We start from the raw sequence: 57,671 nt of genomic DNA, 5'->3' as shown, positions 1-57,671 counted from the left end.
GCATATCGCTCCGGCGAGTTAAGTTCGGCCATATGTAAACCTGCATAACTATCATCGTTGTACCCTAATTTTTGCATCAGTTCACCTTCCATCGTTATCAGGTTATGTTCTCTGTCAATAACGAGGATCAGCGAGCGGGGAATATTAACGGCGATAGAACGGAATAACTGCTCCTTCTTTTGTATTTCGTCCCTGTTTTTTTGTAGTTCCTCATTACTTGCCAGCATTTCTTCGTTTGATGCCGCAAGTTCTTCGTTAATCGCGGTAAGCTCCTCATTAAGAGCTTGCGTTTCCTCTTCACTTTCTGCAAGGGATTTAGTGCGTGAAGCTACCAATTCCTCCAGCGATCCGTTCATCCGTGAAAGTGCTTGCTGTGCCTCCAAAAGCTCCCCATTGATTGAGAGGAGTTCTTCGTTTGTTGTACTGATCTCTTCATTAGCCGCGGTAAGCTCCTCGTTAAAAGCCGCGGTCTCCTGTTCTTTTACCTCCAGTTCCTGCTGCAGGCGTTCTTTTACCTTTACATCCCGAATTGCACTAATATATGACAGAGAGGCGATCACAACGGCGAGCATGAGCATTGCGACTATGGCTGCAGGAGCAACAAAGGTATAGCGTTCCAAAACCGCCCTGCGTTCGTCCAATAGTTTGCTTTCGGTATCTTCTGCATGGTCAACGGCAAGGCGCAATGCATCCATGGCAGATCTCCCTTCTTCCAGATCGGCTGTGGAAACAACCTGTTGATGTTGTTTTTTTGAAACAAGTTGTTCCAGGATGGCCATTCGCCGGGTTAGTATCGCTTGAATGCTTGCCAGGTTGGCTTGCTGCAGAGCGTTATCGGCGGTTAAGGCACTTACCTCACTAATCAGGCGCTGTGTTTTGAGATAGGCACCCTTATAAGGGCCTAAGAAGGCGGTTTTGCCGGTAAGCAGAAAGCCACGCTGCCCTGTTTCTGCATCTTTCATCGATGAAATAGCTTGTTCAAGCTTCTGGATCACCAGCGTGCTGTGGCCAACAGCGTTATTGCTATTTAGCAAATTATTAATCGTATTATAGGAAAAGAATCCGACGATCAGCAGGATCAATATCGAAAACCCGTAGCCGAGCTGTAAATTGCGGGTAAAGTTCAGTCGCATAGAGATACCGGGTATCAATGATGTTAAGTGGTATACAATAATTTATGTTTTTACGAAAAAAACCAAAGGGATGGTTTGGCGTTACCGGTAATAAATATCGAAGGTAACATAGATGTTACAATTATTTGGTGCTTGCTATTTATACAACGGTTTAATTTTAATTCAGGGGCTTAATTTTTTTAATTGGTAACTTACTAATTAACAATAACGTTTAACAACTTTATTGATTTTACTGACTATATATGAGAAAAGGGGCGTTCGGAATTGCCTTTGCTTATTTGTTGATTAGCCTGCTGTGGATCCTGTTCAGTGACCGGCTGTTGTTTTATTTCGAAGGAATACTTAGCCCCCACCAATACCTGTGGCTGAGTTTAGGAAAGGGGTGCCTGTTTGTGATGGTTACAGCAATTGCTCTTTACGTTTTGATCAGGTCAGAAGAACGAAGGTTGAAACAGAGCGAAAAGCAATACCGGAGCATGTATGAATCCAATCCAAACCCAATGTGGATTTACGAGCCGGGGACACTCCGTTTCATTTCGGTAAACGATGCCGCAATTGCGGTTTATGGCTACAGTGCGGAGGAGTTCAGGCAACGGACAATATTGGATATCAGGCCTTTGGAAGACCGGGAGAATGTGATTGCTTCGTCCGATCGGGTAGACAGTAAGCTCAATGATAGCGGTACCTGGCGTCACATTAAAAAGGACGGGCAACTGATTTATGTAAATATTACCTCGCATAAAATCTGGTTCAATAAAAAGCCCCATATCATGGTTATGGCTCGTGACATGACCGAACGGGTAGCATTTGAGCAAGCCCTTGGAAAAGTAAACCAGGAGCTTTTAGAAGAAAAACACAAGCTTAGTGAAACCCAGTTGTTGTCGCGGGTGGCCGGATGGGAATTCTACCCCCGTGAAAACAAGCTGATATGGTCAGACGAAGTTTATCGCATCGCAGGTTTGAAGCGGGATGGGCGCGAAGCATTCGATATTTATGTAAATCACATTTTTCCGGAAGACCGGCCGCTGATGATCAACGCTTTGCATGAGCTCATCAGTACCGGTAAACAACTCGATGTAACGCACCGCATCACTGCCCTGGATGGCACAACCCGTTATATCCGGCAGCTTGCCCGCGTTGAAAGCACCGGGGAGCAGGAACTTAAGATAGCAGGTTCGCTACAGGATATTACTGAGCTCAAACAATTGGAAATGGAGCGTAATCGGTATCAGTATAGCTTTGAGCATACGCTGAACAGTATTACCGATTGCTTTTTTGAGCTCGACCGCCAAATGAAGATAACCCGGATAAACGACATCTTTCGGGAGATGGTTAAAACAGACAGAAGCCAGATTATTGGTGCAAGTATTTTTGAGTTTTTTCCTAAAGCCGAAAATAAGTTTTATCATGTTTACCATAAAGCGCTTGAAGAAAGGGTTATTGTAAGGCACGAAGATTACTCGGTTATCCTGCAGCGCTGGCTCAGGATGGCTGCTTATCCTACCGATGAAGGTGTTGCCGTATACTTCGCCGACATTACTGAAGACAGGCTTAAAGACGAACGGTTAAAAGAAGCAGTTGAACGTTACGAACTGGTGGCCCAGGCGACGAGGGATGTTGTTTATGACCTTAATATTGTTGAAAACAAACTGATATACAATACAAGCCTTACACATTTGGTGCAAATATCGCTCGACGAAATCAGTTATGAACTGGAATGGTGGCGGTCGCTGATCCATCCGGATGATATGGAAGAAGTAGTGAGCAGCCAGGAAAGGATCAGCCGTGCCGGTTTAACCAATTGGGAATGCGAATACCGGCTTAATTGCGGTAAAGGTGAATATAAATACGTGATGGACCAGGGGTATTTTATATATAACGAACAGAAGCAACCGATACGACTGATAGGAGCGGTAAGAGATATTGATGCCCTTAAACGCAGCACCCAGGAAAATAAGCGGTTGGCAGGGATCATCAAACAGGTAAATAATATGGTGCTTATTACAGATGACCTGCGCAGGGTGCAATGGGTAAATAATGCCTTCGTAGAGCTGACCGGTTACGCCATGGAAGAGGTGGTAAATAAGATGCCGGGTGATTTTTTGACAGATCCCAATGACCCGGTGATCCAAACGTTATTAAGGAAACAGCAGGCCAGGGAAGCTTTTGGTATTGATACGATCATTTATACCAAAAACAGAACCCCGGTTTGGGTATCAGCCCAGTTAACCCCTGCATATGATGAAGATAACGCTTTTCAGGGCTACATCATCGTTTGTCAGGATATAACTTACCGTAAAGAAAAAGAAGAAGAGGTTAACAGGCAGAACCGTTTACTCCGTGAGATAGCGTGGATAAGCTCGCATGAGATCAGGCGGCCTGTGGCAACTATGCTCGGATTGGTAAACTTGCTGGATATGGCAGAAGATGAGAACGAGCGAAGAGAGATTTTTTCAAAACTCCGCGAATGCGCGCGGGAAATGGACAGCATGGTGCATGAGATCCACCGTCGCATTGAAGCTGAAAAAGTCATGCAAATTGCGCGCGATCTTTAAACAGGTAACTTAATGGTTATAACGGTTTAGTAAAAATTTAACATTACGGCATTTATCGTTTTAGCGCAAACCTGCCAAATAAAATTAACGACAGGTCTTTTTTTAACTTCACCCCACTATACTGTAACCGGAATTTTCCGGTTATTCGCTTTTTAGGCTCTTTACCGGGCTTGTTAACGCTGCTTTTATCGTCTGTAGGCTAATCGTAAGCAGTGTGATGACAAGCGCTGTAAAACCGGTAATAATAAATATCCACGCCGACATACCCGCCCGGTAGTCAAAACGCTGAAGCCAGTTGTGCATCAGGTAAAACGCTATAGGTGTAGCTAACAGTAATGAAAGCATGACCAGGCTAATGAAATCTGCAGATAATAATCGCCAAAGGTTGAAAACTGTTGCCCCCAACACCTTGCGAACGCCGATTTCTTTCACACGTTGTTCGGCCATAAAGGAAGCCATGCCAAATAATCCAAGGCAACTGATAAAGATTGCCAGCCCGGCAAAGAATGCGGCCAGCCTGCCGATGCGCTGCTCGTTACCAAATTTCTGAGCGTAGGCCCCGTCGATAAAAGTATATTGGAAGGGCTGCTCAGGATTAAAACGTTTAAATACCCTCTGGATATTTGCTATAGCAGTACCGGCGCTCACCTTTGGATTAATACGCAGTAATACGGTGCCTCCGGCATCTTTATTAAAAAAGTAAACGCATGGCTTCACCTGTCCGTATGGCGAATCGACAATAATATCTTTGATCACGCCGATGATTTTAAAAGTGACGCCATAAAAAGTAATACTATTTCTTAAAGGGTCCTTCATCCCCATAAACTTCACGGCGGATTCGTTGATGACTACCGCTGTTGAATCAGTCAGAAAATCTTTAGAAAATTCCCGTCCCTCCCTGAATTGCCATCCGGCGGTTTTTCCGTAGCCGGCCGAAACGCCATTCTGCTGAAAATCTATGCTCAGGTTCGGATCTTTATCTTTCCATTCAATGGCACTGGTGCTGCCCGCGGTTTGTGTTGGGTTTACATCTCCCTCTGCTGCGGAAACCACTGTGCCGGTTTTGTAAAGTTCATCTTTTACGGCTTCGAAACTTTTATGGATTTGGTCTGTACCCGGATTAACTGATAATAACCCGTCGCGGGTATAACCCACAGGTCTGTCTTTTGCAAATTGTATTTGCCTGAAAACAACAATGGTGCCTATAATTAGCGTAACAGATACTGTGAATTGCAGCACTACCAATGCTTTGCGAGGGAGGGCAGCCATTTTTCCAACCCTGAAAGCTCCCTTCAGTACCTTTACAGGTTGGAAAGAAGACAAATAAAAAGCGGGGTAACTACCTGCCACTATGCCTGTAAACAAGGTAAAGCCTATTCCCATAAGCCAGAAAAAAGGGTTAGCCCAGGGGATAGTTATTTGTTTGCCGGCTACTTCATTAAAAAAAGGCAAACTCAATTGCACAAAAAGCAGCGCAAGTACAAAGGCAAAGGATACACATAATACCGATTCACTGAAGAACTGGTAGATCAGCTGGCCCCGGGCCGAGCCGATAGCTTTACGGATACCCACCTCACGGGCACGCTTTTCAGACCGGGCAGTGCTCAGGTTCATGAAATTGATACAGGCCAGCAGCAACACAAATACGCCAATAATACCAAACATCCATACATACTGGATACGGCCGCCTGTATTTTTACCATCCTTAAATTCATCATAAAGATGCCATTTGCTCATGGGCTGCAGGAACAGCGCAGGTTTCTTTTTAGCGAGAACAGCGCTCACATTACGCAGCTTGGCATCTTTTATTTTTGATGAGATGACCGATAGGTCGGCGCCTTCGGCAGTTTGAACATATAGCGTACAGAAGTTTGGCCGCCATGGTTCACGCATCGATCTGATGTCATTGGCAGTAAACCCCATATCAAAGGGCGCGATAAAATTGAGGCCAGCAAATGTGGCATTTGAGGGCATGTCTTCAAACACGCCTCCAACTTTTGCATTGTAATGGTTATCAATCTTTAAAGTTTTGTTGATCGGATCACTGTCGCCAAAATAAGCTTTAGCCGTTGAAGCGGAGATCAGGATGGATGAAGGATCGGTAAGCGCATTGCGGCTGCCTTTCAGCATTTGCAATGTAAACATTTCGGGGCCGTTAGGTTCCATGAACATGCCGGTACGGTTGAGTTTTTTGTTGTCAAGCGCCAGCATGTGGTCGCCATAACCGGCGCTGTTCACCACTTGTTTAAAAAGACTTCCGTAGTTTTTGCGCAATTCCGCGGCCAGGGGCAGCGGAACTGATTGCCATGTTTGCACTTCCCCGTTATTGGTTACATTTTGAATAACCCGGGCAATAGTGTCACGGTTTTTATGATTGCTATCAAAGGACAGTTCATCCCATATCCACAGGCCGATCAGCATGGCCACTGCCATACCAACAGATAGCCCGGCGATATTGATAACAGAGTGTACCTTGTTTTTGATAAGGTTACGCCATGCAATTATTAAATAATTTTTGATCATAAAATTGATTGTTTAATTGGCAGCCACCGATGCGCAGACAGGCCTGCTTCAAGAATATGTATTAAATGTGTGCCAAATGATTAATTTGTTGTAAGTCAATTGAATGCGATGTGTGTGTGTCTTGGAATCGTTCGTTTTCGCACAGTGATTGTGCGGTTGCGGATGGTTGATTTCGGATCTGTTTCGGTGGAGTGTAACTTTTTTAATAAATGTTCTTTTATCTGGATACCGAAAATGCCTTTTAACGTTGAGTATCAATCTGAAATATAGGTGCCTTGTAGAAGATCATGCGTTGCCGCCGTTGCGGCGCCATTATTTCACTTTCCCCAGATTAACTATTTTTTACAAGTCTAACCTTAATGGTTACCAACTATTGTTTGGTCAGCAAAGAAGAAGGCCGGCGGCTATCCTTCATAGGGTAGCCGCCGGCATATAATAATCTTGAAAATAAAGGCGATTCCTGTTCGCCGGTCATCGGGCAATAAAGCCGAAATCTTTTCGCTGCTTATTTTCCTGCACGTCAATCGAATGATTAGTTTTTATATTATTTGAGCGTATGTTTAAGTGTTGATCGCGTGCTTATAATACTTTGTTCAAATAACTGATTTTCTGTAAATAACTAAACTAATTGATCTGGCTGGCCGTATAAAGGTTGAATATTATTAAGAATATTATTTAATAACGTTTTACCTGTGAATATGAGAGGGCGTCATGCTTACTTTTTACTATCGGTTGTTTTAATATTGCTGGGGAGTAACATTTTTGCCGCTGTTCCCATCATTACCTATACTTCATCCAATGTTTATACAGTTGGCACAGCCATTACTACCCTGACCCCCTCAGTTACTAACGGCGTTAGCGCGATAGGCTATGGTACGCCGACAGCGCTTACGGGTGCTACCTTAAGCAACCCGCGCGGAATGGCTATCGACGCGGCCGGCAATATTTATGTAACTAATACAAGTAACAACACCATCAGCAGATATAATTCAAGCGGTACTTACCTGGGTACCTTTGGTACGGGTGCTACCATGTCGCTTCCTAAAGACCTGGTTTTTGATTCATCGGGCAACGCTTACGTGTTGAACCTGGGTGCTACCCCGGGCACAGGCAGTGTATATAAATATAATTCAAGTGGCGTATACCAGTCTACCATACTGAGCAGCTTAAATTATGCATTAGGAATTACCATCGACAATTCGGATAATATTTACATTGCCGATCAGGGCGCTGTTACGGTGCAAAAATACAATACCAGTGGTACACTGTTACTATCGCTGCCCACTACTAATTTAAGCACTCCACTTGGAGTAGCTGTGGACGCATCGGGTAACATTTACGTATTAAATAACGGCACCGGGAATGTAACAAAATACAATTCGGCCGGCACATTTCAATCTATTTTTCTTAGCGGGTATACATCAGCGCAAGCCATAACCATTGATGGTGCCGGTAATTTTTATGTAGGCGACAATGCAGTTACCAATACAGTTTATGTTTACAATCAAAGCGGCACCTTACTCACCAGTAAAGCCCTTACGGATCCTGAGGGGATAGCTGTTGACAGCAAGGGCGTCATATTTACCGCGGTCTATTATGCCAACCAAATAAACAAAACTACGCCAACCGGTGGCTTTTTTTTAAACAAGGCGTTACCTGCCGGATTAAGCTTTAACAGTTCAACAGGCAGTATCAGCGGTACCCCGACAGCAGCGATGGCAGCCACCAACTATATTGTTACGGGCTATAATGCCAGTGGTGCAGGTACCAGTAATACATTTTCTATTACGGTTAATCCTACAGCCCCTACAGGCACCGGCGGTTCAACGTGCGCTTCGGGAACAGCAACACTTTCAGCTTCAGGAAGCTCACCGTCGGGCGGGGTATATAACTGGTATGCTGCTCTTACAGGCGGTTCATCTTTAGGAACGGGCTCAACCTTTACTACGCCAACTATATCGACAACTACTACTTATTATGTAAGCTATACTCAAAACGGGGCAACAAGCACGCCGCGCATCGCCGTAACTGCAACAGTAAATGCCAAACCCGTTATATCAACTGCGCCCACTACAGGCAGCTTATATCTTTCCTATCCGTTTACAGGTAACGCTAATGACGCCTCTGGTAATTTTAATAATGGAATACCTCAAAATGCTCCCACACTTACTACTGATCGTTATGGAGCAGCAAGCAGTGCCTATAGTTTTAATGGTTCAAGTCAATACATGGCCACTTCCAGCCTGATACTAATTAGTCCGCAAACTTTTTCTATCAGTGTGTGGTTTAAAACAAGTTCGGCAGGAGGTAAGCTGGTCGGTTTCGGTTCGTCGCAAACCGGGTTAAGCTCAAGTGCTTTTGGTTATGACCGTCATATTTATATGAATAGCAGCGGACAACTATACTTTGGGGTTAAACCTGGTAGTACATATAACACAATAAACACTACTGCATCCTATGCTGATGGCGCATGGCACCATGCAGTTGTAACTATGTCATCTACAAATGGGGCCAACCTGTATGTAGATGGCGCACTGCAGGCCAGTGATCCTACGATGACATCAGCAGGAGCTTACACAGGTTATTGGCGGGTTGCTTATGACAATTTAGCAAGTTGGCCAGGTGCACCATCCAGTTATTATTTTAACGGCTCACTGGATGACATAGCTGTTTATCAAACCGAGTTAACTGCGGCTCAAGTGTATACGTTATACGGTGCAGGCAGTGCCCCGGTTTGCCCCGGCGGTACACTTGCTTTCCAGGCCAATACGGTAAGCGGCGCTACCTACTCATGGTCGGGGCCGGGCAGCTTTACATCTACCTCTCAAAATCCTACAATCAGCAATGTTACATCAGCAAATGCAGGCACCTATGTACTTACTGTAACCGGTTCAAATGGCTGTACCTCGCAGTTAAATGTAACCGCAGTTGTAAATGCACTGCCTTCAACAACATTTACTGCAACGTCTTCGGTAAACATTAACTCAAACGCTACTGTCACTTATACAGGGACAGACCCCTCAACTTCAACTTATAGTTGGGATTTTAATGGAGGCACACCTTCAACCGGTACCGGGCAGGGACCGTTTTCGGTACAATGGGCAACGCCCGGAACAAAAACAATTACTTTGACTGTAACCAATGCTGCGGGCTGCTCGTCGTCATCAACACAAAATGTAACTGTAAACCTGGGTACCTATGGTAATTATGCTTTTGGTGAAACCATCACATTAAATACAACCTCGCTTGGCATTACATCAAACCTTACCAATTTCCCGGCATTACTCAGCATACAGGATAATAACCTGATCATTACAAATACATGTTCAGACAAAGTGCAAAATCCCAACGGCCCCAATTACGATTTTGCATTTGTAAGCGGTGGCAGCGAGTTATATTACCAGGTTGAAAGCTACAACCAAACCACGGGAACCCTGCTGGTCTGGGTACAAATCCCTACTTTAACTTATGCTACCAACAATATCATATCTTTTTATTATGGTTCAAAATCCCCTACGGTAACACACAATACGGCATTTTTTGCGAATACCTGGGCAAGTAATTACCTGGCTGTATTCCATTTTAATGAATCGAGCTATACGGGTTCGGTTGCTGATGGTACCGCGGGAGGGCATACGGGCACTGCCAGCGGGATGACCTCGGCGGACCTTGTTATCGGTAAAATCGGCACGGCTTACAGCTTTAACGGATCGAGCAAAAAAATTACAACCAATGCCGTATCTGTTACAGGCCCCTTCACCCTATCTGCCTGGGTTAAATTAGGGGCTACAGGTCTTGATCAAAAAGTAATGACAAACCAGGATGCAACAGGAGGGTTTAGCGGCGGCTATAAAATGGGGATCTATACTAATGACATCCCTGAATCGGAATCGGGTATTGCCACAACCAGGCTTAGTATCCCTAATCCAACTGCTTTTACCAGCGGCGCATGGCATTATATACAAAGTGTTTATACAGGTACGACCCTCAGTACATATGTTGATGGAACACAATATAAAATATTACTATCGGTCGTCAATCCTGCTGCTAATACCAGCTTTTATATTGGAGTAGGAGAAGGGGGGAACAGCTATTATTTTAACGGGGTAATTGATGAACCGCGTGTTTCAAATGTTGCAAAAACGGCAGATTGGCTTAAGGCAGAATATGTAAATCAAAATAACCCGGTAACGTTCACTACTGTTGGTACAACCTCTGTTAATGTCACTAATGCGGCAAGTATACCGGGCGCACTAACCTATACTTATAAAGGCGTTACAGGAACTTATACCGATGCCAGCAACTGGGATAACACCACCGCTGGTACCACCAATCAGGCACCTGCCTTTGACGGTACGGCTACTTTAATTATTCCAACAGGCAAAAGTATTACAATTAATTCTGATGCTTCGGTATACGGGCTTACTTTAAGCGGTACGGCTTCAATAAGCCTTAAGGCAAATTTAAGTGTTGGGTGCAATATTTATAATCAGGGCACCGGAAAAATAGATTGGAATAATTTAAATACATCAAAGATAACCTGGAATGGGACCAGTGCCGCTCAAAGCTACAATGGTGCAGCCTCTACAGGGTATACACATGTGGGCACTATGGAAGTGAATAATTCGGCGGGTGGAACAATAACGGTTAATAGTGATACGCTTGATATTTACAGCGAACTTAAAATTACCAAGGGGAACCTGGCGGTTGCCTCCGGGGCTATTATGGTACTCAAAAGCAGTTTCTCTCAAACGGCCTCTGTCGATCCTATCCCGTCAGGGTACAGCATTACAGGTACAGTATATGCAGAACGTTATTTCAAGGCCGGGACTATTGCTACCAATACCCGCAATTATCGGCTTCTGTCTTCCCCGGTAAATACCACTACAGGTGCTTATAACCTCAGTTATCTGAACGCCAATTCGGGGAATTTCTCCGGGGTTTTTGTTGCCGGACCAACAGGGACGACAGGTGGATTTACTGTCACCAACGCTGCCTCTACGGTTTATTTATACAAAGAGAACCTGCCTGCAAGCAGCACTACTTTTAATTCCGGAAATTTTAAAGGCTTAACAGATATTTCGGGTAATACAATATCTTATTATACTGGCACAGGCACCACCACTGCAACAACAACGCTTCCGGTAGGTAATGGCTACATGTTATATTATGCCGGAAATAATGTTAACAATGTCACCTCCACAACAGCACTGAATAAACAATACCGATTTGGCGGAAGCTATATTGACCCGGATGCTTCAACAATGGTAGCTGTTGGTACACTTAACCAGGGCAGCATCCCGGTAAAACTATGGTGGAACAGCAGCAGCACCACTTTAAGCAAAGCACAAACCGGTTATAATCTGGTAGGCAATCCATATGCGTCTTCTATTGATTGGGACACTTTTTCGCAAAGCAGTTCAACAAACGGTATTTACGGCCCCGGTGTATCTGCTACCATATATGTTTTTAATTACACCAATAAAAATTATGGTACTTATACCGCTTTGATCCCGGGGGGCATTGGCACCAATAATGCAACCCGTTACATTGCCAGCGGACAAGGCTTTTTTGTGCAGGCTACCACAACCTCGGCTTCATTGACTTTTAATGAAGTTGCCAAAACAACAGTGCAACCCAGCTCCCTGGGGAGTACCCTTTACATGTTGATGAGCAAAAAAGGCCAGGCATTAGCCAGGCCCCAGTTAATGCGGGTGAAACTCTCCTCTGATTCGGTTAATACGGATGAGATTATGGTATTATTTGATCCCGGATCCAAAAACGAATATGAGCCTTTTTATGATTCAGACCGGTTAAACGGCATCGGAAACGTTTCGACACTGGCCAGCTACGGATACAGGAGCCAAAATATGCTCGCCATTAACAGGATGAATGTTATCGATTCCACTACCCGGGTAAAGTTATTTGTGAATGTTAATAATTCGGCGACCACAGATACAATTTCCGGTTCGGGATTTGAATCACTAGATTCGAGATATGACGTATATCTGCTTGATCATTATAAAAAGGATTCTTTGCTTTTCAGCCAGTATAAACGTTACCCGTTCAATATCGACAAAACAGATACAACCAGCTACGGCGCAAACAGGTTTGAGATCGTATTTCATAAAAAAAGTTCATTAAACTACCGGTTGCTGAGTTTTGAGGCAAGCCCGGTTAAAGACGGTATTCAGTTAACCTGGAAAACTGAGCATGAAGGAAACCTGTCGGGCTTTACACTGCAAAGGCAGGACGGCTCTAAGGAATTTGTTCTTTTAACATCAATGTTAAGCAATGGCAGCGGATCTTATACTTATATAGACAGGTTCCCGTCAACAGGAACCAATTACTATCGCTTGCAGCAAAATGATGCTTTTAATACGATCAGCTATAGCAAAATAGTAGCGGCAAGTTTCAATGCACCTGGTATTATTAATGAGCAAATTACACTTTATCCTAATCCAGTTAACAGCGAACTTTATATTAAGATCAATAGAAATGTACCTGACAGGGTGGTACTTAAGGTAACCGGCATAACCGGCCAGGTAATGTTTTACCGGGAAACGGATGGCAATAATATACAACAGAACGTAGGCAATCTGCTGCCCGGAAACTACATTGTTGAGATTTCGGACAAGGCAACCAAAAGGCTGATTGGAATTAAAAAATTTAATAAAAAATGAAATTTTACCTCTGCAAAACAATCTATCGGGTCAGTAGGATATTATTGACTTTTTACCTGGTTATAAGCCCCATTTTGCTGTTTGCTGATGATCCGGGCGCGCCGTGTGATGACAGCGACCCGCTGGATAATAATTGTCCGTTGGATACCTGGATTATTTATATATTCATATTAGTTCTTATTCTCACAGCTATCCGCCTGTACAAAAAGCAGCATGCCTTCGGTCGTTAACACGCGGGAGTGTTGAGCAGGCCTTAAAGTGTCAGGGAATAAAGGCATTATATAAACATTTAGAAAACATATCAATGTTCGGCTTGGCAACGATTCGCAAACTTCGTTTATATACGCTGTGTATTATCATGCATGGTATCCTGGCTTGTATTGGAAATATAATTATCAGTACTTCCGCATGCCGTGCCCAAACCAATAACATAAATACGCAGCTTAAAAATCTTGGTAAAGCAAAACATGATACTGATAAAGTGAAGATTTATTACTCCATTTCAAGGTTGTATTGGAGCAGGAATGCCGACAGCGCGCTGCTGATGGCACAAAAATCCCTTGATCTTGCAAAAAAAATCCATTATGAAAAAGGTATTGCACTGGCATATCTCGCAGAAGGGGTAGCCTTCGGGTACAAAGGAAGATGGCCCGAAGCTCTTAACAGTCATTTACAGTGCCTGCGCATTAGTGAAAAACTGGGCATGGAAGGGTTAAGCGGAAATGAGTATAATAATATCGCCGGCCTGTACACCTCAATGGAAGATTATTCGAAAGCGCTTTATTACAGTCAGAAGGCTTATAAGATAGCTATGAAGCAAAACGACCCCGCGCATGAAGGAACGTTTAGCCCGTTGGTGAATATTGGCGAGATATTTAAGAAAAAAGGATTGTCAGACTCGGCAATTGCTTATAACTTAAAGGCTTTGGTTATAGCAAAAAAGGTAAAGGACCCGGTTTTTACTGCCGCCGCAATGTACAATATTGCCGAAAATTATATTACGAAGAAAGAATACCGGCTTGCCGAGGGTTATTTAAATAAGGCGCTTGATATTGCGCAAAATGCAGGCGACGACGAAGATGTTGCTTACTGCCATACCGGCCTGGCACTTACATCTTATTATACAGGTAAATACAATTCGAGTATGCTGTATGCACAAAAAGGGCTTGACGAAAGCAGGAGATCAGGTATTGTTGAACTCATTCAAACCGCCTATAACGTATTATACTTAACTCATCAGAAAATGGGTAATTACGAACAGGCCCTATATTACCGGAACCTTGAAGTTGCTTTGAACGATAGCTTGAAAACCGAACAAAGACTGAAAACTATCAGGAATATGCAGTCTGCTTACGAGCTGGAAAAAAAGGAACGGCAAATTGATTTGCTAAATAAAAATAAAATTATCGGTCAAAAAGAGCTGGAAAAAGTAAGTCTGAAGCGGGATATTTTAACTGCGGGCACCATACTTTTAGTATTGCTCGCTTTTATCCTGCTCAGAAATTACATGCAAAAAAAGAAGCTCAGTGAGCAACTGGCTCTGCAAAATAAAAACATATCTGAGCAAAATCTTCACCTCGAAGAACTTGTACACGTAAAGGACCGCCTGTTTTCAATTATCGGGCATGATTTAAGGGGGCCGATTCATACCATCAGCCATATGATGGATATTGTAAAGGAAAAAAGCCTGTCGGAAGAAGAAAACGATTACTGGATTGAAAAGATAGACGAGACCCTGATTATAACCTCCAGCTTAGTCGAAAATCTGCTATACTGGGCAAAAAGCCAATTAGACGGAATTCAGCCTAACCCTGCCGGTTTTGATCTGCGAAAGCTGATTGATCAAAATGTTATGCTGCTGAAACAGCGGGCCGCTGAAAAGAAAGTGGTAGTAACAAGTGAGGAGATAGCTGAGCCCGTGATGGTATTTGGAGACGAAACCATGATTGATATTGTGATCAGGAACTTATTGGAGAATGCTGTAAAGTTTTCAAAAGCGGGTGATCATGTTACCGTAACCGCGGAAAAAAGCGAGGCCTTTGCGATATTGAAGATCCGGGACAATGGGAAGGGAATCCCCGAAGAGGCGCAATCAAAAATATTTAACAAATATACCTCATATACCACTTTTGGTACAGCCAGTGAAAAAGGGAGCGGTCTGGGGTTGTTATTATGTAAAGAGCTTGTAGAAAGAAACAATGGCACCATATGGTTTGAAAGTAAGGCTGGTATCGGAAGTACGTTTTATTTTACTGTGCCAATAGAAAACGAAGAGTTGGTTGCTGTTTAAAGGAGGCCTTAAACAGGTCGGAAGATGGGACGTCTCTTTATTTTTCAATAATCTTCAGATATCAGGGCATGATGTTTGTGTTCTAAAAGCTATGTTGAAACGTAGCTTTTAGAACTATAAATGATTGCCTCTTATCAGAAGAAAGTCCTGGTTGTTGATGATGATAAGGACATTCGTGAATTAATGCACCTGATCCTGGAAATGGAGGGATATGCGGTGACCGAACTGGATAACGGTCATGGCGTCCTTGAAGCGATACAGACCTTACGACCGGATGTTGTGTTGCTGGATGTTATGTTGGGCGATATGGATGGCCGCGATATTTGTAAACATTTGAAGAATGACCCGGGTATGCAGGATATACCTATAATTATTGTTTCGGCAAGTCACGGGTTGCATACGATGCACGAGAAACAATGCGGCGCCAATGATTACCTGGCAAAGCCTTTTGATGTGAATGAGCTCGTTAATCATGTGCGCCATTTTGCCGCCTGACGGGAGTCAGGCCGTAAATCTCCGGCAGGGCCATAGCCCTGCAGTTGCTATGGCGGCTCAGATAATTCTTTTTTATATAGCAGCCAGCAGGTTAATTAAGGTTGAAATTTGGGGAAGGCTTTCGAGGTTACGAACGGTGCCGATCAGTTGCTCCTGTATCTCTGCGGAAACAATATTGTTGCTCAGCCGCCGAAATTTTTCAATCGTATCATTCCATGTAAACGGACGGGTAAAAAAGCCATGGTAATCTTCCTGTTCCCTGGTTAGGGTTTGGCCGTTTTTCAGGCCGATCTTCACCTTAGTTTTCATTTTATCGGGATAAGCAACGGTATAAGGATCAAGGATACCGGCAACTATCAGCGGTTGATGAAGCGGGAAACCCGTACTTACTTTCACTTTCTTTAGCAATTGCTGTACATCGTTATTTTTAATTCTTTCCGGCTCATATTGTTCGGGATAAACTTCGCCATCCAGAAGGAGCACTGCGGCAGCATAAAATAAACTGTGATCAGCCTGTTCCTTTGTTTCTACAATTTGCCGGTTGCCGTAAGCACCGGATCCTATGATGTGATAGGCGGTTAAAAATGTGGTAAGTTCGACGCTTTCAATCTCTTCCGGATTAACCTGCTGCTGTTTGCGCAGTTCGTCAAGGGTTTCCAGTGTGGCTTGCGCATGTACTTCTACATTATATTTCTTCAGTACGCAGCGTGGTAGCAGTTCAAAGGTCTCACTATCCCAGTCATAATCCAGCTTCATGCCAAACACATCATCAAAGCCCTTGGGGCCTTCAAAAATGGCCACCGGGCCGGTCATCCCTTCTCGGGCCAGGAAACAGATGTTAACGCAGTTCAGCGCATCCAGGGAAGATGCAAACCCCTTCCACTCATAGGTATATGATGCCCGGCTGCTTACCATCGGGCTTATTGAAGTGCCGGTAATGCCCAGTGCATGAGCTGTTTGTTCTTCAGTCAGGTTTAACAGGCGGGCAATTCCGGCTGTCATCGAGTAGCCTAAAAGCAAGGTATGATCGATACCTTCTTTCATGACCGGGATTTCCAGTACGAGGCGGCATTCTATCTGGTAAGCCACGGCCATGGCAGCAAGGAAATCCTTACCTGATATCGGCCCAAACTGCGCTACTGCCAGCAGCGGGCCTATATTATCACTGGGATGGCAGGTAGCTTCTTTGCCCATAAAATTATCCATAAAATCCGGATAACGGATAAGCGCTGTATACAATTGTGCCGCCCGGTCGTAGGGTAAGTTTTCAATAAGCGGCACTTTGCATTTGCCGCCTTCGCCCATAACCTGCAATTGCCTCAATAATTTTTGGATGGCAGGTTTGTTACCGGCGTGGATCAGCGAGCCCAAAGCGTCAAGCAGATGGCGTTTCAGTTGTTCGACGGAGGCTTCACCGATGTCATCATAGCGGGCATTAAGCGCGAAACGGGCGATCTTGAAATTCTGCAGCTCTTTTTCCATGATCTACCTGTTAATTGCTGCGGCCGCGAAACAATGAGATAACCCAGATGATGACCGCGATAACGACGATTACCGCGAAAATGCCCACGGCAGCACCGGCTTTAAAAATACCGACAACGGCATCACAACTGCTCAATAACAGGAAAAGGCTTAAGAATAGTGGTGTAATTAACTTTTTCATAGACTGATAGTTTTATAATTAAAACTTAAAACATCAAGCGATGTTTTAATTATCATTTAAAAGATATTTTTTCAGCGATTTTTTTAATTGTTAATCGATTTTAACCTATGAACGCATCACCCTGGTTTTGGAATACCAAAGCCGCCCTGCACTTGCCTGACCTTATTCCGGTATATAAAACCACAGCAGGCAGCTATGATTTTAAAATATATGACCTTGGCGACAGCTGCTGGCTGGTGGCCGGATGGCCAAATGACAATCAGATCGCTTTCCGGCTGGCTTATTCACCAAACGACCGGTTACAGATCGTACTAAAAGAAAGGAAAAACGATGTGCGGTTGAAGATTGGCTCGCAGTTGGGCGACTATGAAGTTATTTTGACCTTACCCACAGAAGACCGGCCCGTACTTCATCATACCACCAGGCTAACGCCGGCCTCCACCTTATTGTTCCCTTACTGGCCGCGCGACATTGTGCCGCTTGGTTCCGGGGGAGGTGAAAGCAGGGCCGAAGGAGAAATACATACAAGGCAGGTGGGTACGCGTTCGGGACAGCTCTATTTTAGCATGAACCGGCCAAAAGCTGGTTCAGTATTATACCTGCAAAACTTAACCGCGTTGGCCGGTTACAACCAGCAAACCGAAACCTCCGCGGCGGACAGCGTAGGCGGCGAATGGCCTGAAATTGGCTTTGCCCTGCCGCCAACTATTAAAAATAAACCGCTGGCAGCAGGTACAAGCTATACCTTGAGCGATGCTTTTATTGTTTTTTCGGAAGAAGTACCCGCTGATGAAGCGGCCATGGTTCAGCAATATCTCAATTTATTGGCTGAAGTTTACCTGGCTTTACCCAAACCGGCAACGAATTATACCCATTGGCCCGACATACTTGGCAAAGGATTAAAGGACCTGATAGACAGTCCCGGTTGTTGGGTACAACTTGATGGTCATCATTATTTTAACGCCTATGTATCAGACTATGTCACTCCTCCCGAGATCATGGTGCAACTGGCGGTGCTGCTGCCTTTACTTGATTATGTGGAATGGAGCGGCGTGGAACTGGAAGTAATGAAAAAAGTTAAAGCCGGCTTGCCGTCATTCTATAGTGAAAAATACGGCACCATAATGCGCTGGCACCCAAAAGCAGCCGATACGCTGGAAGGTGAGGAGGAGCAAAAACAACCGCTGGTTATGGATTCCTGGTACCTGCACCACCCGTTGTTAAACCTGTCGCGCCTTGCACTGAAGGGCGACAAGGTTGCCAGGAAACTCTTTTTGGATTCTTTGGAATTTTCGATACGGGTGGCGCATCATTTTAATTACAAATGGCCGGTTTTTTATAAAGTAGATACCCTTGAAATAGTGAAAGCCGAAACGCAGCCAGGCAAAGGAGGTGAAAAGGATGTGCCGGGTTTATTTGCCCATGTCATGCTGCAGGCCTGGGAGCTTACGGGCGAAAAACGGTATTTAACCGAAGCGGAAAAAGCTGCTATGCATTTGCGCGGCCAGGGTTTCGAGTTGTTTTACCAGGCCAACAATACAGCCTTTTCAGCTGGTGCAATGCTGCGCCTGTATAAAATCACCAAAAAAGAAATTTACCGCGCGCTCAGTTACCTATGCCTGGCAGGTGTGTTTAACAACGTGAAGCTTTGGGACTGTGATTATGGCTATGGGAAAAACTTCCCGACATTTTTTGCATTGTTTCCGCTTAATGACGCTCCTTATACGGCAGTATACGAAGAGCAGGAAGTTTTCTGCGCGCTGCATGACTACCTCCGCTACGCCGAGGATATTGAGATTTTACCATCGGTACGCCTCCTGATAACTGAATATGTCCGTTACCTTGTAGACCGTGCCGCTTATTACTACCCGACAATGCTTCCGAAAGAAATGCTCCAGGAAAAGCCCAAAATAGGAGAGGTTGATCCGAACCTGTGGATCGCGCTTGAGGATTTACACGACGGCTGGGAAAAATCAGGGCAGGTAGGCCAGGAAGTATATGGGGCAGGCAATGCGTTCGGGATCCTGCCGCGCCATTATATCCGTATACCTGATCAGCCTTTCATGATCTTCACTGATTACCCTGTTTACCGCTTTGCCGCCAGGAAGCAAGATTATCTTCATGTCCGCATGGCGGGCGATAATCGCATTGACTGCCGCCTGATGGTGGTTAAGAGTGGTCCTGGCAAATTACCAGGGGTAGAAGTGCGTGTTAATCAGAAGCCTATCGACGGAAAAAAAATCAAAGGCGGCCACTTTGAATATTTAATACCCGGCAATGCCGAAATCACTATTAGCTGGAAATAACATGAAAAAGAAAATCAATTACTTTGAGCGGTTCTCTAACTGGGCTACCGCGGCAACCGGCAGTTCGGCCGCTTTTATTATAGCTGCGTCCACCATCGTGCTATGGGCTGTTACCGGGCCGGTATTTCACTACTCGGAAACCTGGCAGCTTATTATCAATACCGGCACAACCATCGTTACTTTTTTAATGGTTTTCCTTATCCAGAAGGCGCAGAACAAGGATTCTAAAGCTGTCCATTTAAAACTGAATGAATTGCTGGCCTCTCATGAAGGTACCAGTAACAGGATGGTTAATATTGAGGACCTGAGTGAAGAGGAGCTGGATCACCTGTACAAATTTTACATCCGTTTGTCCGAACTGGCACAAAAAGAAAGTGACCTTACCAAAACACATTCTATTGATGCCGCGCGGGTAAATCAACAAAATAAATCAAAACGTTATACCAGGAATAATAAGAATTCAGGGTAACCTAATGCCTGGAACCGGCTCATCAATTATTGAGATTATGATAAGCAAAATAAGATTTTTGATCATCATCGGGTTTGTTGCAGCGGGCATTTGGCTGGTGGTAAGGCATCGTTCGGCCCAAAACGTCAAACCCGGAGTTGTCTGCAGCGGGCTTTTAAAAAATTGAGTTATGGAAAAGTTATTGATCACCGTTTTTGGAGAGGGGAAGGACCTGAATGCGCTGCAAATGAGCAGCCGCGGCGTTGTTATCTTTTTTATCGCGCTTATACTGATCCGCATTTCGGGGCGCCGGTCTTTTGGGTTGCGTACCCCGTTGGATAATATCGTCAGTATTTCGCTTGGGGCTGTTATGAGCAGGGCGGTGGTTGGCGCCTCGGCTTTTGTGCCGGTTATTGTTTGCTGCTTTGTGATCGTTCTGCTACACCGGCTGCTGGGCTGGCTTATTGCACGTAACAGTCCTTTAGTTAGTTGGGTAGAAGGAGAGAAGATCCCGCTTTTTCGTGGCGGCCGGTTTGATGAAGAGCGGATGAAACGGGCATTGGTTTGCCGTGAAGATGTGATGCAGGGTGTTCGCAAATCTGCACTTACCGAAGATTTAGAAAAGATAGACAAGGTGTATATGGAAAGGAATGGCGATATCAGCGCCATAAAAAAATGATACCTATGGAATGGCATATAGGATGTTCAGGGTTTTACTATCGTCACTGGAAAAATACTTTTTACCCGGAAGGGTTGGCGCAAAAACGCTGGTTTGAGTTTTACGCCGGGCAATTCCGTACCCTGGAATTAAATGTGACCTTTTACCGTTTTCCGCAATTATCCATGCTGCGTACCTGGTATGAAAAAGCGCCGGCTGAGTTTCGCTTCGCGGTGAAAGCCCCCAAGGCTATTACCCATTTTAAGCAGTTTCACGGAACCGTGGATATGATCACGAGTTTTTATGATACCATTCGCGATGGTTTACAGGAAAAGTTAGGGCCTGTATTGTTCCAGTTCCCGCCGCGTTTTCATTATGATGAAGAACGTTTGGCACGCGTGTTGGCGCAATTGGATCCCAGCTTTAGTAATGTATTGGAATTCAGGCACCCGGGCTGGTGGCAGGAAGATGTTTATTCACGGCTTAGGGAGCGTGGTGTTTCTTTTTGCGGTATGAGCCATCCCGAACTGCCGGATGAGCCTGTTGTAACCGGCCCTGTGGTGTATTATCGTTTTCACGGTGTTCCGGATTTATACCGCTCATCTTATAGTGATGCTCAATTACGGAAATTTGCCGATGAGATTAATTCAAAACCGGAAGTCCGGGAAGCATGGTGTTATTTTAACAATGACGCGGCAGTGGCAGCTATTCCCAACGCAAAGTCCCTGCTGCAATTTTCGGTTAAGCACTAAAATAAAAGGTTAATAAATAGGGCGGCGAAAGCCGCCCTAACAATCGGTTTGTTTTATTCTGTTTCCGCTGCTGCGGCTTCATTTACATAGTTTTCAGCTACCTGGGTTAACAGTGCATCGGCATTTTTCTCCTCGGCCAGGGTTTCCTCAAGCAGGCTTTGCGCTTCGCTATAGCCTAATGTACCGGCCAGCGTGCGCAAGGTGCCGTATGACGCGATTTCATAATGCTCCACTTTCTGTGCCGCTGAAATGATCGCTACGTCGCGTACTTCGGTACCTTTGTCGGTATCTGACAGCAATTCTGTCGCTTCATTCAGCAAACCTTCCATGGCCAGGCATTTTTTAGCCGAAGCTTTCTCACCAATAGATTCGAATACGCTTTCCAGTCGCGTTACATGGTTTTTGGTTTCTTCCAGGTGGGTGGTGATGGTTTGCTTCAGATCTTCTGAGGTAGCTCCCTTGATCAATTTGGGCAGAGCGGTGGCCAAATGCTTCTCGGCCCAATAAAGGTCCTTGATCTCGTCGATGAATAGTTCTTTCAGCGCGCTCTCGGCTTCCGGACTGCGACTGGCCGCTGCTGCGGTCTTTTTGTTGTTTTTTGTTGCCATAGTAGATATATGTTGATGATAATTAAATTGAGTTAGCCCCCTGATCAGCATCTCCGCGGTAGCCTGGATGGTTTGCTGAATAATTTCTTCGCATGATCCCTGAAATACTTTTCGAAAACTGAGGTGCCTGTCATGGATCAGCGCATAAACAAACATAGTTCCAACCGGTTTTTCCGGGGTTTCGCTGCCACCGGGTGTAGTGAGCCCGGTAACGGTTACCTGTATGTCGGATGGGATAAGATGTGCCAGGCGGTATGCCATTTCCCTCGTCACCTCCATCGACTCTGGTGTAAACTGATCAATCAATCCCTTCGGTACTCCTAACAGGGATACTTTGAGATCGGCATTATAGCAGGCGATCCCGCCCTTAAGCACCTGGCCGGATTCGTCGGTAAGTGCAAACTCCGAACAAAGCCAGCCTGCCGTAGCGCTTTCGGCAAAAGCAATTGTCATACCCTGTTGGGCTATCAGTTTACTACATTCTTTAATCTTATTTTCTGCCATGATTCATTGATCCGTGCCTGTCGGCTTACCGGCTCTATAAAAACTTCCTGAAATACGGTTTTGTTTTGTTTTAATTGATTATTTTAATAATAAATTAAAGTTTGAAGAATGGCACTGATAGAGAAATGCGCGCCGCAAACAAACTCATCGGCTGCACCATAATAGATGGTTAAACGGTCGCCATCGGCAATATGGCCATTAGTGAAAACAACGTAACCGAAAAAGCCGCTAAGCTCATAAGCTTCGGTTGGCACCATGATCGGGTCACCACTTCGGGCGATAACCTTTGATGGATTGTTAATGTCCATTAAAAAAGCCCCGAGGCAATAACGATGTTCGGCATTTGCACCATGATATATCTCCAGCCAGCCATGTTCCGTACGGATAGGTGCCGCGCCGGCACCAACGCGGCCGCTGTCCCACATTCCGGGCCGGGTTTTTATCAGGCATTGGTGATTGCCCCATTGCCGGCTGTCTGATGACTCTGCCAGCCAGATATAATTGCCGCCAATCTCTTTGCTGCTTGGCCGGTGCAAGCAGTAATATTTTCCGCCGATCTTCTGCTCAAAAATTGCACAATCCTTATTATGCGGAGGCAGGATCATTCCGCCGCTTTCAAAGTGCTGCCAATTGATGGTTGTTAGCAGGCCTACGCCTACGCCGCTGTCTGATACAGCGGTATAGGTAAGGTAATAAGTGTCATTTATCTGTGTAACCCGGCAATCCTCTATACCAAAACGTTCCAGGTATCCCTTTCCGAATAAGGGCGGATAACCTTCCTGCTCAGTAAAACGGATCCCATCGTCACTGGCCAGTAAACGTAAATGCGAAACTGTGGTGAGATAATCCAGCCCCTTGTAACTAATGACCCGGGCATCGGTAGCGATAAGGTCGGGGTCGTTAAGCGGTACCTTGATGATCTCGGTATTGCCCAGTGCATCAAGGGCAGGGAAAAATAAAACTCCTTCCTCCTGCATAACTCCTTCTGCTACCCTTACAATAAGCCAGGTTTTACCGCCGTACCTAAAAACGCCGGGATTAAGCAGGCTGATAATTTGTAAACCCTGGCGACTGGGAGCAAGATCTTTTGGTAGCAGCAAAGGGTTTTCGGGAAAGCGTTGTGCCAGGTCTTTCATATTTCTTCCCCGCTAACCCAGGCTTTGGCCTCTTCCAATTGATCGGGTGAAAAACCGCGCGATTTGCCTGGTATCATAAACCGGAAGAGGTCCGTAAACCATTCCACACCTTTCTGGTCGGTTACTACCGCAATGCGGTGCCAGTTTGTAAAGTTCGTTAGCCCAAGTTTGAGGTCGTCCCACCAGGCCGCCAGCGTGAAATTCTGCACGCCTGTTCCCAATACCAGCAAATAGTTGATTTCGCCATGGCGGTTTTTCAGCTCCTGTATCTTGGGTATCAGTATGGTCTCCATATCGTTGCGGGTTACTTCGCCGCTGACATAAATCCCTACCACGTGTTGCGGGAGGTTATTAATTATTTGTAGCATAACTTGTTGTTTTTTGTACGATGTGATAACCAATGCCGGCGAAAACCGCGAACACAATATGTGCTGGTACCAGTTGCAGATAATATTTTTTAAAATTGAGGGATGGGGGCAACGGGTGCATTTTAAAGGTCGTTTTCCAAACAGCTACGGCTAACAGGCCGCTTAGGCCACCGAGCCAAAGATTTGTCTTGAGGTCGGGTTTTAATTTACCGCGGTGCCATAGTTCTACATAAACGACCGTAAACAGCAGGCCAACGCCGTAATGCCCCAGCCAGCCTAATGCCTGGCTTTGCTGCTTATCTAACTTAGGGATCAGGCGACCGGTTAGCTGCCCCAGGCGCTCCGGCTCGCTGAAGTTTTCGCCGTCGGCCAGCGATACAAGATAGCTGAACAGCGTCATGAAGGTAGTGCCGGTGACTCCCGAAATAAAAATTTCTTTAGTTTTCATCATCGCTTATCCTGGTAAGGCCCCTGGTTGCGGGCCCGGTTAATACATTGCCATCAATATCGTAGCGCGCGCCATGGCAAGGGCAGTCCCAGCTCTTTTCTTCACTGTTCCAGCTAACAATGCAGGCGGCGTGAGTGCAAACGGGACTTAGGGCATGTATGGTGCCGCCGTCATCGCGGTAAGCGGCGATTTTGTTTCCGTCTACTTCAACCACTTTGCCGGTGCCAGGCTTTAACCTGCTCAGCGAATCGGTGCTTTTAATATTCAGGCGGTCAGCCACAAAGTGGTAGGCTACATCGGCGTTTTCTTTTACAAATTCGCTAAACCCGTCTATCGGTTTTATTCTGCCCGGATTAAACAGTTTTTCATATTTGCTGCCTTTGCCGCTTACCAGGTCGGCAAGGATTTGGGCGGCAATGCTTCCGAGCATCATGCCGTTGCCATTATAACCGGTTGCGCAGTAAATACCATTGGCCGCTAAAGGCATGCGGCCGATATAAGGAAGGCCATCTACGGGTACATAATACTGACTTGACCACTGGTATTTCACCGACGACACGTTATAATACTTACGTGCATATTTTTCAAGATCGTCAAAAGCTTTCTGCGGCTGCTCGTGCCCTGTCTTATGATCCAGCCCGCCAATCAATAATAATTCCTGCCCGTCTATTACATGCGTCCGCACATAATGATAAGGTTCCTGGCAGTCATAAATAAGCCCGTCAGGATATTTTCCGCTATGGAGTTTAACGGCCAACACGTAACTGCGGTAGGGTGCACACTCGAAATTGAATACATTGATATTCGGCGGCATATGGGTGGCATAGATCACATTTTTTGCACGGATCTTGTTTTTACCAGCCTGCGCGATATGTATTTCATCTTCAGTGACTATTTGTTCAACAAGCGTGTTTTCTAATAACGCGCCGCCGGCCTTCCAATAAGCTTTTTGTAATCCTTTTAAATATTTTATGGGATGAAATTGTGCCTGGCCATCGAAAGCCAAAGCTTTTTGAAAAGGAACAGGTGTCGGTACTTCGTCAGTATATTTTACAGGAACGCCAACTTTGGTAGCACCCTGGTATATGTCATCCAGCATTTTCACTTCATCTTCATTTTCGGCATACAGGTAACCGGTTTTCGGTTCATAATCACACTTGATGCCATAGATGTCGATATTGGTCTTAATCAGTTCGAACCCCTCATTGATCGCGTCTGCAAAATCCTGTGCGCCTTCCTCGCCAAAAGCACTTTCAGCTTCGCTGTAAGTAGTATCAGCAAAAGTATTGATATGCGCGCTGGTGCCGCCGGTTGTGCCAAAACCGGTATTATGCGCTTCTGTAATAATCGTAGCCTTGCCAGCTTTTTGTAATAGCAGCGCTGCCGTCATACCGGTAATTCCGGCACCAACAATGAGGCAATCGTATATTTTATCTTCGGGCTTAACTCTGGCTGCCGGACTGCTGAGAGACTGCCAGGGGCTATTCCTGGTACCATCTCGTTTGACGTTCATAAATGTCATTGCATAGATTTTGTACCATTAAATACAGCGCAAATGCGTAATAGTTTCTTTTAAAGAATATTTTTAATTATTTAATTAAATTGAACAGAGGGTGTAGCTGATATAGTCGACTCCCGCGGGGGAAGTGCTGTTAGGGTTAATTCAAAGGGTTGGGGACTAACGGTTTGAATAGGTTTATATAGCATATCACATTTATGCCAACCATTTATGCAAATGTTTGTTAAGCCAATCATGCAACAAGAAACTACTAAAACACGGTACACTGATACCGAATTGAATGAATTCAGAACGTTGATCAAAGAAAAGATCGGCATGGCACGCGAAGAGCTGCAGGAACTGGTGGGTACGCTCAGCGCTTCAAATACCAACGGAGACGATGCTGCAATTGCGGGCAAGACGCTTGAAGATGGATCGGCAACTTTTGAAAAGGAACAGATCAACCAGCTGGCCGCCCGCCAGAAAAAATTTATCGAGCAGCTTGAAGCCGCGCTGATGCGTATTGAAAACAGAACTTATGGCATTTGCCGTTCTACCGGTAAACTGATACCAAGGGAACGCCTGCTTGCGGTGCCGCACACTACCCAAAGCATGGAAGCCAAACTTAAACAGGCATGAGTTCGGCATTTGTAAAAGAAGGGGAGGCCAGGCACCTTAAAGATGTGGCACCGAATATAGGCGCGCTGCTTTTTTTTCTGCGGGTGGAAAACAACGGTACTATTATCCGTGATGAGAAAATCTACTTTAGTCAAAAACATGGTCGTGACGTTTATGAAATGAGTGACGGCCTGGCTTATGCCCTTGACGATGACAATCATTGGTATATCATACTTGATCTATGAAAGGGACTTTTTTTGGAGGTACCAGTGGCTTACAGATCGACAGACCCAGGCGGGATTTTCCCCCTGAATACAGCCATTTGTCGCGGCTGGGTTATTATGCTTTGCAGGAAAACAGTATAGAGATCAACAGCTCTTTTTATAAAATACCGCAGGCAAAAACCATAGCCCGGTGGGCAACGGAAGTAACCGAGGGGTTTCGTTTCACTTTCAAGCTGTGGCAGGGGATCACCCATCAAAAAAATTTGTTTTTCAATAAGGAAGATGTTACCCGTTTTATGCAGGCTATCCATTTGCCGGAAACTGAGCGGGGCTGTCTGCTTGTTCAGTTTCCGCCAAGCCTGCAGGCGGGTGCACTTCCTCAATTAACAGAATTACTGGAGGCCCTTAAACCTTATACCTGGCCCACGGCCGTCGAATTTCGTCACCCGTCCTGGTACAGGGATGAAGTTTTTGAACTTTTAAACTGGTACCAGGCTGCAATGGTACTGCAGGATATGCCCAAATCGGACACGCCCATGGAAATCACTGCCGATGAACTGGTTTACCTGCGCTTTCATGGTCCATCGGGCAATTATAAAGGAAGTTATAGTGAAAGTTTCCTTTCTGAATACGCATCGTATATCAATGAATGGCAGCAGGAGGGCAAAACAGTTTACGTGTACTTCAACAATACCGCCGGAGCAGCGCTGGAAAATCTTCAGTCATTGAAACAGCTTCTCGTTTAAGCAAAGCCCATGGTAGCTAAATCTGCCCTGTACGAACGCTTTATTGGATCGCCGGTCTGCATGTGTTTATTATTGTTATAAATACAATTAATTTTTTTATTTCTGTTTTTCAATATAAATTATTTCTTATCTTGTCGTCGTTATAGCCTAAAATAGTTACACCATGGCAAAATCGCTGCTTAGGATGTGATAAACATAAACAACAATCTGAATTGGTTAATTTTATCTCGCTCAATTAAATGTATTTAGTACGCTTATAATTATGTACGTACGAAATGCCGGTAAGAATGATTTTATCTTAAATGAAAAATTTTTATGATCATACGGATGTTCAATTGACCAGGCTCTTTGAACCTGGAGATATTGATGCGTTTAAAGAAATCTACAACTGGTATTGGCTAAAGCTCGTAGGTTACTAATAAAAATAAATAAAGCGCGGGATGGTGGGTTGACCTGCACTGTTTTTTTGGACTAACATATCATCAGGATGAAAAAAAGATTACTTATTGCATTATTATTTTATTGCGGCGTTGCTTACGCGCAAACTAAGGATTATCCCATTAAGCCGGTATCATTTACCAATGTAAAGCTTAGTGATAAGTTTTGGACCTCGCGTATTGAAACCAATCGTACGGTCACCATCCCGGCGTCATTTGCCCGGTGCGAGAATACCGGCAGGGTTAAAAATTTTGAAATGGCGGCTGCCCGCAGCGGTAAGTTTTGTACTAAGTTTCCTTTTGATGATACGGATATTTATAAAACCATTGAAGGCGCATCTTATTCTATGGCCGTTCATCCGGATGCAAAGCTGGATGCCTATGTCGATTCATTGATCACGATAGTAGGGAAAGCGCAGGAGCCGGACGGATATCTTTATACTGCCCGTACTATTGACCCATTGCATCCGCACGCATGGTCGGGCCCGGAGCGTTGGGTAAAAGAGAACGAGCTGAGCCACGAGCTATATAACTCCGGACACATGTTTGAGGCCGCGGCCGCACATTACCTGGCTACCAACAAGCGCAACTTTTTAGATATCGCGCTTAAAAATGCCGATCTGCTGGTTAAAACTTTTGGGCCGGGTAAAAGGCATGTAGCGCCCGGACATGAGATTGTGGAAATGGGCCTGGTACGCCTGTACCGCATCACCGGAAAAAAAGAATATCTCGATCTTGCTAAATTTTTTATTGACGAAAGGGGGCATCGCACCTATGATAAAACCAGTACCGACGAATGGAAGAACGGGATGTACTGGCAGGATAATGAACCTGTTATAGCCCAGGAAGATGCCGAGGGCCACGCCGTAAGGGCAATGTATCTATATTCGGGCATGGCCGATGTTGCCGCTTTAACCGGTGACAAGGAATACATTACCGCCATTGATAAGATCTGGAACAACATGGTTGGCAAAAAAATCTACGTACAGGGTGGCATCGGAGCAGTACCGGGCGGTGAACGTTTCGGAGCCGATTACGAGCTGCCAAATACTACCGCTTACAATGAAACCTGTGCGGCAATAGGTGATGTGTTCTGGAACCAGAGGATGTTCCTGCTGCACGGCGAGTCGAAATATATTGATGTGATGGAAAAGGTTTTGTACAATGGGTTAATTTCGGGTGTTGGGCTGGATGGTAAGACATTCTTCTACACCAACGCCATGCAGGTAACTAACGGGGTTACTCATCATGAGCTTGAACCCGAGCGTTCCGGCTGGTTTGAGTGCTCATGCTGCCCAACCAATATGGCGCGTTTTCTACCCTCATTGTCAGGCTATATGTATGCCCAAAAGGATAACAATGTATTTGTGAACCTGTTTATTGCAGGTACAGCCAATATGGAGGTAAGTAATAAAAAAGTGAGCATTGTTCAAAGCAATAATTACCCATGGAGTGGTGCCCTGTCGTTTGCCATAACACCGGAGACGCCAACTAATTTTGCTATACATATCCGGATCCCGGGCTGGGCAAGGGCAGAGGCGATCCCGTCTGATCTGTATGCTTTCCAAAATAAATCAGCCGCAAAAATCAGCCTGAAACTAAACGGCAAAGCGGTTGCTTATAAAGTTGAAAATGGCTACGCTGTAATTAACAGGCAGTGGAAAAAAGGTGATAACATCCAATTAAACCTGCCAATGGAAGTTAAAAAGGTTATAGCCAATAAGGCATTGGTTGATGATAAAGGTAAAACAGCCCTGCAACGCGGCCCGATCATATACTGCGCCGAGTGGAAAGATAACGGCGGAACGGTGAGCAATTTAGCAATCCCTGCAAACGCAGCTTTTAAACCTGTAACCGAACCAAACCTGTTAAATGGCGTAACTGTTTTAAAAGGAGAGATCCTAAGTAAAACAAAAGGCGAAGCTGCTAAAAAGATAGAGCTTACGGCCATTCCTTATTATTCATGGGCAAACCGTGGTAAAGGCGAAATGACCGTTTGGTTTCCCGAAGTAAATGCCGCTGCCAAATAAATAGTTAAAGCCTCAGCAACTCTCTAGCAAAAAAATAGGATGGTTTATGGTAATTGCATTCAGCATTCCCGTATTTGTTTTATTATTTGCCAAAGCATTGCTGAGGCTTTTCCATTACAGGCATGATACCAGCCTGTTTAGCAAATACCCTTGATTACCCTGACTATTGGGTGATCAATAAATACGCGAAAATTATTTATATACACTACCAGTTCAACTGAGTTAACCGGCGCAGGAATTGGCAACTCATCACAGCAAATTTCCGAAACCTATACGCCATCATTTAAGCTCCCCGGCGTAATCTGAAAACATTTATATAATTTTTTAAATTGTCAGATATTAGGCTTAAAATTAAATAATTAAAATTTACAAGTCTTAACTACCTATACCTTAAGATTTACCGGCATATCTTTTTTCTGAAAATTTGAAATGTTTAATAAGCAATAATGAAAAATATTAAAGTGATCATCCTTGCAATCATAACTACCTTTTTTATGGCCGGGGCTTCGGCTAATGCGCAAAGCAGCAAATTAATCACCGCCGATGTTTGTGTATATGGCGGAACCTCCGCAGGGGTAATTGCTGCATATACGGCAAAAAAGATGGGAAAAACGGTGATATTGATAGAGCCGGGAAAGCATTTGGGTGGCATGAGTTCGGGAGGGCTTGGCTATACGGATATTGGAAACAAATATGTGGTGACAGGTTTAGCACGGGATTTTTACCGTCGTATAGGTACGCATTATGGGAAATTTGAACAATGGATATTTGAGCCAAAGGTAGCGGAGGGAATTTTTAATGATTATGTAAAAAGGGCTGGCTTTCCTGTTTTATTTGGGAACAGGCTTATAAAAGTAAAAAAGGAAGAAAATCAGCTAAAGGAAATTATAGTAGAGGACAGCTATAAGCCCTCTGCTGCTACCAATAAAACTATTCGAGCTAAGGTATTTATTGATTGTACTTATGAAGGGGACCTGATGGCCCGCTCAGGTGTTTCTTATACTGTAGGAAGGGAAGCTAACAGCCAGTATGATGAAACTATAAACGGAGTGGAGTTGCTGGATAAACACCAGTTTCCGGATAATATTGATCCCTATAAAGTGCCGGGCGACGCGAAAAGTGGTTTATTGTGGGCTATAAGTAATGAGGTATTACAAACAAATGGAGCGGGAGATAAAAAAGTGCAGGCATACAATTTTCGTATCACGTTAACCAATGTGCCCGAAAACCGGATCCCAATTTCAAAACCCGAAAATTATGATCCTAAAAAGTATGAGTTACTGCTGCGTTTAAAAGAGAAGCAACCCTGGAAATCAATTTCCGATGTTTTTATTATAAGTAAAATGCCCAATGGCAAAACGGATATCAATAATAACGGAGGGTTCTCTACGGATATGATCGGGATGAACTGGGAATATCCGGAGGCTGATTATAACACAAGGGCCAAAATATGGAAGGAGCATGAAGATTATACCAAAGGCTTCTTTTATTTTATCGGCAATGACAACCGCATACCCGGAAATATCAGGGACGAAATGAAACAATGGGGCTACCCTAAAGACGAATATACGGATAACGGGAACTGGACACCGCAGCTTTATATCAGGGAAGCCCGCCGAATGATTGGTGAACTGATTATGACCCAGCATCATTGCCAGGGAAAAGAACAGGTACAAGATGGGATAGGAATGGCCGCATATGGTATGGATTCGCATAATTGCGAAAGGTTGGTAGTTAATGGCATGGCGAAAAATGAGGGGGATGTTCAGGTCTATGGTTTTGCGCCATACGCTGTTTCGTACAGGGCTATAGTCCCGAAGCAAAAGGAAGCCGCTAATTTATTTGTCCCGGTATGCTTATCTGCAAGTCATATAGCTTACGGGTCAATCAGGATGGAGCCGGTATTCATGGTATTAGGCCAATCTTCGGCTGTGGCGGCATGCCAGACTATTGATAAAAAAATTGCGGTACAGCAGGTTAATGTAAAAGAAGTACAAAGCTTGCTCAGGACAGACCCCCTTGCAGATGGCAGCATGCCCGAAGTACTGGTTGATAATGAGGACAGTCACATAACAGGCGATTGGAAAATTGAAAAATCAGGCGGCTATGGCCCAACCTATCTTACTGATGATTCAAAAGCAGAAACTGCAAAATCGGTAAGGTTTATTCCGGAAAAATTAAAGAAGGGTGCTTACCGCGTTTATACCTATTTTCCTAAGGTTATGAATCCGGCAGCAAAAACTTATATTACTATTTACGATGGTGAGAAGGCCACAGAAAAGATAATCAACCAGTCTGATTTGCAGGTAGAAGGCCAAACTTCAGGTGAGTGGCTTCCACTGGGATTATATAACTTTTCAGAAGAAAAGAAGGCATATGTAGAAATTTCAAATAAAAACGCAGATGGCGTAATTGTGGCTGATGCAGTGCTTTTCGTACCTGTTAGGTAATTCTGCCTTTCAGGCGCGACGCTTAAATTATTAAAATATCCTTATTAAGTATAAATTTATTAGAGGTGAAGTCTTAAAGTATCTGATAAAAATACCGGTGCTGCCGATAACCCCAATATTTTAATTTAATAATATTTTATATTTTCATTGCTTATCACGGCTTTGACAAATTTAAACTATGTTTAAATCGCCGTTGTAAACCAATTAAACAAGCATAATGCAAACAAAGCAAAGGGCTAATTATGGGGTGAAATCCCTCGTGCAGCAAATTGTCGGATCAATCAGTAAGAATATTGACAAAGGTGTTTACCGGAAAAATGAAAAGCTGCTGTCAATAAATACATACAGCAAGCAACACGGTGTAGCAAGGGACACCATTGAAAAGGCTTACACGATACTTAAGAGCAATGGCTATATCCGTTCGGTTTCCGGAAAGGGTTATTTTGTAGTCGGTAAGCCCGATGTGCGGATCAAGGTACTTTTGTTGTTTAATAAATTAAGCTCTTATAAGAAAACGGTTTATGATACCATCGTACGCACCCTGGGTGATAAAGCCAGGGTCGATCTTCATATTCATCATTATAATCCCGCTTTGCTCGAGGAAAGTATAGATGCAAATTTGGGCAATTATCATTATTATGTGGTAATGCCGCATTTCTTTGATTATAGTAACGAGCATGAATATTTAACCATTTTAAAGAAGATTCCGGTTGATCAGTTGATATTGCTGGATAAAGATTTGCCCAAATTAGCCAGGCAGTCGGCTGTATTCCAGGATTTTCGCAACGATATCTACGGTGCATTAAATGTGGTCACCGACCTGATTGCCAAATACAAAAAATTAATTATCATATATCCCGTAGACCGCCACCATCCGCCCGAAATTAAGGATGGAATAATGCAGTTTTGTGAAGAGAAAAACAAGAAGTTTGAAGTAATAGACGCGTTTAAAACAGACGATCTTAAAAAAGGCTCCCTTTATATTGTATTGACCGAAAATGACCTGGCCGACTTGATTAAAGGCGCCAGAGCAAGTGGATATGAATTAGGGAAAGATATAGGGATCATATCTTTTAATGAAACCGTGTTTAAAGAGTTATTGGACATTACTGTTATAACCAGTGATTTTGAAGAAATGGGCAGAAAAACAGCTGAGCTAATGTTGCAAAACAAAGCCGCGGTTATTAAAAACGCCTTCAAAATAATTATCAGGAAATCGCTATAACGAAGCCCTGAGTGTAAGGTAAAAAGGCACCTCGTAACGGCCCGTAGAACCATTTTTGATAATATCCGCGGTCATTTTTCCCATTTCCTCAAAATCTGTGGATATGGTGGTTAAGCCATTGAGGATGATTTTTTTTAGCGGGGTTTCATTGTATGATATCACGCCAACATCTTTACCTATCTTTAATTCCGTAGCCAGGATCCTTTCAATCAAGACCACAAGGTCGTTTTCCATCAGGTTGATAAATATGTCTCCTTCATGTATCGGCTCGCCTTGTATGTCATGAACTACTTTGTAGGTAAACGCATATTGGATACAGAAACTGAAAAAGCCTTTCAAAATCTCGCCCGGAAAATAAGTGTATTCAGGAAATATAATCTTTAGGGTGTGATACTTCCTTAATTGCGGCAGGGCTTCCTCCAGGGCCTGGAAAATGTCTTTTTCAAAATTCTCGTACACGGCAGCAAAATCGCCTTTTATCCCTGGCACTAATTTATCAAGTATGATCAGTTTCTCTTTGGGCAGGGTATTAATAATATCGTGAACGTTTTCGCCGCCGTGCATAAAGTGCGGCAGGATCACATAATGAGTATAATCGTGGCTATTGTTTTGAAGCAGTTTTTTAAAAAATTCGAAGTCGTTATTGTATATATAAAAGTCGATAGCTGCTTCATGCCCAAGACCATCAACTATGGCATCATAAACCAGCTTTTTATGAGTGCTTAGCTTGTTAAATATTAAAAACACCTTGAACTGTTGCCCGGCTTCAGTGTTTTTGATGTAGTACCCCTTGCCAGGTACCGAGCCAAGCAGGCCGATTGATTTCAGGTGTTTATAAGCCTTTTCGGCGGTATCACGTGATATTTCAAAATTGCAGTTTAATTCGTTGATGGATGGCAGCGTTTCGTTAATGATTAATTTCCCTTCACGTACACTTTTGATGATCGAGTTAGCTAACTGGATATATTTAGGGGTAGATGAATAATAATCAATATAAATGTATTCTAAAAATCGTGAAGACTTCATAACTATTGAACTGGCTACTGGCAAAAACTTAAAGTTAATCAAATTAGGTTTGATAAGGCTCCCACCTTTTGCCTGCGTAAGCCGGGGAAGCTTAATAAGCTGCCAAAATAAATAAAGTGATGAATTTGTTACAATAAGAGAGTCTTCAATCAGGATGGTGCAGGACGCTGTTGGTATAAACATGCTCTAACTTTATCTATTATAAACCTCGGCCCATATAAACCGGCCGGTAACCAGATAAATTATAACATAATGATCAAGCTGCCCTACAAGATCTTGCTGTGTTCTGTTTGCGTTTCGTTGCGGCTCATTTTACCAGTGCAGCTATTGCTTGTCCTTTCACAGGTTGTAGAGGCCCAGGAAGTAATGGAAACAGGTGGCACCAGGCCTATGCCCGAACAATGGATTGATAGCGAAACAGGTCATAAAGTAATCCGCCTGGTGAACCGCGAAAATGACAATGGAAGTTTTTATTTTAATAATACGCCCTTTGTTCCCCAAATAAAGAATGAAGGTGATTTGATGGTGTTTTACGGTAAAACGGACAAGGGAGAGCAGCTATTTACGGTTAATTTAAAAACTCAGAAAATAGAGCAGTTAACAAACAGGTCGAAAGTATCCGGCGAGATGGTTTGCGCCAAAACCCGTGAAGCGTTTTACCAAAGTGCCGACAGTATATTCGCCGTAAATGTTAACACCCATAAAACAAGGTTCATTTACGCCTTTTCTCCCGATTTTAAAGGAAGGGTAGGTACTGTAAATGCCGACGGAACTTATATGGCCTGTGTTAAATCTACCGGTGAGCAGGAGCGTGAAATACTTGCAAAATATCCCGAAAAGCATGATTTCTTTAACCGGATCTATGATGCCCATATCCAACATACCTTACACGTGCTTGATGTTAAACATAAAACATTGAAACAAATACACCAGGAAAACGAATGGACAAATCACCTGCTTTTTTCGCCTACAGATCCTGATAACCTTTCATATTGCCATGAAGGCCCCTGGGAAAAGGTGGACCGGATCTGGAACATCAATATAAAAACCGGCGAAAACAAGCTGTTGCATAAGCGCACCATGGTCAATGAAATAGCCGGTCATGAGTTTTTTTCACCGTTGGGTAATACTGAGTGGTTTGATTTGCAGAAACCTAAGGGGCAAACTTTTTTTCTGGCAGGTATCAACATGAAAACAGGAAAAGAAGACCGTGTTTATCAAATGGATAGGAACGAATGGTCTATCCATTTTAATGTAACTAAAGATGAGCAAACCTTTGCCGGCGACGGAGGTAATTCCGGGCAGGTAGCCAAAGCACCCGATGGCATGTGGATCTATTTGTTTAAGCCTAACGGCGACCATTTTAAATCAGAAAAACTGGTAAATATGAAACATCATAATTACCATTTGGAGCCTAATGTGCATTTTTCGCCTGATGAAAAATGGGTTATCTTCAGGGCCAATTTTGAAGGTCATGAGGGCGTTTACGCTGTAGAAATTGCCAAACACTAATACCCCAAACAGGATGTCACTGATCAAAAATAAATTTAAAATAGCTGTTGCATTCGCACTGGCAATAGGTTCGCAAACAGCGTCTGCACAAGTTGGCTGGCCCGTAACTACCGAACAAACCAGGCCCTGGGCCCGTTGGTGGTGGGAAGGAAGCGCGGTAAATAAAAAAGACCTGACCTGGAACATGGAAAGCTACCGTAAAGCCGGTTTGGGTGGCCTGGAAATTACACCGATCTATGGCGTAAAAGGGCACGAAAATGAGTTTATACAATACCTGTCGCCGCAATGGGTAGATATGTTAAAGTACACGCTGACGGAGGCAAAACGGCTGAATATGGGCATTGATTTGGCTAATGCTACCGGCTGGCCTTTTGGTGGCCCCTGGGTTACGAATGAAGATGCCAGTAAAGAACTGTTCTGGAAAAATTACGATGTTGAAGGTGGCGAAAAACTAAGCGACGCCGTGGTATTTGTGCAGCAACCCTTAGTGAGGGCGGACGGCCATGCTCCGAAGATCACCGACCTTGTTGAACCCATCAGCAGCAATAAAAACCTCCAGTTAATGGCCCTTGACCAGGTAAGGATTGAGAAACGGATCCCTTTAACGGTTTTAATGGCTTATGATGACAAGGGGCAGGTATTGAACCTTACCGATAAAGTTGATGCAGCCGGCAAACTTAACTGGACAGCACCCGCCGGCGAATGGAAGCTGTACGCGCTTTTTCAGGGTTGGCATGGTAAGATGGTTGAGCGTGCGGCTCCCGGAGGTGAGGGTTATGTTATCGATCATTTTTCCAAGCCGGCACTTAATCATTACCTGGCCCGGTTTGATCAGGCATTTAAAGGGCAGGATTTAAGCGGGATCAGGGCATATTTTAATGACTCGTACGAAGTGGATGATGCCCGCGGGCAATCGAACTTTACCCCGCTGTTTTTTGACGAATTTATTAAACGCCGCGGGTACGATCTGCGCAATCACTTGCCGGCTTTATTTGGTAATGATAATAAGGAAAATAATAGCCGCATACTATGCGATTATCGCCAAACCATATCCGATCTGTTGCTTGATGATTTTACCAAACCATGGCATGACTGGGCTAAAATCAGGGGCGCTTTAATCCGCAATCAATCACACGGTTCCCCATCAAATATACTGGATCTGTATGCTGCTATTGATATTCCCGAAACAGAGGGCGATGATGTGCTGCGGTTTAAATTTGCCACATCGGCAGCACATGTAATGGGAAAACCTCTTGCATCGTCCGAGTCGGCGACATGGCTTAATGATCATTTTCTATCGTCGCTGGGAGATGTTAAACAGGCTATTGATAAATATTTTGTAGGAGGCGTAAACCATATTTTCTATCACGGCATCAGTTACTCGCCTCAAAATGCCCAATGGCCGGGATGGTTATTTTATGCTGCAGTTCACTTTAATCAAACTAACCCGTTCTGGAATGATTTCTCAACTTTAAATCAATACATAACTAATTGTCAGTCGTTTTTGCAGCAAGGAAAGCCCAATAATGATATATTGGTTTATTACCCGTTATTTGATAGCTTTTCCGAGCCGGGGGATAGGGGTCTGCTTAAGCATTATGATGCCATGAAACCCGATTTCAAGGGGACGGGCTTTGAATCCTCCGCCGAAGAAATGCTTAAAAAGGGCTACACGTTTGATTTTATATCAGATAAGCAAATAATGGATTTGCAAACCTCCGGCAGCCATCTGCTTACCGGCGCTCTTAATTATAAAACCATCCTTTTGCCCGACAACAAATATATCCCGCTCGAAACCTTTAATAAAATGGTGGATCTGGCAAAGGCCGGGGCGACAATAGTGGTGTATAAAAATCTTCCATCGGGTGTTCCGGGATATTCCGGGTTAAAGGAGCGCGAGAAAGCATTTAAAACACTGCTTGCCGGGTTGAATTTTACTGCTGAAAATAATGGTGTTAAAATTGCCAAAGTTGGCAAAGGCCGTTTTTTAATGGCAGATGATGTTGCTTCGTTGCTGGGCGCAGCCGGTATCAACAGGGAGCAAATGACCGATAATGGGCTGCAATTTGTACGCCGTACTTATAAAAATGGGAACAGCTACTTTATAACAAATAATGGCGGCAACCAGGTTAATGGTTGGGTAGACCTGTCCGTTAGCGCTGCATCAGTAGTAGTATTTGATCCCATGACAAAAAATTATGGATTGGCTAAAACCCGGAGGCAGGCCGATGGCAAAACCGGCGTTTATCTGCAATTATCACCGGGGCAAAGCTGTATTTTACAAACCCTGCCTGTAAAAACTCAAATAGCAGCGTATCCTTATTATCAGGTTGCAGGTAAATCAGAGCCTATCAATGGTACGTGGACACTGAGCTTTACCGAAGGTGGTCCGACATTACCTCAGCCAATAAAAACCGCAGCGCTCAAATCATGGACTGATTTAGGCGGTGATGATCTCAAGGCTTTTTCCGGAACAGGCAGTTATGCTATCTCCTTTAAAAAGCCGGTGCAAAATGCTGCTGTTTGGAAGCTTGATTTGGGGAAAGTTAATGAAAGTGCAGAGGTTTATTTAAACGGAAAAAAGCTGGCCACGCTCATCGGTCCGCAGTATGTGATCACCATACCTTCAGCACAGTTAAGGACGGTCAATCAGTTGGAAGTAAGGGTTGCTAACCTCATGGTTAACCGGATCATTGATATGGATAGGAAGCATATCCCTTACCGGATATTTTATAATACCAATTTTCAATCGCATAGTCCTGGTTCTAAAGGGCCTGATGGGCTTTTTACCGCTATAAACTGGGAACCGAAGCCTTCCGGTTTGATTGGGCCGGTAACACTTGAACCGGTTAAGCCGTTGTTTGTTAGGTAATTATTTAAGGGTTAATTTCAAAAAGGTGGTCATGTTGGCTACCTTTTTTTGTGTTTTTGATGTATCGGAGCAGGATACTACAGGATGGTATTATTGAAATTAACTTTTATGTTCGTTTATACAATTATAACCCAAACTGTACCAAACAGTAAACCCCTTAATTTGATTTTATGAAAAGAATTTTTATTTATTCTTGTAAAATGCTATTGCTGTTGCTGCTCTTTAATGTGGCAGGGGCAAACAGTGCATTGGCACAAAAGCTTAGCATTACGGGTACTATTACAGATAGTAAGCACCAGCCGGTTTCGGCTGCTTCCGTGCAAATAAAAGGCACCAAATCGGGTACCACGTCTGATATTGACGGAAAATACGCCATTAAGGCCTCGACAGGAGAGGTATTAATATTTAAATCAATCGGTTTTGATGCTAAAGAAGTTACCGTAGGCACGAACAATACCATCAATGTTAGTTTAACGGAAACTGAATCGCAATTAAACGAAGTGGTGGTAATCGGCTACGGCGCTCAAAAACGGGCAAACGTTACCGGCTCTCAGGCTACCTTCAAGGCCGATAACCTGAACGAACGCGCTATAACCCGTGTTGACCAGGCCTTGGTAGGCCAAATGGCAGGTGTAACTGTTAAGCAAACAACGGGTGTGCCGGGTAAAGCATTTAGTGTTAACGTGCGCGGCAGCGGCTCCATAAGTGCCGGTAATGAGCCTTTGTATGTAATAGATGGCTTTCCTTTGTCTGTATCGGCAATAGGCAGCGGTGGTAGCTTTGGCTCAGGAAATCCGCTCGATAATATCAACCCAAATGATATTGAAGATATCCAGGTTTTAAAGGATGCAGCTGCCGCGGCTATCTATGGTTCAAGGGCATCAAATGGTGTTGTTTTGATCACCACAAAAAAAGGAAAATCGGGCAAGGCTAAAATTAGCTATAGTGCTTACTATGGTTACAATGCTGCAGCCAAATATTTGCCCATGCTTAACGGCGACCAATGGATTGACAGGGCTACCGAAATGATCAATGCTGCCTATGTGCTCAAATATGGCGCAAAAGGAGCAACTGCCAGTGACGATAATGCAACACGTCAGGCGATGAATGGCGGTGCCTTTAGCTCAGCCTATATGCTCGATCCGAGATGGGCTATGCCGGGCCATCCCGGGTTGCAGTATATAGACTGGCAGAAAGCGATTGAGCAGAAAGGAACAATGCAAAACCAGGCATTGAGCGCAAGCGGAGGCAATGAATTTGTAAATTATTTTATTTCAGGAAACTATGCCAACCAGGATGGCTTTGTGAAAGGCCTGGGTTATAAAGCCTACTCGGCCAGGGCCAATGTGGAGGCACGTATTGCCAAAAACCTGAAATTAGGTTTAAACATAGCGCCTACCTATTCAATTTCGCAGGACCCTGGTGTAGAAGGGAAAGACAACATTTTTCACCAGGCCATAAGCTATAGCCCTATTCAGGAAGATACGGTAGGTTTATATCCCAACGCGTTTAAGAACGGACAATACACCTGGGGCAACTCGGCAAACAGCCCTATAGCTAAATTGGAGAACAAGGTAGGGCAAACCAAAAAATACCGCACACTGGGCAGCATATTTGCCGAATACGAAATTATAAAAGGGTTAACACTAAGAAGCTCACTGAACCTGGATAATGTTGACAATGCCACTAATAGCTACACACCGTATATCATAGCCGGTAATCTTGCTGCCAGAACATTTGATGCTGCTAAAAATCCTAATTTAACAGCTAATACTTCAGGATCATACAGCACCTTTAAAAGGCAAACCTTTGTTAATGAAAACACGCTTACCTATAATACTACAATTCACGCAAATCATAGCTTGAGTATATTGTTAGGTCAGTCTTACAATACAGATCGTTTAGATCAGTCTTCATTATCATCAGTTGGCGGTTATACCAGCAGCGTTATCCAAACTTTAAATGCTGCCGCAGCGGTAACAGGCAGTACCTCCAGCACCAAAAGTGTGTTGGTATCCTACTTTAGCCGCGCGCAATATGCATATAAGAACAAGTATCTTTTATCCGCAAGCTTGCGTGAAGACGGTTCCTCAAGGTTTGGCGGCAATACCAAATACGGTATTTTCCCCTCAGCATCTGTAGGCTGGCGCATCATTCAGGAAGATTTTATGAAAAAGCTGCCTGTAGTGAGCGACTTGAAACTACGCTTTAGTTATGGCGTAAATGGTAATAACAGCATTGCCGATTATGGAAGTATTTCGCAAATAGGTTCATATGGTTATGTTTTGGGTTCACCTCAGGCTTTAGCTATCGGTCAGGCACCAAGTAATTTACCGAATCCGGATATCAAATGGGAAAAATCACAAACTTATGATGTGGGCCTCGACTTCGGTTTGTTCAGCAACCGTTTAACAGGCTCATTTGATTACTATAATAAATTAAATACCGACTTATTGCTGAATGTACCTATCCTGCAATCTACCGGTTTCAGCAGTCAGCTGCGCAATGCAGGTTCAGTGCGTAACGTTGGTCAGGAGCTGGAGTTAACAAGTCGTAATTTGGTTGGCAAAGTTCAATGGAGTACATCAATTAATATCAGTCATTACAAAAATAAAATCGTAAGCCTTTACGGTAACCAGCAGCAAATTATTATTCCAAACTCCTTTGATGTATCTGACGCTATTTTGCGCGTAGGCCAGCCAATAAACAGTATCTATGTGGTAAGGCAGATAGGTTTTCTTACACAGGCCGATCTTGATAACCATGTGGCAACCTACGGTACCGGTGAAACAGTTGGTGATCCAAAGTACCAGGATCTGAACGGCGACGGCGTAATAACCGAAGCCGATAAACAGATTGTTGGCCACCCTAACCCTAATTATACCTGGGGGATTACCAATACTGTACGCTGGAAAGGCTTCGACCTCACTGTTTTAGTTCAGGGCCAAAATGGCGGATCAGTTTATTCCTTACTGGGCAGGGCAATAACCCGTACGGGCCAGGGCTTTACCGATAATGCCCCGGCATTTTATGAAAATCGATGGAGATCGCCCGAAAACCAGGGGGCAGGCCGGGTTAGCAAAGCCTATTCTACATTTGGTTTCGTTGCCAATACTGATTGGCTGTATTCTTCAGATTATGTGAGGGTTAGAAATATCACGTTAGGGTACGATCTTAAAAATATCTTTAAAACCAAAGTTTTAGGAGCAGCACGCTTGTATGTTACGGCCGAAAACTTCTTCGGGCATGACAAATATTATGGAGGTTTCAACCCGGAGGCGCAAAACACAGCCATCAGTTCGGACAGTAACTATCCCGAAGCAGGTGATTACGGAGGCTTGCCGCTGGCTAAATCATTGATCTTTGGGTTAAATGTTACTTTTTAATTATTTCAACATTATCAAAATGAAAAAGATATTTTTTCTATCAACCATAACAGCTGCATTTTTAATGGCCTCCTGTAATAAGGATTTAAACCAGGTGCCTATATCCGCTTCAACAACAGCAACTTTTTACAAATCGCCAAGCGATTTTTTACAGGCTACCAATGCCATTTATGCCGATCTGCACAATTACCCGGTGCGGTTAGCTAATATGTCTGAAATCCGTTCGGATAATATTTATGGTGTTTCTGTCACCGTGCGTGACTGGGACCCTGTGAATGATTTTTCGCCATCATTAGCAGCAAATGCTTACGTTACCGAAGCCTGGGGTACCGACTTTAACGGTATTTTCAGGGCTAATACCCTGCTTGACCAGGTTGCCAAAAATGGCAGCTACATAGGTTCGGCTTCGTTAGCTACAAGGCTACAGGCCGAAGCCAAATTTCTGCGTGCATTTTATTACTTCGATCTGCTTAGGTATTTTGGTAAGCTTCCAATCATTGACCACCCGGTTACTGCGCCTGAAGCTAATTCAATCGGCCGCAGTTCTGTAGCTGATGTTTACAAACTGATTATAGCCGACCTGCAATCGGCGGTAGCTAACTTACCTACCACATATACCGGGGTAGACGTAGGCCGTGCCACTAAATATGCTGCAGAAGCTTTGCTGGCACAGGTGTATATGGCTAAATCGGCGCCCAATTATGGTATTGAAGGGCCGGGAACTGGATCAAACGAATGGAATCTGGCTTTACCCTTACTGCAGGATATTATCAGCAGCGGTAAGTTTGCTTTTGAACCTACTTATAGCAATATATTTTCATATACCAATCAAAGTCCAGCGGTTAATAAAGAGGCCATTTTTGATGTGATGTATACCAGTGGCATAAGCGGTACGAGTGATCTTTACGGAGCGTCGTTCCCATGGACACTTGCTCCAAATGCTTACTTTTTATCTATTAAGGATACAAAATCAAACGGAAGCCTGGAAATCATCCCGGTATCAAATGATCTGGCCAACAGTTATGACGCTGCCGACGTACGTAAGGCATTTACGATATATACCGCGGGTTACACCAATGCTGGCAGTACAGAAAATCGCCCGTTCTTTAAAAAATGGCTTGATATAACTAAAATCCCAACCGCAAGCCGGTTTGACTGGGGAATTAACTTTATTGCCATCAGGTATACCGATGTTTTAATGCTTAAAGCCGAATGTATTTTGAATGGCGCAACCGGCGGATCCCAGGCTGATGTTGACGCTATTGTCAATCAGGTACGTACAAGGGCCGGCTTACCGCCGGTAACAGGTGTAACGCTGGCACAGTTGTTTGATGAGCGCCGCAGGGAGTTTGCCGATGAAGGTTCGCGCTGGTTCGATCTGCAAAGAAGTGGCAACCTCTTAACTATTATGAATAGCTGGATTGCCAAAGAAGATGCTCAGAAAGCGATAAAGCCGGTTATTGCTAATTATGTTATTTACCCTGTACCACAAACACAATTGGATGCGGCTCCGGGCTTATATTCGCAAAATCCCGGATATTGATTTCGTGGAAATGATGAACAAACTCTTTTGATCGTCATAACAATGGTTTATCCCTCCTGCTTTTCGGGGGGATAAACCATTTAAATATTAAACTTACCTATGAAATTGTTACGTTATTCTGTTTTCCTGATAGTTATTGCTGCAAATGTGGTGAACGGGCAAACTCAACCGGACTGGGCAAAAAGAGTTGGGGCCCGGCACGCCCCGAAAAAAACAATAGTGTGGTATGTAAATGATAATGGCGCGGTCAATGATGGTGCTACCTTAAACACAGCCGCCATACAAAAAACTATTGATCAATGCTCGATTAAAGGTGGCGGTATAGTCACATTTAAACCCGGTAAATATTTAACAGGCTCCATTTTTTTGAAGAATAATGTTTGTCTGAATATTGATGAGGGAGTAACGTTGTTGGGTAGCCAGGATTTAAAAGATTATCCCGAAATTGATACCCGCGTTGCCGGTATTGAAATGAAATGGCCGGCTGCTTTGATCAACATAGCCGGGCAAGCCAATGTGGCAATTACCGGGAAAGGACTGGTAAACGCACAGGGTAAACCATTTTGGGATATTTACCGCAAAATGCGGGCTGAATATGACCCCAAAGGTTTACGCTGGATAGTTGATTATGACGCCAAGCGCCCGCGTACGTTGCTGGTTTCCAATTCGGCAGATGTTACCATTAAAAACATTACGCTGCAACAGGCTGGGTTCTGGACGGTGCAATTGCTTTATTCAGATCATGTTACTGTTGATAGCATTACCATTCGCAACAATGTTGATGGACATGGGCCATCGACAGATGGGATAGACATAGATTCATCCAGCTGGGTCCTGGTGCAAAACTGCGATATTGACTGTAACGACGATGATTTTTGTCTTAAGACCGGTAGGGATTGGGATGGGCTGAGGGTAAATAAACCAACCGAATATGTGGTGATCCGCAAATGTGTATCAAGGGCTGGCGCTGGGTTGCTTACCTGTGGCAGCGAAACATCGGGAGGGATCAGGCATGTGCTTGCTACTGACCTGACAGGTAACGGCACCAGTAATGGGTTAAACATTAAATCGGCCATTACCCGGGGCGGCACGGTTGAGGACATCCACTTTACCAATATAACCATGAATGGCGTGGGCACGGCTTTTCAAATTACAATGAATTGGAACCCAACCTATAGTTATTCTAAACTGCCCGATGGTTACAATGAAGCAACGCTGCCCGATCATTGGAAAAAGATCCTGCATAAAGTGGAACCTGCCGAAAAAGGGATCCCGCATTTTAAGGATGTTTATATTTCAAATATTAAAGTTACTGGTGCCAAAAAGGCTATAAATGCTATAGGCCTTAAAGAATCAACCATGCAAAATTTTCATTTTGATGGAGTTAATATAGCGTCGGGCACAGCTGGCGATGTGCAGTTTGCAGAAGGATGGGAGTGGAAAAACTCACAGATAGTTACTCAGGACAATACTAAACTTAATTTAACTGATGTCAGTGCAGGTCGATAATAAATACAAGACTTTAAAAATGCTCCTGCTTTACATAAGTGCAGCTTTGGGAATGCTTTTTTGTGCCTGGTCAGTTCCCCGGATACAAAAGAGTAGCAATGTTATTTCATTGGCAGGCCAATGGCAATTTCAAATAGATCCGGCTGATAAGGGGATAACAGAAAAATGGTTCTCAAAATCGCTGACGGATACTATTCATTTGCCTGGTTCAATGACCCAAAACTTAAAAGGGGACGATATAACACTTAAAACAAAATGGACAGGCAGCATCTACGATAGCTCTTGGTTTTATAACCCACGTTTGGCAAAGTACCGGGTGCCTGGCAACCTCAAAATACCTTTCTGGCTTACGCCGCCCAAGCATTATACAGGGGCAGCATGGTATAAAAAGGAAGTAATTATTCCTGCGGATTGGAAAAATAAACATCTGGTGCTTTTCCTCGAACGGGCTCATACCGAAACCAGGTTATGGGTTGATGATACCGAAATTGGGATGCAAAACAGCCTGGTAGCCCCGCATCAATTTGATCTGGGAAACAAACTATCGCCCGGAAAACATCAAATTACACTTTGTATTGATAACCGCGTTAAAGCGATCAACGTAGGACCCGATTCACATAGTATTACTGATCATACACAGGGCAACTGGAATGGCGTGATCGGCAAAATGGAGCTGAGAGCCGGAGACCAGACCTGGCTGGATGAGATCCAGGTTTACCCTGATCTGACACAAAAAACAGCCCATATCAAAATACGGGTAAAAACAGAACGGACATCTGTCGCCGGCACTATCACACTTTCGGCCAAAGCATTTAATACCCCGGTTTCGCAGCTTATACCAGCTGTTAGCAAACCTTTTAATATCAAAGATAGCGTGGCTGAGTTCAGCATTGATTTGCCCATGGGGGCCAAAATGCAAACATGGGCTGAGTTTACGCCGGTTCTATATCAGCTTACTGCTACTTTGCGCACTACCGTTGGATCAACAGATACCAGGAAACTGAGCTTCGGCATGCATGAGTTTAAGGCTGATGGAAAAACATTTACCATAAATGGCAAACCCGTTTTTCTGCGTGGTACGGTGAATAACTGTGAGTTCCCGCTTACCGGTTATCCGCCTACTACCGAAGCAGAATGGGACCGGATCTTTAAGATTTGCAGGGAACACGGGCTTAACCACATGCGGTTTCACTCCTGGTGCCCGCCTGAGGCTGCTTTCGATGCAGCTGATAAAGCCGGCTTTTACTTGCATGTGGAAGGGCCGTCATGGGCAAACCATGGCAGTGGCTTAGGTTTGGGCCGACCAATTGATCAATATATTTATGACGAAACAAACCGTATGGTTAAGTGGTATGGTAATCACCCTTCATTTTGCATGATGGCTTATGGTAATGAGCCCAGCGGCAAACAGGTAGAATACCTTACCAAATTTGTTGATTATTGGAAGGCTAAAGACCCGCGCAGGCTGTATACCGGAGCAGCGGTAGGGGGTAGCTGGCCGGTAATCCTCAATAACGAATATATGGCCCGTGCGGGTGCGCGTGGTCTGGCCTGGAACCAGCGGCCCGAAAGTTACTCTGATTACAGCAAACAGATAGCTCAGTTTAATGTGCCCTTTGTGGCCCATGAGATGGGCCAGTATTGCGCCTTCCCCGATTTTAAAGAAATCAAAAAGTATACGGGAATCTATAAAGCCAAAAACTTTGAACTTTTTCAGGAAGACTTTAAAGATCATGGCATGGCCGATGAGGCCGAAAAGTTCCTGATGGCTTCTGGAAAATTACAGGCTTTATGTTATAAGCACGAAATTGAAAAAGCCATGCGTACACCCGGATATTCGGGATTTCAGTTGCTTTCGTTAAATGACTATCCGGGACAGGGAACGGCGCTGGTTGGGGTACTTAATGCCTTTTGGGATAGTAAGGGGTATATAACTGCAAAGCAGTTTGCCCGGTTTTGCAATGCTACCGTACCGCTTATCCGTACCGAAAAGTTTGTATATCAAAATAACGAAACGCTAAAAGCTCAGGTTGAACTGTTTAACTATAGCAAGCCTATGGCAACCACGCTTAACTGGAAATTAACCGATGCTCAGCACAAAATAATCAACGAGGGTGTACTTGATAAAAAAAGCTATGCAATGGGCAACTGTCAGCAGGCAGGGATGATCAATGTGCCTTTATCAAAAATAAAATCGCCGGTAAAACTGAACCTTGAAGTATCCGTACCCAACACTCAATATGTAAACGATTGGGACTTTTGGGTGTATCCGGCAACATTACCTGTTGTAAAAACCGATGTGTATTATACTACCTCGCTGGATGATAAGGCCAAAGAGGTACTCAATAATGGCGGCAAAGTATTTCTGAATGCCTCGGGTAAGGTAATAAAGGGCAAGGAAATTATACAATCATTTACTCCTGTTTTCTGGAATACCTCCTGGTTTAAAATGCGCCCTCCGCATACGCTTGGTTTTGTGTGCGATCCTAAGCATCCTGCGTTTAATGATTTCCCGACATCATCCTATAGTGAAATACAATGGTGGGATATCCTCTCGAATGCGCAGGTCATGCACCTGGAAGATTTTCCGGCGACATTACGTCCGGTTATTCAGCCTATTGATACCTGGTTCATGAACCGCCGTTTAGCCTTATTATTTGAAGCAAAGGTAAGTAAGGGGAGTCTGATGGTGAGCAGTGCCGATCTTTCGCCAACAACCGGCGAAGACAGGCCGGCGGCAAAGCAATTATATTACAGCATTTTAAAATATATGTCGTCACCGCAGTTTAAACCTGCTGACAGCATTTCGATGGAAACTGTTGATGATCTTTTCAAAACTGCTTCAAAAGAGGTGTTTGTGTCCTATACTAACGGCGCACCGGACGAACTGAAGCCTAAAAACACAAAAAAATAATATGAAAGTATTGAAACCGGTTTTAGCTTTATTAATAATAGCCTTTGTGGGCCTGGCTTTTATCAATCAGCAAAAGCCAACCATTTATTTAATTGGCGATTCCACTACGCATAATAACGATAAGGAAACCTGGGGCTGGGGGAGCATTATCCCATACTATTTCGATCTGTCAAAGATCAATATTGAAAACCATGCCATGGCCGGTCGCAGTACACGCACTTTTATCAAAGAAGGCCGGTGGAACAAGGTTGATTCGCTTTTAAAGCCGGGCGATTATGTGATGATGGTATTCGGCCATAATGAAGGCAGTAAACCCGATACTACCAAAGCCGGGTATCGTGGGGTATTAAAAGGCACCGGTAATGAAACTGTTGAGCTTACCTGGCCTAACGGTACTAAAGAAACGGTACATACCTATGGCTGGTATCTTCACAAATTTATCAGGGATACCAAAGCTAAAGGTGCAACGCCTATTGTACTATCCATGATTCCACGGAATGAGTTTCGTGATGGCAAGGTTATCCGTGCCGATAACGATTATGGTAAATGGGCACAGGAAGTGGCACAGCAGGAAGGTGTCATCTTTATTGATATGAACCGTATCACAGCCGATAAATATGATCAATGGGGAGCCGATTCAGTTAAGAAATTCTTCCCCGGAGATCATACCCACACTAACAAAATGGGAGCTACCGTGAATGCAGAATCAGTAGTTGATGGCATCCGGGCCAATCCCGTAAACCCTCTGAATAAATACCTTAAAAACTAAAATTTCGGGCTGCTATGAAAAATATGATCCGTACAAATGCCGGCTTAGGCTTACTGCTTGTCCTGGTTATGCTGTTATCTTCTTTTATGTTGATGAAGCCGGCCGATAAGCCAACCTTTTACCTGATAGGCGATTCGACTGTAAAGAATGGTAAAGGCAAAGGCGATGGTGGTTTATGGGGATGGGGGAATTACATAGCCCCTTATTTTGATACAACAAAAATATCGGTCGAAAATGACGCGCTTGGCGGCACCAGCAGCCGCACCTTCCAAACTATGGGCTTGTGGGATAAGGTACTGGTTAAAATCAAACCCGGCGATTTTGTGATTATGCAGTTTGGCCACAATGACGCCGGTGCGCTGGATGATACAGCCCGGGCCCGCGGAACTATCAAAGGTATTGGCGGCGAACAGCAGGAAATATACAACCCGATACGGAAAGTAAAAGAGGTGGTACATACCTACGGTTGGTATATGCGCAAATTTATTGCGGATATTAAAGCGAAGGGCGCAACGCCTATTATTTGTTCGCCTATACCCCGTAATGTGTGGAAAGACGGTAAGTCTGCAGGGCGCAACAGTGAAAACAGTTACGGGCAATGGGCGCGTGAGTTGGGCGAACAAACCGGGGCGTTTTTCATCGACCTAAACAAACTAATTGCCGATGATTATGATGCGGAAGGGGAGGCAAAGGTTAAATCAACCTACTTCGGCACTGATGCCACGGATACGCTTGAGCCGGGTGCGCAGCTAAATGCCAGCATGGTTATTCAGGGGATCCGATCATTCAATCAGCTGGCGCTCAATAAATATTTAAAGTAACAGGTTCTGTAAATGATTGTGTCCGGATGATGAAAAGAAGAGATTTTATTGAACAGTTAAGCGTGGCTTCGGCTATGGCATTATTGCCTGGTTTAGCCTTTGGGAATTCAAATGATCATATTTCTGCATTTGCCAAAAAGCTAAGGCCTGTTGGCCGTGCGTTGGAAATGGATGGTTATTACGTTTGGTGCAATAGCCCTATTGAGGGGCTCGATGGCCGGATCCACGTGTTTTTTTCGAGATGGATCGCCTCCAAAAAAATGGGTGGATGGATCAACGGATCTGAAATATGCCATGCTGTGGCAGATACGCCGGAAGGTGAGTTTAAGTTTTTAGAAACAATCCTCGCCCCGCGAGGGCCTGGTTATTGGGATGCTACTACCTGTCATAACCCGTCGATAAAAGTAGTCGATGGTAAATATTGCCTGTTTTTTATGGGTAATTCCAACGGTAAAACCAATACAAAACGGATAGGGTTGGCCATGGCTGATTCTCTTGATGGCCCATGGACGCGGCCGGATGAACCACTGCTTTTGCCCGGACCCGAAGGGGCATGGGACGATCATTGTACAACCAATCCGGCATTTGTTAAGCATCCCAACGGGCAGTACTGGCTATTTTATAAATCATGGAACACCAAAGAATATGAAACATCCACCGACCCGCTGGTAAAAGGGAATCGTAAATATGGTTTGGCTATTTCCGATAAACTGGAAGGCCCTTACATAAAATATGACGGTAACCCGGTTATAGATTTTTCGGGACGGGGCAATAATGCCCAGTTGGAGGATGCTTGTGTTTGGCTTGATAAGGGCCGCTTTAAAATGCTTGCCCGGGACATGGGTGTATTTAATCACCAGTATGGTTTGTATATGGAATCAAAAACCGGCAAAAAATGGAGCGAGCCGGAGATAGGCTATTTCAACGCCGAATATTATCATATCAATCAACCACCGCCGCCAAAATACCTTAACAAATATGGCAGGTTTGAACGGCCCCAGCTCTTATTCCAAAATGGTAAACCAACTTATATGTTTACTACCTCGCAGGGCGGTAAATATATGACGGCATCGCCATTCATATTTAAAATAGAATCATAGTACTCTCAATATGAAAAAAATACTGCCCGTATATTTTGCATTATTTGCTGTTGTTTGGCCGGTTTTATTGAGGGCGCAGAATAAAATAGACCGTAAGGCTTTGGTGCAAAGGCACAATGTAATAAATAATGGCACCGACACGCTATCGTCACTATCTGTAGGTAACGGTCGTTTTGCTTTTACGGTTGATGCTACAGGTCTGCAAACTTTTCCTGAGCATTATGATAAAGGTATTCCCTTAGGCACACAATCTGAATGGGGCTGGCACAGCTTTAAAGATACTGCAGGCTACAAGTTTGACGAAACATTAAAAACCTATATGCTCAATGGCCGCAACGTAAGCTACTCGGTACAATGGAACCAGCCCGGCCGTAACAGGAATGCTGCTAACTGGTTTAGGGAAAATGTACATCGCCTGCAATTAGGTAACCTTGGTTTCCTGTTATTGCATAAGGATGGAAGCGAGGCACAGATAACCGAGATCCAAAATATCCGGCAGGAACTTGATTTATGGACGGGCGCTATTAGCAGCTCTTTTACATTTGATGGTGAGCCCGTAAAAGTTCAAACCTACGCGCACCAGGATCAGGACCTGGTAGCGGTGAAAGTCCAATCGCCATTGTTAGCGCAGGGCAGGCTTAAAGTAAGGCTGCGTTTTCCTTTCCCCTCCAATCAGTTTGCCGATTATGGCGACAATTGGAAAAATCCGCAAAAGCATTATTCGGCTATTGTTGGTTCCGGGGTTAGGCAGGCAACTATTATTCATCGTTTGGATACCAGCCAATATTTTGTTCGCCTTGCCTGGAACGGTGTAGCTTCGGTTAAGCATGCTGCTGCCCATCAGTTTGTGTTAACACCTCTGGATAAAGCCGCTGAACTGACGTTTACCTGTTCGTTTAATTCAAAGAAATCAACTGCGGCTTTACCCGGTTTTGCCCAAACACAAGCCAACAGCATACAGCAATGGAAGGCCTTTTGGCAAAGCGGCGGCGCGGTTGATTTAAGTGGTAGTACCGATCCCCGGGCAAAAGAACTGGAACGCAGGGTAATACTGTCTCAATATCTTACCAAAATACAATGTTCTGGTCATCAGCCCCCGCAGGAAACCGGTTTAATATATAATAGCTGGTATGGTAAGCCCCACCTTGAAATGCATTGGTGGCACGGGATCCATTTTGCGCTTTGGGGCAGGGAGCAACTGCTCGAAAATAGCTTGGGCTGGTATCATCATGTAAAAGCTAATGCCCGTGCTATTGCCAAAAGACAAGGATATGATGGCATCCGCTGGCAAAAAATGACCGACCCGGATGGTAACGAAAGCCCGTCATCGGTAGGGGCATTCCTCATTTGGCAGCAGCCTCATTTTATTTATTTTGCTGAGCTGGACTACCGCGCCCACCCAAATAAGGAAACCCTCGACAAATATAAAGACCTTGTACTGGCCGATGCAGATTTTATGGCCTCGTTTCCCACTTATGATAAGGAGCATGACCGGTATAATTTAGGCAAAGGAATTATCCTGGCGCAGGAACGTTACAAGCCCGAAGAAACATATAATCCAACCTATGAGTTGCAATACTGGCGCTGGGCTTTAAATACCGCCCAGCAATGGCGCAAACGCCTGGGCTTGCAGCCGGATAAAAAGTATGCCCAAATCCTGGATAAATTGGCCCGGTTGCCTCAAAAGGATGGCGTTTACCTCGCTGCTGAAAGCTCGCCCGATGCCTATACTAATCCTAAATTAAAAACAGACCACCCGGCAGTATTAGCTGCCTACGGTATGCTGCCGTATAATGATAAACTGGATACTGTGGTAATGAAGAAAACTTTCAACCTGGTTTGGGATGTATGGGATTGGAAGGATACCTGGGGCTGGGATTTCCCGATGACTGCCATGACAGCAGCCCGTTTAAATATGCCTGATAAAGCTGTCGATGCTTTGTTTATACCCATAAAAACCAATACTTACTTAGCCAACGGCCACAATTATCAGGACGGGCGATTACGCATGTATCTGCCTGGCAACGGTGGTTTACTGGCCGCTGTAGCCATGATGTGTGCCGGCTGGGATGGCTCAACCACTGTAAATCCCGGTTTCCCAAAGAATGGGAAGTGGAAAGTAAGGTGGGAAGGGCTCAGGAAAATGCCTTAATGTTTAACGTGTCTTTTTAGAATGGATATATAAAATCTACGATATGAATAAATTATTGCTTACAATAAAAACGGTATTAAGCACATGCGCTGTTATGGGTATAATAGGTAGTGCATATGCCCAACAGCCTGCAAAAACAGAGGTGTTGGCCGGTATGACCCTGGCCAATAATTATTTTATGCAGAAATGGCCCGATCCGGGAGCATCTGTTACCGTAAAAAATGTAACCCGTACCAGTAATTTGTGGACGAGGGCTGTTTATTACGAAGGGCTGATGGCGATGTATAAAATCGATCCTCAAAAAAAATACTATGATTATGCGGTTGATTGGGGCGAAAAACATCAGTGGAGCCCCCGCGGGGCTGTTGATACCCGTAATGCCGATAATCAATGCTGCGGGCAAACCTATATTGATCTTTACCTGATAGATAAAAAGCCCGAACGGATTGAAAAAATAAAGCAAAGCATCGACCAGATGGTAAACAGCGAAAAAAAGGACGACTGGAACTGGATAGATGCGCTGCAAATGGCTATGCCGGTATATGCCAGGCTTGGCGCGGTGTATAACGACAATAAGTATTATGAAAAGATGTTCGACATCTACAATTACTCTAAAACCGTTCACGGTGGCAAAGGATTGTATAACACTGCCGATCACCTTTGGTGGCGTGATAAAGACTTTGTACCACCATACAAAGAACCTAACGGAGCGGATTGCTACTGGTCGCGTGGGAATGGTTGGGTAGTGGCTGCCATGCTGCGCGTGTTAGAAGTTATGCCTAAAAACGCACCTCACCGCAAGGAGTATTTATCGGTATATAAAGAAATGATTGAGGCTTTGGTTCCCTTGCAACGTGCTGATGGCTACTGGAACGTAAGCCTGAAAGATTCGACCAATTTTGGCGGGAAGGAACTATCGGGCACGGCTTTATTTACTTACGGCATGGCCTGGGGGATCAATCATGGCATCTTGAAAAAGAAAACCTATTTGCCAATAGTTTTTAAAGCATGGAATGCCATGGTCAAAGAGTGCCTGCATCCGGATGGTATGCTTGGCTTTGTACAGGGAACAGGTAAAGAGCCAAAAGACGGACAGCCGGTAGGGTACAATAATGTGCCCGATTTTGAAGATTATGGTTTGGGATGTTTCCTGCTGGCCGGCAGCGAAGTTTATAAATTGAGCAAGTAATGAAAACGATACTCTTGTTTTTAGCTTTTGTTTTAATCGGGGTGGCTGCCTTTGCGCAAACGGGTATTGGCAGCAATAAATCCGGATATAAAAAGGATGGCAATACCTTGTTGTTCAATAATGCCAACGGCGATGTTAAAATTGAGTTATGCTCCGCATCCATGTTTCGGGTAAGGGCCAGCTGGAGCCGCAAATTTGCGCCGGATGAGCATTTAATGCAGGAAAACTACACATGGCCCGCTGTTGATTATAAAATAACTGATGCTAAATCGGCATACATAATCCAAACATCGGCCTTGATTATTACGGTACTTAAATCACCGTTTATAATCAATGTGGCTGATAGTAAGGGCGTGATGTTGTCATCGGAGTATGTGCCTGATAGTAAAAAAAATGGCGGTTTGCATCACATCGGCGATACCGTGATGTGTACCAAAGACTTGTTACCCGATGAGCATTTCTTTGGCTTTGGTGAGCGTATGGATTTTACCGACCAGCGTAACAAACTGGTAAAGCTCAATGTAGGTAGGGGCAAAAGCAAAAACAACTTGCTTGGTGCCTATAACATCAACGAGGCCAATTATTGCCCTGTGCCATTTTTTATGAGCACCAAGGGATATGGCATATATCTGCACAATTCATCGGCTACCGAATGGGATATGGGTAGCAAAACTGATGATGAATACAGCTTTAAAGCAAATGATGGCGAACTGGATTATTACTTTATTTACGGTCCAACGTTCCCGGTAATTTTAAACAGTTATTTAAGCATTACAGGTAAATCGCCTTTGTTGCCGAGGTTTGCATTCGGTTTGCACATGGGCACTTATAGCGGCGGCACCTGGGGCCATGAGGAACTTACTTCGGATAGGTATGTAATAGAACTGGCCCGTAAAATGCGCGAGATGGGTATCCCGGTTGATATCCTTTTCCTTGATTCAACCTGGCGCCTGTTTGGTAAAAAGGGGGGTAAGGGAGCTACAACCTTTGAATGGCGCGAAACATTTAAAGATCCCAAGGCCATGTTTGATAGCCTGTATGCCATGAATTTTAAAATGGTGGGGCTGCATATTCGCCCGAGGTTTGATAATGCCAACAACCTGAATCTGCTTGACCAGGCACGGGCCAAAGGTTTTACGTACCCGGAAAATGGTAAGCCCGGCGAGTTTGTAAATTTTTTTGATCAGCAGGCTGCAAACTGGTGGTGGGATAATGGCGTTATGAAAGTTGCCTCCATTGGTGCTAAATTCCTGAAAACGGATGAAGGCAGTGCCTTTGGTTCATTAGCCAATGAAAGTGAAAAAGTCGGCCCTACTGGTAGAGAAGTGGCACAACTTCATAATGTATTCCCTATTGCATATGCTAAAGCACCATATTTGAAATTTCAGCAATACAATGGCATTCGTGGTTTAAACCAAACGCGCGAAGGTTATTCCGGCATCCAGCGTTACCCGTTCATTTTTGCAGGCGACTGGCCAAGCGAATGGCAATACTTTGCGCCGGTTATAAAAGCCGGATTAAATATTGGCATGTCGGGCGTTGGATATTGGGCACATTGCATGGGCGGTTTTGAACATGCGGCCGATCCTGAGTTGTACATGCGTTGGGTACAGTTTGGCATGTTCAGCCCGGTGGCTATGGTTTTTGGCATGGACCATCCGGGTTATAAAGAGCCCTGGAACTATGGGGCCGAAGCTTTAGCCAACTTTAAAAAATACGACGATCTCCGTTACAGGCTGATCCCCTATATCTACAGTAACGCATATACACAATATCAAACCGGTATGCCACTCATGCGTGCTTTGGTGCTGGAATACCAGGACGATCCCAATACCTATAATGTAGCCGATCAATACCTGTTTGGTGATAATTTGATGGTTTGCCCGGTAACTGTAAAGGGCGCGCAAACACGTACTGTTTACTTACCAAAGGGGATTTGGTTTGATTATTGGACGGGCATAAAATATACCGGAAAGCAATATATCCATATCCTGACCCCTCCAGATCATCTACCCATTTTTGTAAAAGCAGGAAGTATTATCCCAATGCAGCCGGCCATGAAATACATGGATGAAAAACTGGTAGATATAATTACGCTGGACGTGTTTTTAGGCCAGGCATCTGAGTTTAAGCTTTATGAAGATGATGGCATCAGTTTAAAATATCAGCAGGGAGATAAGGCAATCACCCAAATTGCTGTAGCCAATACTGCCGGTGGCGGGCAACTACAAATTAAAAAGCCCGTAGGTAACTTTGCCCCGGCGCTGCATACTTATTTGACAAAAATACATTGGGCCTATGATAGCGCTCCATCTTCAATAATAGAAAATAATGAAACATTGAAAGCGGCTGATAATGTTGACGCATTAGACAAAACAGCTGGCTGGTATTATGATAAAATCAATCATTTGCTTTGGATAAAAACATCCCATAGTAACAGGGATGATATTACCCTTAATTTTAAATAGATTGCGATAATCGTCTCCTATGAAAAAGTTCCTTCAAACCATCTTTCTTTTTGCAGTAGCAAGCAGTCCAATATTTGCCCAGCATAAGCAACCGGCTAAGCGACCAAATATCATTATTATTTTGGCCGATGATATGGGCTACTCGGATATTGGCTGTTTCGGCTCTGAAACCCAAACGCCCAATCTTGATGCGATGGCCAAAGGCGGTTTGCGCATGACCCAGTTTTACAATGCGTCGCGCTGTTGCCCAACCCGGGCATCGTTACTCACCGGGCTTTATCAGCACCAGGCTGGGGTAGGTGATATGGTAAACCACCGGGATGTGCCTGCTTATCAGGGCTACCTGAACCAAAACTGCGTAACCATAGCCGAAGCGCTTAAAGATGGCGGCTATAATACGCTGATGGCAGGCAAATGGCATGTGGGTACAGACCTCTCGCGCTGGCCGGTTAAACGCGGGTTTGATCATTATTTTGGTTTAATAGATGGGGCAAGCAGTTATTTTAATCCAACAATGCCTTATCGCCCTAATCAAAAACTTACCATTGCGTTAGACGATAAGGAATACACACCAGGGCCAAACTGGTATTCAACTAATGCCTATGCTGATTA

Annotated in this window: 38 protein-coding genes (2 of these 38 cut by a window edge); 28 read left to right on the top strand and 10 right to left on the bottom strand. The window is 44.3% G+C overall.

What is annotated here, in order from left to right; all coding sequences use genetic code 11:
- A protein-coding gene (locus ACEN82_RS13675; RefSeq protein WP_413319951.1) for a PAS domain S-box protein crosses the window boundary here: on the bottom strand, positions 1-1,133 show its beginning. It extends 1,216 nt beyond the left edge of the window; 1,133 of the gene's 2,349 nt are visible here — the first part of the coding sequence; the start codon lies at positions 1,131-1,133; its stop codon lies beyond the left edge, outside the window.
- A gap of 242 nt (positions 1,134-1,375) precedes the next feature.
- Here ACEN82_RS13675 and ACEN82_RS13670 point away from each other — a divergent pair, with 242 nt between their 5' ends.
- On the top strand, positions 1,376-3,688 hold the full coding sequence (locus ACEN82_RS13670) for a PAS domain S-box protein (RefSeq protein WP_413319949.1): 2,313 nt from the start codon (positions 1,376-1,378) through the stop codon (positions 3,686-3,688).
- A 141-nt stretch (positions 3,689-3,829) separates the two neighbouring features.
- On the opposite strand, the gene ACEN82_RS13665 is transcribed toward ACEN82_RS13670, so the two are convergent.
- A complete protein-coding gene (locus ACEN82_RS13665) occupies positions 3,830-6,211 on the bottom strand; it encodes an ABC transporter permease (protein ID WP_413319947.1) in 2,382 nt (793 codons plus the stop codon).
- Between the two features lie 698 nt (positions 6,212-6,909).
- Between ACEN82_RS13665 and ACEN82_RS13660 the strand changes: the two genes are divergently transcribed.
- From ACEN82_RS13660 to ACEN82_RS13645, 4 genes are all read left to right on the top strand, one after another.
- Positions 6,910-12,894: a DUF2341 domain-containing protein gene (locus ACEN82_RS13660; RefSeq protein ID WP_413319945.1), complete on the top strand. Its 5,985-nt coding sequence runs from the start codon at positions 6,910-6,912 to the stop codon at positions 12,892-12,894.
- Entirely contained in the window at positions 12,891-13,124 is a 234-nt protein-coding gene (locus ACEN82_RS13655; RefSeq protein ID WP_090525102.1) for a hypothetical protein, read from the top strand. The genes ACEN82_RS13660 and ACEN82_RS13655 overlap by 4 nt, the downstream gene beginning before the upstream one ends.
- Positions 13,125-13,198: 74 nt before the next feature.
- Positions 13,199-15,184 carry a tetratricopeptide repeat-containing sensor histidine kinase gene (locus tag ACEN82_RS13650; RefSeq protein ID WP_495644139.1) on the top strand — a complete coding sequence of 662 codons (1,986 nt, stop codon included), beginning with the start codon at positions 13,199-13,201 and terminating at the stop codon, positions 15,182-15,184.
- Between the two features lie 120 nt (positions 15,185-15,304).
- Positions 15,305-15,679, top strand: a complete 375-nt coding sequence (locus ACEN82_RS13645; protein ID WP_413319941.1) for a response regulator — start codon at positions 15,305-15,307, stop codon at positions 15,677-15,679.
- Between the two features lie 72 nt (positions 15,680-15,751).
- Here the strand turns inward: ACEN82_RS13645 and ACEN82_RS13640 are convergent, their stop codons facing one another.
- Together ACEN82_RS13640 and ACEN82_RS13635 are read right to left on the bottom strand one after the other, a co-directional pair.
- Positions 15,752-17,161, bottom strand: a complete 1,410-nt coding sequence (locus ACEN82_RS13640; protein WP_413319939.1) for an MmgE/PrpD family protein — start codon at positions 17,159-17,161, stop codon at positions 15,752-15,754.
- Positions 17,162-17,171: 10 nt separating this feature from the next.
- Complete coding sequence (locus ACEN82_RS13635) at positions 17,172-17,342, bottom strand: hypothetical protein (protein WP_413319937.1); 171 nt, start codon at positions 17,340-17,342, stop codon at positions 17,172-17,174.
- Between the two features lie 107 nt (positions 17,343-17,449).
- Here ACEN82_RS13635 and ACEN82_RS13630 point away from each other — a divergent pair, with 107 nt between their 5' ends.
- From ACEN82_RS13630 to ACEN82_RS13615, 4 genes are all read left to right on the top strand, one after another.
- Positions 17,450-19,648, top strand: coding sequence for a hypothetical protein (locus ACEN82_RS13630; protein WP_413319935.1), 2,199 nt, complete (start codon positions 17,450-17,452; stop codon positions 19,646-19,648).
- A gap of 1 nt (position 19,649) precedes the next feature.
- Positions 19,650-20,117 carry a low affinity iron permease family protein gene (locus ACEN82_RS13625; RefSeq protein WP_274988163.1) on the top strand — a complete coding sequence of 156 codons (468 nt, stop codon included), beginning with the start codon at positions 19,650-19,652 and terminating at the stop codon, positions 20,115-20,117.
- 169 nt (positions 20,118-20,286) lie between these two features.
- Positions 20,287-20,775, top strand: a complete 489-nt coding sequence (locus ACEN82_RS13620; protein WP_373614004.1) for a DUF421 domain-containing protein — start codon at positions 20,287-20,289, stop codon at positions 20,773-20,775.
- A 5-nt stretch (positions 20,776-20,780) separates the two neighbouring features.
- The gene (locus ACEN82_RS13615; RefSeq protein ID WP_413319933.1) at positions 20,781-21,506 is read left to right on the top strand and encodes a DUF72 domain-containing protein; all 726 of its coding nucleotides are present in this window, start codon (positions 20,781-20,783) and stop codon (positions 21,504-21,506) included.
- A gap of 53 nt (positions 21,507-21,559) precedes the next feature.
- Here ACEN82_RS13615 and ACEN82_RS13610 read toward each other — a convergent pair whose 3' ends face one another.
- From ACEN82_RS13610 to ACEN82_RS13590, 5 genes are all read right to left on the bottom strand, one after another.
- Positions 21,560-22,618: a DUF892 family protein gene (locus ACEN82_RS13610; RefSeq protein WP_413319931.1), complete on the bottom strand. Its 1,059-nt coding sequence runs from the start codon at positions 22,616-22,618 to the stop codon at positions 21,560-21,562.
- Positions 22,619-22,701: 83 nt separating this feature from the next.
- Entirely contained in the window at positions 22,702-23,754 is a 1,053-nt protein-coding gene (locus ACEN82_RS13605; RefSeq protein WP_413319929.1) for a glycoside hydrolase family 130 protein, read from the bottom strand.
- Positions 23,751-24,122, bottom strand: a complete 372-nt coding sequence (locus ACEN82_RS13600; protein WP_413319927.1) for a SpoIIAA family protein — start codon at positions 24,120-24,122, stop codon at positions 23,751-23,753. The genes ACEN82_RS13605 and ACEN82_RS13600 overlap by 4 nt, the downstream gene beginning before the upstream one ends.
- Positions 24,106-24,573 carry a hypothetical protein gene (locus ACEN82_RS13595; protein WP_495644138.1) on the bottom strand — a complete coding sequence of 156 codons (468 nt, stop codon included), beginning with the start codon at positions 24,571-24,573 and terminating at the stop codon, positions 24,106-24,108. Before ACEN82_RS13595 ends, ACEN82_RS13600 begins: the two co-directional genes overlap by 17 nt.
- Positions 24,560-26,083, bottom strand: coding sequence for an FAD-dependent oxidoreductase (locus ACEN82_RS13590; protein ID WP_413319923.1), 1,524 nt, complete (start codon positions 26,081-26,083; stop codon positions 24,560-24,562). Before ACEN82_RS13590 ends, ACEN82_RS13595 begins: the two co-directional genes overlap by 14 nt.
- Positions 26,084-26,323: 240 nt before the next feature.
- Here ACEN82_RS13590 and ACEN82_RS13585 point away from each other — a divergent pair, with 240 nt between their 5' ends.
- The 6 genes from ACEN82_RS13585 (at position 26,324) to ACEN82_RS13560 (ending at position 33,798) form a co-directional block, all read left to right on the top strand.
- On the top strand, positions 26,324-26,707 hold the full coding sequence (locus ACEN82_RS13585) for a TraR/DksA family transcriptional regulator (protein WP_090526195.1): 384 nt from the start codon (positions 26,324-26,326) through the stop codon (positions 26,705-26,707).
- Complete coding sequence (locus ACEN82_RS13580) at positions 26,704-26,931, top strand: hypothetical protein (protein WP_090525124.1); 228 nt, start codon at positions 26,704-26,706, stop codon at positions 26,929-26,931. Before ACEN82_RS13585 ends, ACEN82_RS13580 begins: the two co-directional genes overlap by 4 nt.
- Positions 26,928-27,656 (top strand): DUF72 domain-containing protein, encoded by a 729-nt coding sequence (locus tag ACEN82_RS13575; RefSeq protein WP_413319920.1) that lies wholly within the window; start codon positions 26,928-26,930, stop codon positions 27,654-27,656. The genes ACEN82_RS13580 and ACEN82_RS13575 overlap by 4 nt, the downstream gene beginning before the upstream one ends.
- Before the next feature lie 487 nt (positions 27,657-28,143).
- Positions 28,144-30,123 carry a glycoside hydrolase family 127 protein gene (locus ACEN82_RS13570; RefSeq protein WP_495644137.1) on the top strand — a complete coding sequence of 660 codons (1,980 nt, stop codon included), beginning with the start codon at positions 28,144-28,146 and terminating at the stop codon, positions 30,121-30,123.
- 446 nt (positions 30,124-30,569) lie between these two features.
- Complete coding sequence (locus ACEN82_RS13565; RefSeq protein ID WP_413317517.1) at positions 30,570-32,573, top strand: FAD-dependent oxidoreductase; 2,004 nt, start codon at positions 30,570-30,572, stop codon at positions 32,571-32,573.
- A gap of 217 nt (positions 32,574-32,790) precedes the next feature.
- Positions 32,791-33,798 (top strand): GntR family transcriptional regulator, encoded by a 1,008-nt coding sequence (locus ACEN82_RS13560; RefSeq protein WP_413317515.1) that lies wholly within the window; start codon positions 32,791-32,793, stop codon positions 33,796-33,798.
- Here the strand turns inward: ACEN82_RS13560 and ACEN82_RS13555 are convergent.
- A complete protein-coding gene (locus ACEN82_RS13555; protein ID WP_413317513.1) occupies positions 33,793-34,824 on the bottom strand; it encodes a GntR family transcriptional regulator in 1,032 nt (343 codons plus the stop codon). The genes ACEN82_RS13560 and ACEN82_RS13555 overlap by 6 nt on opposite strands.
- A gap of 252 nt (positions 34,825-35,076) precedes the next feature.
- Between ACEN82_RS13555 and ACEN82_RS13550 the strand changes: the two genes are divergently transcribed.
- The 13 genes from ACEN82_RS13550 to ACEN82_RS13490 all read left to right on the top strand — a co-directional run.
- Entirely contained in the window at positions 35,077-36,336 is a 1,260-nt protein-coding gene (locus tag ACEN82_RS13550; RefSeq protein ID WP_413317511.1) for an oligogalacturonate lyase family protein, read from the top strand.
- Positions 36,337-36,349: 13 nt separating this feature from the next.
- Positions 36,350-39,208 (top strand): glycosyl hydrolase, encoded by a 2,859-nt coding sequence (locus tag ACEN82_RS13545; RefSeq protein WP_413317509.1) that lies wholly within the window; start codon positions 36,350-36,352, stop codon positions 39,206-39,208.
- A gap of 170 nt (positions 39,209-39,378) precedes the next feature.
- Positions 39,379-42,594 carry a SusC/RagA family TonB-linked outer membrane protein gene (locus ACEN82_RS13540; protein ID WP_413317507.1) on the top strand — a complete coding sequence of 1,072 codons (3,216 nt, stop codon included), beginning with the start codon at positions 39,379-39,381 and terminating at the stop codon, positions 42,592-42,594.
- Positions 42,595-42,613: 19 nt separating this feature from the next.
- Positions 42,614-44,137, top strand: coding sequence for a RagB/SusD family nutrient uptake outer membrane protein (locus ACEN82_RS13535; protein WP_188831799.1), 1,524 nt, complete (start codon positions 42,614-42,616; stop codon positions 44,135-44,137).
- Positions 44,138-44,236: 99 nt separating this feature from the next.
- Entirely contained in the window at positions 44,237-45,646 is a 1,410-nt protein-coding gene (locus ACEN82_RS13530) for a glycoside hydrolase family 28 protein (RefSeq protein WP_413317505.1), read from the top strand.
- A complete protein-coding gene (locus ACEN82_RS13525; RefSeq protein WP_413317503.1) occupies positions 45,627-48,560 on the top strand; it encodes an exo-beta-1,4-galactosidase in 2,934 nt (977 codons plus the stop codon). Before ACEN82_RS13530 ends, ACEN82_RS13525 begins: the two co-directional genes overlap by 20 nt.
- Before the next feature lies 1 nt (position 48,561).
- Positions 48,562-49,329 carry a rhamnogalacturonan acetylesterase gene (locus ACEN82_RS13520; protein ID WP_373613985.1) on the top strand — a complete coding sequence of 256 codons (768 nt, stop codon included), beginning with the start codon at positions 48,562-48,564 and terminating at the stop codon, positions 49,327-49,329.
- Between the two features lie 14 nt (positions 49,330-49,343).
- On the top strand, positions 49,344-50,150 hold the full coding sequence (locus ACEN82_RS13515) for a rhamnogalacturonan acetylesterase (protein WP_413317500.1): 807 nt from the start codon (positions 49,344-49,346) through the stop codon (positions 50,148-50,150).
- Positions 50,151-50,176: 26 nt separating this feature from the next.
- A complete protein-coding gene (locus tag ACEN82_RS13510) occupies positions 50,177-51,250 on the top strand; it encodes a glycoside hydrolase family protein (protein WP_413317498.1) in 1,074 nt (357 codons plus the stop codon).
- Between the two features lie 10 nt (positions 51,251-51,260).
- Complete coding sequence (locus ACEN82_RS13505; RefSeq protein WP_413317496.1) at positions 51,261-53,402, top strand: hypothetical protein; 2,142 nt, start codon at positions 51,261-51,263, stop codon at positions 53,400-53,402.
- A 43-nt stretch (positions 53,403-53,445) separates the two neighbouring features.
- Positions 53,446-54,591 (top strand): glycoside hydrolase family 88/105 protein, encoded by a 1,146-nt coding sequence (locus ACEN82_RS13500; RefSeq protein ID WP_090525149.1) that lies wholly within the window; start codon positions 53,446-53,448, stop codon positions 54,589-54,591.
- Positions 54,591-57,059 carry a glycoside hydrolase family 31 protein gene (locus ACEN82_RS13495; RefSeq protein ID WP_090525151.1) on the top strand — a complete coding sequence of 823 codons (2,469 nt, stop codon included), beginning with the start codon at positions 54,591-54,593 and terminating at the stop codon, positions 57,057-57,059. The genes ACEN82_RS13500 and ACEN82_RS13495 overlap by 1 nt, the downstream gene beginning before the upstream one ends.
- Before the next feature lie 19 nt (positions 57,060-57,078).
- Positions 57,079-57,671 carry the 5' end (the start) of an arylsulfatase gene (locus ACEN82_RS13490; protein WP_413317494.1) on the top strand. Its footprint extends 1,015 nt past the window's final position, so only the first 593 of its 1,608 coding nucleotides appear in the window; the start codon lies at positions 57,079-57,081; its stop codon lies off the right edge, out of view.

This window comes from Mucilaginibacter sp. Mucisp73, assembly GCF_059491465.1.
Note: the sequence above shows the minus strand (reverse complement) of the source record. Positions and strands in the feature narration are given on the sequence as shown.

What these genes read in the sequence shown, in the direction of transcription:
- ACEN82_RS13555 (WP_413317513.1), bottom strand. Translation starts at nt 34,824, where the DNA reads ATGAAGTCTTCACGATTTTTAGAATACATTTATATTGATTATTATTCA.
- ACEN82_RS13615 (WP_413319933.1), top strand. Translation starts at nt 20,781, where the DNA reads ATGGAATGGCATATAGGATGTTCAGGGTTTTACTATCGTCACTGGAAA.
- ACEN82_RS13540 (WP_413317507.1), top strand. Translation starts at nt 39,379, where the DNA reads ATGAAAAGAATTTTTATTTATTCTTGTAAAATGCTATTGCTGTTGCTG.
- ACEN82_RS13530 (WP_413317505.1), top strand. Translation starts at nt 44,237, where the DNA reads ATGAAATTGTTACGTTATTCTGTTTTCCTGATAGTTATTGCTGCAAAT.
- ACEN82_RS13600 (WP_413319927.1), bottom strand. Translation starts at nt 24,122, where the DNA reads ATGCTACAAATAATTAATAACCTCCCGCAACACGTGGTAGGGATTTAT.
- ACEN82_RS13660 (WP_413319945.1), top strand. Translation starts at nt 6,910, where the DNA reads ATGAGAGGGCGTCATGCTTACTTTTTACTATCGGTTGTTTTAATATTG.
- ACEN82_RS13535 (WP_188831799.1), top strand. Translation starts at nt 42,614, where the DNA reads ATGAAAAAGATATTTTTTCTATCAACCATAACAGCTGCATTTTTAATG.
- ACEN82_RS13515 (WP_413317500.1), top strand. Translation starts at nt 49,344, where the DNA reads ATGAAAAATATGATCCGTACAAATGCCGGCTTAGGCTTACTGCTTGTC.
- ACEN82_RS13670 (WP_413319949.1), top strand. Translation starts at nt 1,376, where the DNA reads ATGAGAAAAGGGGCGTTCGGAATTGCCTTTGCTTATTTGTTGATTAGC.
- ACEN82_RS13625 (WP_274988163.1), top strand. Translation starts at nt 19,650, where the DNA reads ATGAAAAAGAAAATCAATTACTTTGAGCGGTTCTCTAACTGGGCTACC.
- ACEN82_RS13620 (WP_373614004.1), top strand. Translation starts at nt 20,287, where the DNA reads ATGGAAAAGTTATTGATCACCGTTTTTGGAGAGGGGAAGGACCTGAAT.
- ACEN82_RS13655 (WP_090525102.1), top strand. Translation starts at nt 12,891, where the DNA reads ATGAAATTTTACCTCTGCAAAACAATCTATCGGGTCAGTAGGATATTA.
- ACEN82_RS13595 (WP_495644138.1), bottom strand. Translation starts at nt 24,573, where the DNA reads ATGATGAAAACTAAAGAAATTTTTATTTCGGGAGTCACCGGCACTACC.
- ACEN82_RS13575 (WP_413319920.1), top strand. Translation starts at nt 26,928, where the DNA reads ATGAAAGGGACTTTTTTTGGAGGTACCAGTGGCTTACAGATCGACAGA.
- ACEN82_RS13585 (WP_090526195.1), top strand. Translation starts at nt 26,324, where the DNA reads ATGCAACAAGAAACTACTAAAACACGGTACACTGATACCGAATTGAAT.
- ACEN82_RS13590 (WP_413319923.1), bottom strand. Translation starts at nt 26,083, where the DNA reads ATGAACGTCAAACGAGATGGTACCAGGAATAGCCCCTGGCAGTCTCTC.
- ACEN82_RS13550 (WP_413317511.1), top strand. Translation starts at nt 35,077, where the DNA reads ATGATCAAGCTGCCCTACAAGATCTTGCTGTGTTCTGTTTGCGTTTCG.
- ACEN82_RS13580 (WP_090525124.1), top strand. Translation starts at nt 26,704, where the DNA reads ATGAGTTCGGCATTTGTAAAAGAAGGGGAGGCCAGGCACCTTAAAGAT.
- ACEN82_RS13640 (WP_413319939.1), bottom strand. Translation starts at nt 17,161, where the DNA reads ATGGAAAAAGAGCTGCAGAATTTCAAGATCGCCCGTTTCGCGCTTAAT.
- ACEN82_RS13635 (WP_413319937.1), bottom strand. Translation starts at nt 17,342, where the DNA reads ATGAAAAAGTTAATTACACCACTATTCTTAAGCCTTTTCCTGTTATTG.
- ACEN82_RS13495 (WP_090525151.1), top strand. Translation starts at nt 54,591, where the DNA reads ATGAAAACGATACTCTTGTTTTTAGCTTTTGTTTTAATCGGGGTGGCT.
- ACEN82_RS13645 (WP_413319941.1), top strand. Translation starts at nt 15,305, where the DNA reads ATGATTGCCTCTTATCAGAAGAAAGTCCTGGTTGTTGATGATGATAAG.
- ACEN82_RS13565 (WP_413317517.1), top strand. Translation starts at nt 30,570, where the DNA reads ATGAAAAATATTAAAGTGATCATCCTTGCAATCATAACTACCTTTTTT.
- ACEN82_RS13545 (WP_413317509.1), top strand. Translation starts at nt 36,350, where the DNA reads ATGTCACTGATCAAAAATAAATTTAAAATAGCTGTTGCATTCGCACTG.
- ACEN82_RS13560 (WP_413317515.1), top strand. Translation starts at nt 32,791, where the DNA reads ATGCAAACAAAGCAAAGGGCTAATTATGGGGTGAAATCCCTCGTGCAG.
- ACEN82_RS13500 (WP_090525149.1), top strand. Translation starts at nt 53,446, where the DNA reads ATGAATAAATTATTGCTTACAATAAAAACGGTATTAAGCACATGCGCT.
- ACEN82_RS13605 (WP_413319929.1), bottom strand. Translation starts at nt 23,754, where the DNA reads ATGAAAGACCTGGCACAACGCTTTCCCGAAAACCCTTTGCTGCTACCA.
- ACEN82_RS13570 (WP_495644137.1), top strand. Translation starts at nt 28,144, where the DNA reads ATGAAAAAAAGATTACTTATTGCATTATTATTTTATTGCGGCGTTGCT.
- ACEN82_RS13630 (WP_413319935.1), top strand. Translation starts at nt 17,450, where the DNA reads ATGAACGCATCACCCTGGTTTTGGAATACCAAAGCCGCCCTGCACTTG.
- ACEN82_RS13520 (WP_373613985.1), top strand. Translation starts at nt 48,562, where the DNA reads ATGAAAGTATTGAAACCGGTTTTAGCTTTATTAATAATAGCCTTTGTG.
- ACEN82_RS13650 (WP_495644139.1), top strand. Translation starts at nt 13,199, where the DNA reads ATGTTCGGCTTGGCAACGATTCGCAAACTTCGTTTATATACGCTGTGT.
- ACEN82_RS13610 (WP_413319931.1), bottom strand. Translation starts at nt 22,618, where the DNA reads ATGGCAGAAAATAAGATTAAAGAATGTAGTAAACTGATAGCCCAACAG.
- ACEN82_RS13665 (WP_413319947.1), bottom strand. Translation starts at nt 6,211, where the DNA reads ATGATCAAAAATTATTTAATAATTGCATGGCGTAACCTTATCAAAAAC.
- ACEN82_RS13505 (WP_413317496.1), top strand. Translation starts at nt 51,261, where the DNA reads ATGAAAAAAATACTGCCCGTATATTTTGCATTATTTGCTGTTGTTTGG.
- ACEN82_RS13510 (WP_413317498.1), top strand. Translation starts at nt 50,177, where the DNA reads ATGATGAAAAGAAGAGATTTTATTGAACAGTTAAGCGTGGCTTCGGCT.
- ACEN82_RS13525 (WP_413317503.1), top strand. Translation starts at nt 45,627, where the DNA reads ATGTCAGTGCAGGTCGATAATAAATACAAGACTTTAAAAATGCTCCTG.